This is a genomic window from Stenotrophomonas humi, assembly GCF_001431415.1.
GTDB lineage: Bacteria > Pseudomonadota > Gammaproteobacteria > Xanthomonadales > Xanthomonadaceae > Stenotrophomonas > Stenotrophomonas humi.
Genome location: NZ_LDJI01000029.1, coordinates 1 through 57,671, shown reverse-complemented (window position 1 = coordinate 57,671; position 57,671 = coordinate 1). Strand labels below are relative to the sequence as shown.

Sequence of the window (57,671 nt, the reverse complement as noted above, 5' to 3'; positions counted from 1 at the left end):
CTGAGGTCCGGCAAGCGCAGCGCGGAACAGGTCGGCCAGGTCCAGCAGCAGGCGCTCGGCATCCTCCGGCCGCTGGTGTACCAGCGCCGCACCGGTGTTGAGCGTATTGAACAGGAAGTGGGGGCGGATGCGGGCCTGAAGCGCTTCCAGCTCAGCCTGCTTGGCGCGCACGGCAAGCTGGCGGGCACGCCAGTGGTTCTGGAAGGCGGCCAGGCCTAGGAGGCCGAAGGTGATGACGATGCCGGTAAAGCGCAGCAGCGTGGGGAGCCAGTTCTCCGACGAAATGAGCAGCAGGCTCCTGAGTACCCACCAGCTGGCGATGCAGACCAGCAGATTGCAGGCCACCAGGACGAGCAAGGTGATGTTGGCGATCCAGGTGGGAGGAAGGCGGGACAACGGATTGCGTAGCAGGTACAGCGCTCCCAGTGCCGACAGCGAGATCCACTGCACCATCAGGGAGAGTGCGCCGAACAGCACCCAGCGGTTGCCGATATGCTCCGGCGCCAGGGCAAGGATGATCGCGAGTCCTTCGCCGGCCAGGATCGTCCAGATGATCGCCGGTGCTTTCCAGAGGGTGTCCAGCGGCGTGAGGGTGGGCTTTTCTGGCATGGGCGGAATGGATGCTGCCATTGGTCATGAGCGAAGTGCCGCCCATCGGTCTGGACGTGACGGGAGGACGGGGCTGGCTTAGCGTGTCAGCTTAGTCAATCTGGGGAGCTTGCGCATGGTCGGGAACATTCCGGCGGGGAGCGTAAGAGTGTTTGGGAAACGCTACGATAAGGGCTTTACGCTCGTCGAGCTGATGGTCACGGTGGCGGTGGCGGGGATCATCGCGGCCATTGCTGCTCCCAGTTTCAGCAAAATGATCAGTCACAACCGTCTGGTATCCAGCGGTAACGAAATGATCGCGGGCCTGCAGATCGCCCGTACCGAGGCAATTTCGCGGCGGCAGGCGACGACCTTCTGTCCCAGTAGCGATGGCGCGAGCTGCTCGAACACGGTAGGTAGTCAGTGGATAGTTCTCTCGACCGTGAACGGCGCTCCCACAGTACTGCGCTCGGTTGCGGCAAATCCGAAGGTTTCTGTGAAAACGAGCGCCAACGTTACCGGAGGCAACACGCGCATTACCTTTACGCCCTCGGGCTTTGTCCAGGTAGGTGCAAAAAGTAGTGGCACCATCTCGATGTGTGCTGCGGACCTGACCGGGCAGAACGCGGTGGACATTTCTGCTGCGGTGGTGCGCATCACCAGCGCCCGTCGTGAAGCTGGGGCGAACTGCTCCGCTCCGGGAGACATATGAATATGAAGAACGCAGCGTGCATGAGCTCGATGCCAGCCCGGCAACGCGGCATCGGCATGATCGAAGTGATGGTCGCGGTGCTGATCCTGGCAATCGGAGTGCTGGGTATCGCCGCGTTGCAGGCAATTACCCTGAAGAACACCGGTAGCTCCGCAAGCCGTACCCAAGCGGCAGTGCAGGTGTATTCGATGATGGACATCATCCGTGCCGATCGCGAGAACGTATCTGCCTACAACACGAATATCTATGTCGATGGTCAAGGCTCGGGAGACCCAGGCAGCATGGATGCTTGGCTGACTGGGTTGAAGCAGACCGTGGCACCTGACGCCAAAGGCAGGGTGGTCTGCGTGCAGAACACCATGACCTGCTCGGTGGGCGTGCAGTGGAATGACGAGCGCGGTACGGGTGGCGACTCGCAGGAACAAGTCGAGGTAACCAGCCAGCTATGAATACCAATATGGGCGCCCGTCAGCGGGGCTTTACGCTGATCGAATTGATGGTTGCGCTGTTACTGGGCCTGCTTGTGGTGGCTGCTGCGGGTAGTATTTTCATGTCGAACCGACGCGTTTATGGCGCCAGTGAGATGGTGAATCGCATCCAGGAAAACCAGCGCGCCGCCTTTGAACTTATTGCACGGGACATCCGCGAGGCGGGTATGAATCCATGTTCGCGCTTCAATGCCGCCAATCCGATCACGGTGCAGATCACGGCGCCGGATGCGCAATTCTGGGATCGATTTGCCAACGGCGTGTTTGGTGGTACGAACGGCGGGCGTGATTTCGTTTCCCTATACCTGGCCAATGGCCCGCAGTACCGGGTTACGCAGCATTCCCGGCCGGATAACGCCTTGACATTGAATTCTGCGAGCGGAATTGAAGCAGGCAAGCCGCTGCTGGTTTGCAACAGCGATCACGCCATTGCATTTTCGGTTACCGGTATTTCCGGTGCGACAGTGCAGCATGCTGCCGGCGCGAACTGTGGTGCGGGTTTCACGACAGCGCCTGAAGCCGGGAAGTGCAGCGAAACGGTGTCTGGTCCCGGTTATTGCTTCCATATCGAAGGTGTGCCGAGCGCAGCTGATTCACTTGCATGTCCGCGCGGTATCGGACGCTCGCCTGCGTTCGTGGTAGCGCCGTACGAAGCACGATGGACGGTGGAGGATAACGGTCGCGGTGGAACTTCGTTGTATCGCACTGCGCAGAATGTTCGCAGCGAAGTTGCCGAGGGCGTCACCGCCATGACCGTGGGTTACAAGGTCGGTGATGCTTCTGGCTATGTGGATGCTGCAAGCGTGGCCGGAGGCAACAACTGGACGTTGGTGACGGCGATCCATCTGGCGATGACTTTCCAGGCGCAACGCGGTGCAATGGCGGCGAGTGACGTGCGTGACGACGAAGGCAATGTGCTGCAAAGAACAATGCAGGACGTCATCGTGCTGCGGAACCATCAGGACAACATCCTATGAAAACGATGCATTCCTTTTCGATGCGGAAGGAGCAATCCGGTGCGGCTCTGATCGTGGTGTTGATGTTGCTGGTTGTCATCACCCTGCTGGGCCTGGCCTCGATGCGGGGCGCCATCATGCAGGAGCGTATGGCTGCCAATACGATTTCCCGTGGTCTGGCGTTTCAGGTGGCTGAAGCCGGGCTGCGCCAAGCTGAAATCATGGTGCGTGATGCTGCGGCCATCAGTTTTCCTTCTTCCGGTTGTTCCAACGGTCGCTGTGCGATGCCGAAACCCGACGCCGAGCCTGTATGGGCTGCGAAGGATTTCTGGGCCAATGGTGGGAGCCAGTATCAGACGGGTGCACAGGTGAAGAGCTATGACGGTGAGGTTGCGATCTCGCCGCGCTTCGTGATCGAAGACTTTGGTACCTCGGTCAGTGGTGGTGGTGCTTCGGACTGTGTCGACGTGTCCAAAGCCTGCATCAGTACTGCTGAGCAGAGCGTTTACCGCATCACCGCCTATGCCGCCACGCCTTCGGGCGCGGAGGTCATTGTCCAATCGCTGTATCGCCGCTGACGGGGCACGCCATGAAATCCAATCCTGATTCCAAACATGCTCTGGCCGAGCGTATCCGCATCGGCATGTGTACCGCGCTGGTATCGATGATGGCGGCCGCATCGGCGCAGGCTGCTGACACGACTTCGTTTCCGAACTATCCGCTGCTGACAGGTGGTGATGCCATTCCGCCAAACATCATGCTGATCCTGGATGACTCGGGTTCGATGCAGGCTGTGCATATGCCTTCGGACAAGTATTCGCTGAATGACAACGTCAGCGATCGTGCTTATGTGAACAACACGCTTTATTACAACCCTGATCGCGATTATCACTCGTGGCGCACATCGAGCGTCAATCTCGACGATCGCCTGGGTGCTGCGAATTTCAAGTCGGTTTCCTCGTCTATTACCGGTACGGGAAGCCAGAATTTGGATCTGCGAGACAGCGAAGAGTCGTACTTTTATATTCCCAAGCCAGGCATCACCAATCCGGGTACGGTCGCAAGCAGGTATGACAAGTATCGTATAGCCAGCTCGACCTCGTCGCAGAGCTCTGGTGGTGGCGTGGTGCAGCGTCAATCGCCTGAATCCAGTCAGATACTTAATGATCGGATTTCTTCCATAGCGGGCAACGGCCGTTCTGATTGCTTTGCCGTGCCGGTGTCTGGTTGGGAAGCCTTGGTGCTCAGGATTTCGGGTAATCAGAACACCCGGCTGTATGTCTACTCGTCCAGCAATTGCAGTTCCGGACAACTTGATAGCTACACCGGCAGTGACAATCCCAAGAGTCTGGCCCTGGACGTTACGTCACTGACGACCGTCTATTTCCAGGTTTTGAACGGGAGCCGTAATTCGATATCCAATATCAGCTACACGGCAACGGTTTCGCGCAACTGGGTGGATGAAACGCCACCGCGTACCAGCAAAGATGCCAGTGGCAATGCTCAGGCGCCGCGAGGACAGGCTGCAGAGCTGCAGAATTTTGCCAATTGGTACCAGTACCACCGGACCCGCAATAAGATGGCCAAGGCGGGCGCATCTGAAGCATTTGGCCGTTTGGGTAAGAATTTCCGAGTGGGCTTTGACACCATCTGGAACAAGGGTGGTAGCCGGACTGACGTTGGGGGGGCTGTTCCGGCGTATCCAATTCCTTATCAAACCGAGGATGGATTGTTTGTAGACGGCAATCGCGACACGTTCTATAGCCGCCTGCAGGCAGCCAGTGCCGGTGGCAATACACCGTTGCATGGCGCGTTGCAGCGGGCGGGTCGCTACTTCAGTAGTGATGATCCGTGGAAGGACAGTACGGGCAACATGCTTGCTTGTCGCCAGAACTATGCATTGCTGACCACTGATGGTTACTGGAATCAGGCCGACAACGCGGGTGGCTACACATCAAAACTGGGGAATGCCGACAAGGGCAGTACTTACGGAGACAACTATTCCGATACGTTGGCCGATGTGGCATATCACTATTGGAAGACTGATCTGAAGCCGACGCTCGCCAACGACGATACGCTGAATACGTGGCAGAACATGGTGACGTTTGGTATCTCGATCGGTCTGCAGGGAACGTTGGATCCGACCAAGCCGCCGCCGAGCACGTGGCCTGATCCCATCAGGAACTCTGGTGGACAGCGTATTGATGATCTGTGGCATGCCAGCCTCAATGGGCAAGGCAGTTTCGTGGTTGCCACGGATACAGACAAATTCGCGGATGCATTGGACGAAGCACTCAAGAATATCGCTGCACGCAGTGCATCCGGTTCCAATATTGCGTCCAGCTCGACCAAGACGGAATCCACCACGCTGACTTTCGTGGCCGGGTTTACCTCCAATACCTGGATTGGCGACATGATCGCCAGTCCCTTCAATGCGGCGTTGACCGGTGTGTCGAATACACCGCTTTGGGCGCTGTCCAAGACTTTTGCTGCCGGTGGTGTCAATGCCAATTTTGCACAGCGCACCGTATTGACCGGCTTTGGCGGAACGCCGCAGGTGTTCAACACCGCGCTGCCTTCCTCCAGCGTGTTTGCACGTGCCGCGACAGGTACCGCTGCTGCGGTCACTGCGGCGGACAACATCGACTACCTGCGTGGTGTCCAGAGCAAGGAAGAAGGGCAGAAGGATGGCACGCTGCGCAAGCGCGCTTACCCGCTGGGTGACATTGTGGATTCCTCACCGGCGTTCGTGGAGGATTCCGGCACTGTATTCGTTGGGGCGAATGACGGCATGCTGCACGCCATCAGCGTGAAGGATGGCAAGATCCTGTTCTCCTATGTACCCAAGGGTCTGGATTTCGAGGAAATGGCGAAGCTCAGTTCACCGGACTATGAGCACCATTATTTCGTTGATGGCCAGATGGATGTAATCAGTCGTGCCAATCAGGGCAACAGCAAGAACATCCTGGTGGCGGCCTTGGGTCGCGGCGGTCGAGGCGTGTTTGCACTCGATGTGACCAATCCCACATCGATGGGCGCATCCAACGTGCTGTGGGATCAGACGTTCCAGACGCCGAAGTCGGGCGCGGATCCTGATGGAGACATGGGCTACGTGTTCGGTGCAGTTCGCATCCGCAACGGTAACGCCGGCAAGACATATGCGCTGGTGCCCAATGGCATCGATAGTCCCAACGGATCGGCGACGCTGTACGCCTATGAGTTGTCAGCAACCGGTTCGGTGATCAAGACGCATAAGCTGGTTGCTGCCACGGGCTCGGGCAATGGCCTGATGTCTACGGGCATGGCCGATCTCAATGGTGACGGCAAGATCGACGTGGTCTATGGCGGTGACCTGAAGGGCAATATCTGGCGCTGGAACTTCGAGGGTACCAATCCGGGTGCTGCTGTGAAATTGTTCCAGGCAGTTGATTCAAAGGGCGCGCCGCAAGCGATTACCGGTGGATTGGGTGTGGGGCGTGATACGTCGGGCAAGGTGTTTGTCGGCTTTGGTACCGGCCGCTTCATCTCCAACTCCGACGTTCCCGGTGACGGCATTACCTCCCAGGTTCAGAGCATCTACGGGATCATTGATACGAATACGACGATCGCCGGCCGCGCAGCGCTGGAAGCACGGACCATTCCGTTCTCCGGCAAGACCAAGGATGGGAACGACGCTCGTGGCTTCGAGGCATACTCGGTGTTGGGTGGTAGCAAGCAGGGGTGGTTCATCGACCTACCGGTTCCGGAGCGAGTGACCTCGGGACCGACGATCTATGGCTCGGCGATGTATCTGACATCGGTGATTCCAGCCACGGGCGTGGATTGTAGTGGCGCCAGCGGCACGGGCTTCGTCAATGCCATCAATCTCTTCACCGGTACCAGTCCCAAGAGCGGCGGCTACTTTGTCGACGGAACGGGCTTGACCGACAAGGATGGAAACAGCGGTGTCATTGGCTCTGTGGGAGTCAAGGGCGGTATGCCGACCGAAGTGAATCTGACCGATACGCTTGTGACGGTGGGTACCGGTACCGGGCCAAGCGACCTGAGTAGCGGCACAAAGAGTGACGAGATCAATCCGCCCACTGGTGGTCGGCCCAGTCGCATCAGCTGGCGTGAGATCGTGGCGCAATGAATCGGGGAATGAGCATGTCAAACCAAAAGGGCTTCACGCTGATCGAGCTGATGATCGCGGTGGCGATCATCGGCATCCTGGCCGGTATCGCCTATCCGAGCTATGTCGAACACGTGGTCAAGACCCGGCGTGTGGCTGCTGCCGGCTGCCTGCTGGAGAAAGTGCAGTTCATGGAGCGCTACTACACCAGTCATCCTGGAAAGGGCTACCAGGATGCCGTGGTGCCGAAGACCGCGTGTGACGATGAGATTGCAGAGCACTACACAATTGACCCGGCGGCGGATCCGACGGCGACCAGCTTCAGCTTGACGGCGACCCCCCAAGGTTCGCAGGCCACCAAGGACACCAAGTGCGGCACGCTGGGAATCAACCAATCTGGTACGCGTACGGCGAACGGGGCGACCGGGACGCTTGCGGCCCAGTGTTTCTGACGCTAGGGGGCGACTGCATGCGCTGAGCGTGTGGTGACTGAAATGAACATGGGCCGCCGGCGATGTTGCTGCGGCCCATGTTGTTTTTTTCGGTGCTGCCGTGACGGTCTGCCGCGGTGGTGAATCGCATAAAGCCAGAGTGACTTACTCGGTGTTGTGCAGTCCGCTTCCTGTGGTCAGGGGTTGTTCCTGCGTTCGAGCAACGACCTGCAAGGAGGTTCCATTGGGCCCGCCCTGCAGGTCTTCAACCGGTCAGCCCATCTTGAAGTCCACCGGGATCAGTCCGTAGGCCTGTACGGGGCGTCCACCATCAACGGCGGGTTGGAACTTCCAGCGGCGCAGTACCTGGTTGCGGGCGGCGGTGTCCAGGCTGCGGTTGCCGCTGCTGCGCTCGATCGTGACTTCCAGCGGTGAGCCGTCTTCGCCGACCAGCACGCGCAAGGTGACGGTGCCTTGTGCACCGGCCATCAATGCATCGCGTGGATATGCGGGAGCGGGGTTGCGCAGGTAACGCAATGTCACGCCTTCTAGTGGTGAGGAGGGGCCGATCGAGTCAATGGCTGGTGCGGTCGTTTCCACCGGCGCGACATCTGCCGGTGCGGTGATGACGGCTTCGGTCGCGAAGATCGGCAGCGGGGCGTTATCGACAGGCGCGGGCAACGCCGGCTGGCGAGGCGGTGAGGGCGCACGGGTGACGGGGATGGGGTCTGGACGTGGTGGCGTGGGTACTACCGGCTTCACGTCCGGAACCAGCCAACGCTCGCGCACGGTGTCGTTGCGGATGGGGGCCTGGGCCAGCGGTATCAGCAGCATGCCCAACGCCAGGGCGTGCAGGGCGATGGCGGTGCTGTAGGCGAAGATGCGGGACGGTTCGAAGTGCAACGACGTGGTGCGGGGTTGCGTGCGGACCATGTTCCACCTCCATGCGTGGGCGTGTGACATAAAACAACGCGCGATGACGCAGGTCGGGGTTGCAGGTTCCGGCCCGCGTGAGGCCAGTGCGCCAGTGAATGGGGTTGCCGACAAGCAGGGCGGGATTTGCTGGTTATCTGCTGGACAGCTTTGAAGGGGATCAGGGGTGTTGATTGCGGTGTGGAAGGAGTTCCTCTCCGTTCCTCTCTTTTGCGATGGGCAGGGGCAGCGCTGATTGTGATGGTGCGTGGGTCGATGTTGTCGCGCGCTTCCTTTGTCTGGACAAGCTGCGTGTCAGGGAAGGGGGTTGTGGTGTTGGGATTTCGCGCCAGCCGCGGCTGCGCTGAGTGCCGCTTGAAGTGCGTTGTCCGGAGTGTCTGCCTCACACGCCTGCCGGTATCGCGGCCTGCGCGGTGTCCACAAACAACAACGGCGCCTTCGGGCGCCGTTGTTGTTTCGCAAAAAGCGTTTGAATCAGCGGCCCAGTTCGAACACCACGTCCAGGTTGACCGACAGCGTGGTTTCACCGGGCGAAACCGCCGTGTCCATGGCAGCAGCCCCGGCCGACTTCATCATCATCATCGGTGCCGGACGGAAGCCACCCTGGCTGCCTTCGGAGATGCTGACGATGCGCCGCACGCGCAGGCCCAGAGACTTGGCGTAGGTCTCGGCGCGGGCCTGGGCCTTCTTCAGGGCAGCCAGACGGGCTTCGTCGTAGACCGGTTCGGGCTGGTCGATCTCGAAGCTGGGGCCGTTGATCTGGTTGGCTCCCTGTGCGGCCAGGCTGTCCAGTACCTTGCCCAGCTTGGTGATGTCACGCACCTTCAGGCTGACCGTGTTGGTGGCCTGATAGCCGGTGATCTTCGGTGCTTCGTTCTCGGCGTAGCGATACTGCGGATTCAGATTGATGCCGCTGGTCTGGATGTCGCGCTCGGCGATGCCGGCGGCCTTGATGGCGGCCATGACCTTGTCCATCTGCACCGCGTTCTCGCGCATGGCGGTATTGCCGTCCACGGCCTGGGTGACCACGCCGGCCGACAGGGTGGCGATGTCCGGCACACGGTGGGCTTCGGCCTGGGCGGAGATGTTCAGCAGCGTGGCGTCGTTGGCGACGACGGTCGGGACGGTTTGAGCGTGGGCGGTCATCGTGGCTCCCAGGGCGAGTGACAGGGACAGCAGCAGCGGGGCAAAGGCGTGATGGCAGCGCATGAGGATCCTCCTTGGATTGGATCGTGAAGTTGAAGTTCGGAGCGATGAACGGGTGGTGAGCCAACGCGGGGTTGCTGTCACATTCGCGATGCGGCGGATCATTCAGGTAGGCGGCGCAGGTTATGCTTCCGCGATGCTTTATCTTGCCTCCCGCTCCCCCCGACGAAATGAACTCCTGACCCGCCTTGGCGTGCCCTTCCGTGTCCTGGATACGGACGTGCCGGAGGTGCGTGGGGTGGGTGAGCCAGCTGAAGCCTACGTGTGCCGGGTGGCATTGGACAAGGCGCGGGCCGGATTGGCCCTGGTCGGCGATGACCCGCAGGCGGTCGTGCTGGGCTCCGATACCGAGGTGGTGCTGGGCGACCGCGTCTACGGCAAGCCGGCCGATGCGGCCGATGCGGCGGCGATGCTGGCCTCGCTGGCCGGGCGCACGCACCGGGTGATCACCGTGGTGGCGCTGGCTGCGGCGGGGCGTCATGCGCTGGAAACGGTGGCGTCCGAGGTGACCTTCGCGCCGATGAGCGCCGAACAGATTGCCGCCTACGTCGCCACCGGTGAGCCGATGGGCAAGGCCGGTGGCTATGCGATCCAAGGGGGCGCGGAGCGCTTCATCAGTCATCTGGCGGGCAGTTATTCAGGGGTAATGGGGCTGCCGTTGCAGCAGACCGCGGCGTTGCTGTCGGCGTTCACTGCGGGGGCGGCAAGCGGTTCCATGGACAAGGGGGAGTGAAGGACGTGTCCGAAGAAATCCTGGTGAACGTCACCCCGCGCGAAACCCGCGTGGCGGTGATCGAGAACGGCATGTTGCAGGAGCTGCACATCGAGCGCGGTTGGCGCCGTGGCGTGGTCGGCAACATCTACAAGGGCAAGGTGCAGCGGGTGATGCCGGGCATGCAGGCCGCGTTCGTCGAAGTAGGCCTGGAGCGCGCGGCGTTCCTGCACGCCAACGACGTGGTGCGGCCGCCGCCGGTGGCTGCTGACATCGATGAAACCGCGCCCGCGCTGCCGTTGCCGTCGTCGGTACCGATTGTCGAGTTGTTGCGTGATGGGCAGGACGTCGTGGTGCAGGTGGTCAAGGACCCGATCAGCACCAAGGGCGCGCGGCTGACCACGCAGATCAGCATTCCCTCGCGTTATCTGGTGCTGCTGCCGCAGTCGAAGATGGTCGGCGTGTCGGCGCGCATCGAGGACGAAACCGAACGTGCCCGGCTCAAATCGCTGGTCACGGAAATCTCTGCCCAGCATGGTGGCTATGGCTACATCGTGCGGACCAATGCCGAAGGCCAACCAGCCGAGGCGCTGGCAGAAGATATTTCCTATCTGTCGCGCGTGTGGAACGTGGTTGAGCGCCGTGGTCGCGACGCGGCGCCGTGCAGCATCATCTATGAAGACCTGAGCCTGCCGCTGCGCTCGGTGCGCGATTTGATCCGCAAGGACGTGGACAAGGTGAAGGTGGACTCCAAGGAGACCTTCACTCAACTCAAGGCCTTCGTCGCCAAATACATGCCGGTGCTGGACGAAAAGCTGGAGCTGTACACCGGCGACCGCCCGATCTTCGACATGTTCGGTGTGGAGGATGAAATCGTCCGAGCGTTGAACAAGCAGGTGCCGCTGAAGTCCGGTGGGTACCTGGTGATCGACCAGACCGAGGCGATGACCACCATCGACGTCAACACCGGTTCCTTCGTCGGCCAGCGCAACCTGGAAGAAACCGTGTTCCGCACCAACCTGGAGGCGGCGCAGACGGTGGCCCGGCAGCTGCGGCTGCGCAATCTGGGCGGCATCATCATCATCGACTTCATCGATATGGATGACCCCGAGCACCGCCGCCAGGTGCTGCGCACGCTGGAAAAGGCGCTGGCGCGCGACCATGCCAAGACCACGGTCTACGACTTCTCGCCGTTGGGTCTGGTGGAAATGACCCGCAAGCGTACCGTCGAAAGCCTGGAGCGGCAGTTGTCGGAGACCTGCCCGCAATGCAGCGGGCGCGGCAGCATCAAGACCACCGAAACGGTGACTTACGAAATCTTCCGCGAGATCACCCGCGCCGTGCGCCAGTTCGAGGCTGCGCGTCTGCTGGTGATCGCCTCGTCCAAGGTGGTGGCGCGCATCACCGATGAGGAATCAGCGGCGGTGGCGGAGCTCGAAGAGTTTCTTGGCAAGAGCATCCGTTTCCAGGCCGATGACCAGTACCTGCAGGAGCAGTTCGATGTCGTGCTGCTCTGATCGTCGTTCCGCTTCCGTCGTGGAGGGCGGCGTTGGCGAATGACCACGCTGTTGCACCACCGTTTGCGTCATCTCCGACGCCATGTGCTGTTCGCACTGGCGCTCGTGCTGGTGGGCGTGGCCTTGCTGGTGGGCACGCTCAGCCAGCTGTTGCCGATGGTGGAGTCGCACCCGGACAAGGTGGCTGCCTGGCTGAGTGAGCGAGCTGGCCAGCCGGTGAGCTTTGACCGGCTGGATACGCGCTGGACCCGTCGCGGCCCGTTGCTGCAGCTCGACGGCCTGCGCATTGGCAGCGACGGTGGTGTGCGCGTGGGGCAGGCCGAAGTGCTGGTTGCCCTTTACTCCGGTCTACTGCCGGGGGCGCCATTGACCGAGCTGCGCCTGCGCGGCTTGGCCCTGACCCTGCAGCGTGCCGATGATGGCCGCTGGTCGGTGCGCGGCCTGCCCAGTGCCGACAACGGTGGCGACCCGCTCGACGCGCTGCGACGGCTGGGTGAGCTGCAGGTCATTGGTGGCCAGTTGCAGGTGGCCGCACCGTCAATCGGCGTGCAGGCGCGCATCCCCCGTGTAGACGTGCGCCTACGCGTGGATGGCCAGCGCCTGCGGGTGGGGGCCAAGGGCTGGATCGACACCGCCGCGCCGCCGTTGACCGCCGTGCTGGATTTCCAGCGGGATCGCGGCGACGGCCAGGCTTGGTTGTCCGCCGAGCCGGCCGACCTCGCCGCGTGGTCGCCATTGTTGCGCTTTGCCGGCGTGCAGCTGCGCCAGGGCAAGGGTGAACTGAATGGCTGGGTGCAACTGCGCGATCATCGCGTGGTGGCCGTCACTGCCGAAGGCGAGCTCGAAGACGTGCAGCTTTCCGGCGCGCCGTTGCAGGCCGCGACGGACGCACCTTCCACCGGTTTCAGGAACCTGCAGCTGCGGGCGCGCTGGAAAACCATCGACGGCGGCTGGCGTGTGGATGCACCGCTGCTGCGTATCACCGAGAGCGGCAGCCCGCAGGTGCTCGACGGTCTGCTGCTTGCCGGGGGCAGGCACTTCGCACTGCAGGGCAAGCAGCTCGACGCTGGCCCGCTGCTGCGGGTGGCGGCGCTGAGCGAACGGTTGGCGCCTGATCTGCGCCGTTGGTTTTACCAGTCGCGACCCAAACTGCGCTTTGCCGATGTCAGCATCGTCGGTGATGCCGATGGCCCGCTGCGCGCCGATGGCGAACTGCTGGATGCCAGCTTCAATGCCGTCGGCAAGAGCCCTGGGCTGAGCGGTCTGCGTGGTCGTTTTGAAGGCGATGCGCAGGCGGTGTCGTTGCAGCTGCAACCCGATCATGAAGTGCGTTTCGACTGGCCCACCGGCTTTGGCGTGCCGCACGTACTGCGCATGTCCGGCGAACTGATCGGCTGGCGCGAGGGTGCCGGCTGGCAGGTGGGCACCCCCGCGTTGCGTGTGCAGGGCACTGACTATGCCGCCGACGTGCGCGGCAGCATGTGGTTCCAGGGCGATGGCACCCGGCCGTGGATGAACCTGGCCGCCAAGATCGACGATGTCCCGCTGACTGCCGCCAAGCGCTTCTGGGTGCGGTCGAGCATGAGCCAGGCGGCGGTGGACTGGCTGGACGCCGCGCTGGTGGACGGCACCCTGCGCGGAGCCACCGGCCTGGCCGTGGGCGACTTGGACGACTGGCCCTTCAACGACCACGACGGCCGCTTTGAGGCCGGCGGGCATATCGATGGCGGCAGCATCCGCTTCCACAAGGACTGGCCGGTGATGCGGCAGGTGGATGCGGACATCAACTTCATCGGCAACGGTTTCGAGTTGCAGGGCAGGGGCGAGCTGGCCGGAGTGAAGGTCGACCGGATGCAGGCCGGCATCGCCGACTTCCACGAATCACTGCTGCAGGTACGCGCGACCACCGCCGACGATGGCAGCCATCTGCTGGCGATGCTGAAGCAGAGCCCGTTGCAGGCCACGTATGGCGAGACGCTGGATAACCTGAGCGTGGCTGGGCCAGCTGATGTGAACTTCGACCTGCTGCTGCCATTGCGCCGCGGAGAGGGAGCTGGCCGCCTGCAGGGGACGGTGGATCTGCGTGGTGCCCGGCTGGCGGATAAGCGCTGGGATCTGCAGTTCGACAACGTGCATGGCAACGTGCGGTACGGCAGCAATGGTTTCGATGCGCCGGCCCTGCAGGTGCGCCACCAGGAACGCGATGGCGTGCTGGCGCTGCGCGCAGGTGATCCGGTCAAAAATCCCGCACATGCCTTCGAGGCAGAACTGACGGCCGCATTGGACGCCGGCAGGCTGCTGGACCGCGCCCCCGAACTGGGGTGGCTGAAGCCTTATGTACACGGGACTTCCAACTGGACGGTAGGCGTCACCCTGCCCAAGGTCGCCACCGGCAGCCGCGCCGCGCCACCGACCTTGCTCACTCTGCATTCGGACCTGCAGGGCACGCGCCTGCAGCTGCCGGCACCGTTGAACAAGCCAGCCGGCGACGCGCTGCCCACCACCGTGCAGGCGGCTTTGCCGATGGGCAGTGGTCGCATCGATGTCGCCTTCGGCAAGTTGATGGCCTTGGCCGCGCGCAGCCAGAACGGCAAGACCGGCGTTCAGGTCACGATGGGCAGCGATCGGGTCGATCATGAGCCGCCCGCCGATGGGCTGGTGGTCAATGGCCGCACGCCGTCGCTGGACGCACTGGAATGGATCAGCCTGGCGCGCGGCGGTGATACGTCGCAGGACAAGGACGGGCTGGCGCTGAAGCAGGTGGATGTACTGGCTGACCAGTTGCTGCTGATCGGCGGGCGCTTCCCGCAGACACGCCTGCGGTTGCGCCCCGGCGCCGATGCCGTGGCCGTGCAGCTGGATGGCCCGGCGCTGGCCGGCAACCTGCAGATACCGCAGGCCGACGGTGCAACCGTCAGCGGCCAGCTCGAACGCGTGCATTGGCAGGCAGCCACGGCGGCGGCGGTTGAATCCACCGACACGCCGATGGCACCGGTCGATCCGGCGAAGATTCCGCCACTGGCATTGGATATCGAAGACCTGGCGTTCGGCACGGTGAAGTTGGGCCAGACGCGCCTGCGGACCCAGCCGTTGGCCGATGGCCTGCATGTGCAGGAGCTGCAGATCCGCGCGCCCAAGCAGACCATCGATGTGCAGGGGCAATGGCGTGGCATGGCCGCGCAGGCTCGTACCGAAGCCACCGCCAGCGTACAGACCGAGGATCTGGGCGATCTGATGCAGCGATTGGGCTATGGCGGTCAGGTACGTGGTGGACAGGGACAGATGCAGTTGCAGGTGAACTGGAACGCCGCGCCGATGGCATTCAGTCTGGCCAACCTTGAGGGTGGTCTGAGCATGAATCTGCGCAATGGCCAGTTGCTGGAAGTGGAACCCGGTGCCGGTCGCGTGTTGGGCCTGTTGAGTGTGGCGCAGCTGCCACGCCGCTTGATGCTGGATTTCCGTGATCTGTTTTCCAAGGGCCTGGCCTTCAATCATGTCGATGGTGCCGTGCGCTTTGACGGCGGCATGGCCAGCACCGACAAGATCGCCATAGAGGCACCGGCGGCCAACATCACCATTCGTGGCCAGACCGACCTGCGCAGCCAGCAGTTCGACCAGACCATCGACGTCAACCCGCGCTCGGGCAACCTGCTGACCGTGGTCGGCGCGGTAGCCGGCGGCCCGGTGGGCGCGGCGGTGGGCGCGGCCGCCAACGCGGTGCTTGGCAAGCCGCTGGGCGAAATCGGCTCCAAGACCTACAAGGTCACCGGGCCATGGAAAGACCCCAAGGTGGAAGTGATCGACCGCGACAGTCCACGCACGCCGCCACCGGTAATCACGCCGGCCGCCGGCAGTCCCTGAGAAGCTGTGCGCAAGCCCTCTTCACGCGTGGGGTTGTCAGCCACAGCCTTCCTGCGCGCGCCGTGTCGCGGCGCGTGAACCATCTCTGATTCCCGCCGGCTTGCGAAGCGCAGGCCCAGCCCCCATCTGGAATGTCATGACCGACAACGCACTCACGCTCGCCGAAACCCGCCTGCTGCTGCCCGCCGGGTTGGATGCAAACCGTCTTGAACGCACCTTCGGCACCCTGTTGGGGCCGGGCATCGATTTCGGCGACCTGTACTTCCAGCATTCGCGTCGCGAGAGCTGGAGCGTGGAGGACGGCATCGTCAAGGATGGTGCCCATTCCATCGAGCAGGGCGTGGGGGTGCGCGCCATCTCCGGCGAGAAGACCGGCTTTGCCTATTCCGACGATATCCAGCCGGCGGCGCTGCTGGCTGCCGCCCAGTCGGCCCGTGCCATTTCCCGCGAGGGTGGCGCGCAGGACGTGCGCTCGCTGGTGCGCGGCAGCGGCCGTTCGCTGTATCCGGCGCTGGACCCGGTGGACGGCATCGGCAACGAAACCAAGGTCGAGGTGCTCAAGCGGCTGGACCGCTACCTGCGCGCGGCCGATCCGCGCGTGCAGCAGGTGACGGTGAGCCTGTCCGGTGGCGTGGATACGGTGTTGATCGCGCGCAGCGATGGCGTGCTGGCCGCCGATGTGCGGCCGCTGGTGCGCTTGAACGTGCAGGTGATCGTGGAGCAGAACGGACGCCGCGAGTCGGGTTATTCCGGCGGCGGCGGTCGTTACAGCTACGAAGAATTGTTTGCCGGCGACCGCCCCGAAGGCTTCGCCCGCGAGGCGTTGCGCCAGGCGCTGGTCAATCTGGAAGCGATTCCGGCTCCGGCCGGGGTGATGCCGGTGGTACTCGGCCCGGGCTGGCCCGGCGTGCTGTTGCACGAAGCGGTGGGCCATGGCCTGGAAGGCGACTTCAACCGCAAGGGCACCAGCGTCTATGCCGGGCGCGTCGGCGAGCGCGTGGCGTCGCCGGGCGTGACCATCGTCGACGACGGCACGCTCGACGGCCGCCGCGGCTCGCTCAATATCGACGACGAAGGTACGCCGACCCAGTGCACCACGCTGATCGAGGACGGCATCCTGGTCGGTTACATGCAGGACACGCTCAACGCGCGCCTGATGGGCGTGAAGCCCACCGGCAACGGCCGCCGCGAATCGTTCGCGCACATGACCATGCCGCGCATGACCAACACCTACATGCGTGCCGGCAGCCATGATCCCCAGGAGATGATCCGCTCGGTGAAGAAAGGGTTGTATGCCGTGAACTTTGGTGGCGGCCAGGTGGACATCACCAGCGGCAAGTATGTGTTCTCGGCGACCGAGGCCTACCTGATCGAAGATGGCAGGATCACTGCCCCGGTGAAGGGTGCCACCTTGATCGGCAATGGCCCGGAGACGATGCAGAAGGTGCGCATGATCGGCAACGATCTGGCGCTGGACGAAGGCGTGGGCATCTGCGGCAAGGATGGCCAGAGCGTGCCGGTCGGCGTAGGCCAGCCATCGTTGTTGATCGAGGGGATCACCGTGGGCGGCACCCAGGCCTGAACTCCAGCACGGCAACCCTCATCCGGCCCGGAGGGGAGGGTGAGGGGCACGCTCTTCGCAATGAAACAACAACCAAAGCGCAGGAGGTCGCTGTCGGCTTACAACCGCGGAATCGCGTCACTCCTGCGCTTCGTCGTCCGCTTCTTCGTCTTCATCGTCCGAGCCGACGTCAAGGCCGGCGAGCAATGGCACCAGCATCAGGTTGCGCAGCACCTGGTAGATCTCGCGGTAAGCGCGCGGCGGCTTGTTCTTGGCTTTCTCGGCCAGCGCATTGCGCACCAGCGTGCGCAGCTCCTGGCGGTCCGCTTCCGGGTGCTCGTCCAGCAGCTCGGCCAGGGCAACGTCACCTTCGGCCAGCAGCCGCTCACGCCAGCGCTCCATGCGGTGCATGATGGCCACTTCGCGACGTGAGGTTTCGCTGTTGGCATCCAGCGCGTTGCGGATGGCATCCAGGGTTTCATCCTCTTCACGCCGCATCTGCTTGGCCAGGAAGGCCAGCTGGCGCTTGCGCGCACCGTGCGAGGTGATGCGCTTGCTGTACTCAATATGTTCCAGCAGGCCTTCCGGGATCGGCAGGCGGGCCAGCTGGGCTGGCGTCAGATCCACCAGTTGTTCGCCCAGCGCCAGGATTTCCAGCGCTTCGCGCCGGTTCTGGCTGCGGCTTTCGCCTAAAAATTCACCGGTATCTTGGTCGCGTCCGCGCATCGTACTGCTACCCACTAAACTTCAGTTATTGAAAATCCGGTCACGAATGGCCGGGGTTACGCGAGGATTCGCATCGTTCGGTTCCGGCCATGTCTGACTGGAACCCTGCGAGGAACTCGCATCACATTCTTGAGTCCGGCCAAGCTGGCCGGCTCTTCGCAAAGGATCCGCACCCCGCCCGGGCAGGCTACGCCGGGCTGTGTGAAGGGGATTCGGCCAACAAGGATAAAGCATTGAACGCCATTACCACCCACACCCCCGTCACCGACGACAGCCTGCCGCGGCTGGAACAGCTGGCGGGCATCTCCCAGCGGCTGCTGGAGAAAGCCCGCGCCATGGGCGCCAGCCAGGCCGAGGTCAGCTGCAGCGAGGAACGCGGGCTGGATGTGAACGTGCGTCTGGGCGAGGTGGAGACGGTCGAGTCCACGCACGACCGCGGTATCGCCGTGACCGTGTACTTCGGCCAGCGCAAGGGCAGTGCCAGCACGGCCGACCTGCAGGAGTCCAGCCTGGAGGCCACCGTGGCCCAGGCCTGCGCCATCGCGCGCCATACCGAGGACGACCCTGCCGCCGGCCTGGCTGACGCCGATCTGATGGCCACCGAGTTCCCGGATATGGACGGCTGGCACCCGTGGGCACTGAGCGCCGATGAGGCGCTGGATCTGGCGCTCGCCTGTGAAGCGGCGGGGCGCTCGGCCGATGGCCGCATCAGCAATTCCGATGGCGCCTCGGCGGCAACCGCGCAGAGCCTGTCGGTGTATGCCAATTCGCATGGTTTCATCGGCCGCGAGCGCAGCAGCCATCATTCCATCGGCTGCGCGTTGATCGCCGGCCAGGGCGACGGCATGCAGCGCGACGGCTGGTATACCAGCGCACTGGCGCGAGAGGACCTTGACGACCCGGCACAGGTGGGCCGGATTGCCGCCGAGCGTACGGTGTCGCGCCTGCAGCCGCGTTCGCTGCCGACGGGCGAGGTGCAGGTGCTGTTCGCCGCGGAAACAGCGCGCTCACTGATCGGCCATCTGCTGGGAGCGGTCTCCGGCGGTGCGCTGTATCGCCGTGCCAGCTTCCTGCTCGACAGTGTCGACACCCGGTTGTTCCCGGACTGGTTTGCCATCGATGAAATGCCGCTGCTGCCGCGCGGCCTGCGTTCCAGCACCTTCGATGGCGAAGGCGTGGCTACGCGCAACTCGGCATTGATCACCAACGGGGTGCTGCAGCGCTACATCCTGGGCAGCTACTCGGCGCGCCGGCTCGGCTTGAAAACCACGGCCAATGCCGGCGGTGTGCACAACCTGAAAGTGGCGGCCAATGCCGGCGACCGTGCGTCCATGCTGTCGGGTATGGGCACCGGTTTGCTGGTGACCGAGCTGATGGGGCAGGGCGTCAACGGCATCACCGGTGACTACTCGCGCGGCGCGGCCGGCTTCTGGGTGGAGAACGGGCAGATCGCCTATCCGGTGGATGGCATCACCATCGCCGGCAACCTCAAGCAGATGTTTGCCGGTATCGAGGCGGTGGGTACCGACGTCGATCGGCGCTCGCATGTTTCGGTTGGCTCGATCCTGGTGGGGAAAATGACGGTTGCCGGTAACGATTGACGCGTTTTTTAATAAGTGCGGGCTATTCTTATCCCGATTTAGGCGTCATCCTTACGGCGGCTAAACCGCAACAAATCTCAACCCATAACAAGGATCTAGGGGACGCAATGAGCGACTATCAGAACAACCCACCGCCGCCGCCGGCAGGTGCCAACGCTTCGGACGACAACTCACTGGCGATGCTGGTGCATCTGTCGGGTATTTTCTTCAGCTTCATCGTTCCGTTGATCGTGTGGCTGATCAACAAGGACAAGCCGGAAAAGGCGTTCCTCAACGAGAACTCCAAGGAAGCGCTGAACTTCCAGATCACGTTGCTGATTGCTTACTTCGTGAGCGGCGTGCTGATGGTCGTGCTGATCGGCTTCCTGACCTATGCAGTGGCATGGATCGCCTGCGTGGTGTTCAGCATCCTCGCTGGCCTGGCGGCCAACAAGGGCGAGACCTATCGCTATCCGGTGACTCTGCGTCTGATCAAGTAATCAGCGCGCAGATCGCAAAAAGCCCGGGAAATCCCGGGCTTTTTTGTGGACGGATTTTGTGGGGCGGGCATCGGCCGGGCAGGTGGGTTCGGCTCAATGTGAGCGACGCACCGTCAGCTCACCCAGTGCGGCCAGCGCAACAGCGGACTCACCGAACGGAGCCAATGCCGACTGCATGGCCGAGGCCAGTTCGTCGAGCGTGGCTTTGGCGCCTTCCATGCCCAACAGCGAGGGGAAGGTGGATTTGTCCTGCGCCTGGTCCTTGCCGGCGGTCTTGCCGAGCTGTTCGGAACTGGCTTCCACATCAAGGATGTCGTCGCGTACCTGGAAGGCCAGGCCGAGCGTGTCGGCGAATGCATCCAGCCGTGCAAGTTCGTCGGTGCTGGCGTTGCCGCACAGGGCGCCCATGCACACTGCCGCGCGGATCAGCGCACCGGTCTTGAGTGCGTGCATGCGCTTGAGGTCAGCCAGCGGCTGCTGGTGGCCGGTGGCATCGATGTCCAGGGCCTGGCCACCGCACATGCCGGCCGCACCGGAGGCGCTGGCCAAGGTGCGCAGGCAGGCCAGCGCCAGTGATGCGGGCAACTCTGCCTCGGCCAGTACTTCAAAGGCGCGGGTCTGCAGGGCATCACCGGCCAGGATGGCCGTGGCTTCGTCAAAAGCGATATGCGTGGTCGGCCGGCCGCGACGCAGGTCGTCGTCGTCCATTGCCGGCAGGTCGTCGTGCACCAGCGAATAGGCATGGATCAGTTCGACCGCAACAGCCGCGGCATCCAGGCGGGAATCATCGGCGCCGAACAGATGGCCGGCGGCGTAGACCAACAAGGGCCGCATGCGCTTGCCACCGCCGAGGGCTGCGTAGCGCATGGCTTGATGCAGGCCCTTCGGGGCCGTCTCGGGATCGGGCAGGGCGCGTTGCAGTTGCTGTTCGGTGCGTTGCAGCCAGGCGGCAAACAGGGCGTCAGTCGTCATTGCCAACGCTGTCGAACGGCTCGGATTTCTCCGGCTGGGCGGGATCGGTGAGCAGGCGCACGCGCAGCTCAGCCTGCTCCAGTGCCTGCTGGCACTGGCGGTACAGGCCAACACCGCGTTCATAGGCGGCCAGCGACTGCTCCAGGCTCAGATCGCCGGCTTCCATCTTCTCTACCAGCTGTTCCAGCTCATCGAGCGACTGCTCGAAGTGGGCGACCGGCGAGGCTTCGTTGGGGGACTTCTTGGGCATGGGGGCAAGTGTGAGCGGCCAGCGGGAAAGGGTCAATTCACCGGATCTGGCGGTTGCCACAGCAGGCGCGCGTCATGTGCCTGCAACCACTGCTGCAGCGATGCGGAAATGATGCCGTCACCGGCCGCCAGCACCTCGTCGCCATCGCAGAGCAGCGGTAGGTGTGCGCGCAGCCACGGCGGCGTATCGGAGGCCTGCAGGCGGTGTTTGAGCTGGTGGGAGTGCTCACGTCCGGGCAGTTGAATGCGCTCGCCGCCGTGGCGTTGGCGCAGGCTGAGCGGTGTGTCGAACGCGGCAGCACCGAGCAATGACAAAGTCGCGCCATCGGGCAGCTGCGCCGGGTTGTGACCGTCCCACTGCGTCTGCCAGCCGGGCGGCCACTCCGGCAGACGCGTTGCCGCATGCAGATGCCCGCGCCAGCGGATGATCCGCGCCCCCCCCCAGCGGAATTCCGCCTGCTGGTCATCCGCAGCAGGCAGGACATGCTGCTGGATGCTGCGCACGCCGTTGGCTGGTAGTGGCGGTAATCCGCGTTGGCGCGCCCAACGGCGCAGCACGCGCGATTGGCGGGCGCCAGGCAGCTGTTTCAATGCGGCGATGGAGAGTGTGTTGTTTTCGCGCAAGCAGGTTTGCAGGTCGTCCTCATCCTGCCGTTCGAGCAGATTGCTGGCGTCGGCCGCCAGGCCTGCGCTGCGTGCCATCGCTGCGGCGGCCTGCGGCCAGCGTTCGCGCAGCAGCGGCAGCACTTGTAGGCGCAGGAAGTTGCGATCGAAGCTGTCGCTGTCGTTGCTGGGGTCGTCGATCCACGGCAGCTGATGATGCTGCGCATAGGCTTCCAGCGTGGCCCGGGACACAGGCAGCAACGGGCGCCACAGCTGCCCATTGCCGAACGCGCGCAGGTGGCGCATGGCGGCCAGACCGTCGATGCCCGAGCCGCGCAGCGCGCGCAGCAGGAAGGTTTCGGCCTGGTCATCCTCGTGGTGTGCCAAGGCCAACCATTCGCCGTCCTGCAGCTGGGTCTTGAAGGCGCCATGACGGGCTGCGCGCGCGGCCGCTTCCAGCCCGTCGCCACTGTCGCGGGCAACCTCGACGCGGACCACCTGCAGCGGGATGTTCCATTGCCGGCAGACATCGCGGCAGTGCAGTTCCCATGCATCCGCCTGCGATTGCAGGCCGTGATGGACATGCACCGCGCGCAGGCTGCCGGGTGCACGGGCGGGTGCGTTGGCGAGCAGGTGCAGCAGAGCGGTCGAATCCAATCCACCGCTGAAGCCGACCATCACCGGGCGGTCGATTGCAGCGTCGAGCAGGGAAGGAGGAAGCAGGTTCATGGCGGTGCCGAGTATCGGTGCGGGGTGCGGCGACCGCAATTCGTGTGCAGGCCGCGAGCGGGCTGTCCGCACATGGCAAGCCGAGACGGCAGAACGAACACAGCCCGGACCGCGTTCACCGGGTGTCGCTCAGCGCGGCTCTGGCAGGCGCCTGCCCAGGCGGTCAATGCGGAAATGTTGGCCGCCGACAATCGCGGTGTGGCCCCCAGCATCAGGTTTGCCGGGATGGCAGTTCTCACAGACCTCGGCGGTTCCGTTCTTGAATGGCCAGCCCCAACTGAAGCGAGCGCTGAAGGCGGGTTGTAGCTGGATGTCGTAGTAACCCAAGCGGCCATTGACCAGCGCCCGGGTAAGCCCTTCCTGGAAATAGTCTGGGCCGTTGTCATAGTCGATGACCGGCAGATAGCGGCCATCGCGACGCACGTAGTAGTACTGATCGCCGGCCTGCAGTGAAGCCAGCCCGTCTTCATTGAAATTCAGTTGGGCCAATGCAGCGGCCGTGATGGAGAGCGCGCCTGGAGCGGCCTGCTGGCAGCCTTCCAGCACCGCGAAATCCGCCGTATCGCGGCGGTGGCAGGCATCGGCTGCGCCGGCAATGCCAGGCAGCAGGGCCAGCGACAGCAGGACTGCCACTGGCCGGATGCGGATACGCAGGCGTGCGGAGGTCACTGGGCCTTGCGTTCGAACTGCTTGGGCTGCGGCAGCTCCACCGGCACACCCGCCACGTCGCAGGTGCCCACGGCGCACAGGCGTTCACGCAGACGCGGAGTGGCCTGCACGATCAGATGGTAGATGGTGTTCTGTTCCATCGTGCCGCGCACTGCCGTGCTGCCCGGGCCACGTGCCCAGATGCCCACATCCTCACCGCCATGCGATTCGCTCTTGGACGGCACCAGCGCTTCCTGCATGTAGTCCGGGTGCTCGGTGTCGACGTGGGTCAGGTCCGGGCGGCCATTGGCCTGCTCAAAGCTGCTCGGGCCGTGCGGGAATTTCTTGGGGCCGGCCGGCTGCTGGTTGCTGGCACCGGTGTAGCCGGGGCCATTGGCGTAGCTGAGCGTGGTGTAGGGCATGCCCATGCCGTCGCGGGCCAGATCCAGTGCACCCATGCCATCTTCGCCGCCCTTGTCCTTGACCTTGCCCAGGATGGCGTTGCCGCGTGCCGGGTAGCCGACGAAGTTGAGCGTATGCGAGTGGTCGGCGGTGACGATGATCAACGTGTCCTCAGCCGAGGTGGCATCCATGGCTGCTTTCACCGCGTCGGACATGGCGATGGTGTCACCCAGTGCGCGGGCCGCGTTGCCGCTGTGGTTGGCGTGGTCGATACGCGCGCCTTCCACCATCAACACATAGCCCTGCTTGTGCTTGGACAGATTGGCGATGGCCGCGCGGGTCAGCTCGGCCAGCGAGGGTTCGCCGCCACGATCCTTGGCGCGGTCCTGCTCGTACTGCATGTGGTCCGGCTCGAACAGGCCGAGCAGGGCCGGGGCGTTGGCGGCAGCCTTGAGCTGGTCGGCGTTCCAGACGTAGGCGCCCTGCGGATGCGCAGCCTGCCATTCGGCAACCAGGTTGCGGCCATCCAGACGCAGGCCGACCTTGTCGTCGTACTCCGGGTCCTGCTCGTTGATGGTGGTGAACTGGCCACGGCCGCCGCCCAGAGCGACCAGCGGACCACGGCCGTAGCGCGCGGTGGAGATCAGCTGCTGGGCGATATCCGCGCAACCGGCGGCCTTCGCCGCTTCGGGCAGATCGGTGTCGTTTTCCCAGTTGCGCTCGGGGGAGTGCGCGTAGGTCGCTGCCGGGGTGGCGTGGGTCAGGCGTGCGGTGGAGACGATGCCAGTGGCCATGTCGGCGCTGTCGGCCAACTGCAGCCAGGTCAGCAACTCCTTGTTGAGGCTGTCGGCGCAGTTGTTGCGGCTGCCGGCGCTGACGCCGATGGCACCCATATGGGTCTTCACGCCGGTGGTGATGGCGGTCATGGTGCCGGCCGAATCGGGGGTCTGCGAGTCGGTGTTGTAGGTTTTGCTGAACGCCGTGGCCGGGAAACGCTCCCAAGAGAGCAGGTTCTCTTCGCCCGGATTGCCGTGGCGCTGGCCTTCCAGGATGCGTGCGGCGGCTACGGTGGTCAGGCTCATGCCGTCGCCGAGGAACAGGATCACGTTCTTGGCCTTGCCGGCCATGGCGCCATTGGCCGCTGCGCGGGCGGCGCCATCGCGGTACCACCACTGCGGGGTTTCACCGTCCGGGTGCGCCACTTTGGGCACGTCCACGATGATTGCCGAGGCGCTCGTGGAGGACTGGGGCGTGGTGCTGGCGCAAGCGCCGAGCAGCAGGGTGGACAGGGCAGCGGACAGGAACGTGGCTTTTTGCATCTGTGGTGATACCGGCGTGAAGACAAGGCGGCCATTATGGGCAAGCCCGGAAGGCATGCATATGACACGCAGCTTTTCCCTGCCGGGATCGTGCTGCGGCAAGCCTTGCGCTATCGTGGCACCCTCGATTTTGCTTCCCGGATTTCCTTTATGAACGTGGTATCTGCCTGGCTGCGGATCCCCTTCTGGCAGCGTGTGGTGGGCGGTTTCGTGCTGGGCGCGCTGGCCGGTTGGGTCCTGGGGCCTGCTGCTGAAACCTGGTTTGGCCCGTTGGGCGAGATCTACGTCACCCTGATCAAGATGATCGCGGTGCCGCTGGTGTTCTTCGCGGTGATCAACGCCATCAGCTCGTTGCACGGCCAGAAATCGGTGGCCGCGCTGGGCGGGCGCACCTTCCTGTGGTTCATCATCACCGCCGTCCTGGCGGTGGGCATCGGGCTGGCGGTGGGCACGGTGATGCAGCCGGGCACCGGCGGGCTGAAGCTGACCGTGGACAGCGCCTACACTCCGCGCGACGTGCCGTCGGTGGCGCGGGTGCTGATGGATGTGGTGCCGGCGAACGTGTTCTATGCGCTGGCCGGTATCGGCACGCGGGTCAATGCCGCCGGTGAGACCGTGCTGGCCGCCGGGCGCGGTTCGATCCTGCCGGTGATCTTCTTCGCCGGCCTGCTCGGTTTTGCCATGGTCAAGCTGGGTGAGAAGGTCAGCGAGGCACGCAAGCTGGTGGGCCAGCTCAGCGAGATCATGATCCAGGTCACCCGCTTCGTGCTGGAGATGACACCGCTGGGCACGTTCGGCCTGATTGCCGGGCTGGTGGGTACCTACGGGTTCGAGAAGCTGTTGCCGCTGGGCAACTTCGTGCTGGCCCTGTACGTGGCCTGCGCGTTGCACATCGTCATCGTCTACAGCGGCCTGTTGCTTGCACACGGGCTCAACCCGATCAAGTTCTTCCGCGGCGCGGCGCCGGGCATGCAGGTGGCGTTCGTGGCCTCGTCGAGCTTTGCAGCGATGCCGGTGGCGATGCGTTCGATCACCGACAACCTGGGCGTCAACAAGGACTACGCGTCATTTGCGGTACCGCTGGGTGCCAGCATCAAGATGGATGGCTGTGGTGCGATCTACCCGGCACTGTGCGCGGTGTTCATCGCGCAGTACACCGGCGTGCCACTGACGCCTGAGCAGTATGTGGTGGTGCTGATCGCCTCGGTGCTGGGCAGCTTCGGCACCGCCGGCGTACCGGGCACGGCGGTGGTGATGGCCACGGTGGTGCTGAGCGCGGCGAACCTCCCGTTGGAGGCGATTGGCTACCTTTACGCCATCGACCGCATTCTGGACATGATGCGCACCATGACCAACGTGACCGGGCAGATGGTGGTGCCGGTGATAGTGGCCAAAGAGACCGGACTGCTGGATCAGCAGGTCTACGACGCCGCAGGAGCGGTCAGCGTCGGCAGTGGTGATCACCGTACCTGAGTCCGGCCAAGCGGCACTCCATACGAACGAAGGTCGGCTTGCCGCCCTTCGTTTTTTTTTGGCCGTTACCTGTGCCGGGTGGGGCGTATTTGCGCGCAATGCAGTGCTCGCCGACGGCGCGGCAGTCCGTCCCGGGGAGCGCTGTAGCAGGGTGTAACACGCGCCTGTAACACCCCTGATACACCACCGGGAGAACCGCGCTGCAGCACGGTCGTGGTCCCATGAATGGCGAGCAGGGCTTGCCCCCGCAAGCCTGGAAAGCTGTGACAGGGATACAGTCGAAGGGGTTGTGTCTGCGGTCCATCGCATTGTTTTTATTGAATAAAGCGGCTTGGCACGGATGCTGCTCTTGGTCCCCCGTCGGATTGAATGGACGGAGCAATGGACAGCAGGATCAGCAATCGCATTACCGGCTTCATCGGTGCTCTGGTACTGGTGGCAGCCAGCGGTTCGGCAGCGCACGCATCGGGGGCGCGTCAGGGTGTCAAGGCGCAACCCGGTGAGATCGTGTTGCTGCGCGATGTCTCGGCACGGCCGGCGTATCGCATGCAACCGCCGGGCCTGGCGCTGATTGCCGACCCCTCGCCGCGCAAGGAACTGGGCTCGGCATTGGGCGCGGGCGGCATGGACGAGCTCAGCGATGCCGACTACGCCGCCATGGAGTCGGGCCTGGCCGGCAGCCCCCTGGCGGGTCAGCACGGCCAGACCACCGTCGAGCGTGTCACCTCTGGTGTAGTGGGCGGCACGATGGGGCGCGTAACCGGGGACGGCGGAATGCTGTCCGGCGGTCAGCTGGCACGCAGCATCGGCGGCCCGATGGGCGCGGTGGGCGGTGCCACGCGCGGCATTGGTGACCAGGTGCGTGGCGCGCTGGCGCAGTTCCCGCTGGGGCAACCTGCAGGGCCGGGTGGCAAATGAGCCGGTACCTCCTCGCACGGATGCAGATCGTCGGGCTGGTCATGGGCGTGGCGATGGCCGCGCCGGTGATGGCGCAATCCAGAGCGGATGACTACACCGGCATGCTGTCGTACCTGTCGACGGACGCGCGCATCGACGGTAATGCATTGGCGGGTGCCAACGGTGCCATCGCGGTGAACCAGGCCGCCGGCGACTTGAACCTGCAGGCCAACCTGCACAGCTTCGCCAGTGGTCGCAACGCAACCGCGAGCGTGAGCGCCACGCAGCGGCATCTATCAGACGAATTCAACACCCCGATGCAGGCCAGCGCCCGCATCGCGGGCAATGCGTTGGCGGGTGCCAGCGGCATTGCATCGATCAATCAGGCCAGTGGCGGCGGCAATTCGGAATTGAACTCCGTGACCGCGACATTGGCCGCACAGGGCATACGCGAGGCAAGTGATGAAGCAATGGCTTCATCCGAGGCGCTCGCGTCGGCGGGGGAGCAGTCTGCTGCCAATGATCCACGCGCCACACGAAAGGTGGGAGTGGACGCATCCGCATTGCGCGGGTTTGACGGTGTGCTGCAACTCAATCAGATCGCGGGATCAGGCAATGCAACGGAGAACAGATTCAGCATCTCCGTGCAGGGCACCCCGTGAGCAATGTTCCATCCACCCGATGCATCAGAAAACCTGAAGAGGGCACCATGAAAGCGAATAAATGGACAGTACTCGCCATGGCGGTTACCGCATTCACCATGAGTGCGGCAGCCAATGCGGCGGACGACCAGAACGCGAGCGCGAACATCAATCACCAGCACAACGTGAATGAGACGCGCACGAATACCAATACCAATACCAATACCAATACCAATACCAACGTAAACACCAACGTAAACACCAATGTTGATACCGACATTGACCTCAAGCTGGACGCTGCCGCTCGGCTGCGCTATTCCGATACGCGTAGCAATACCGATACGCGGACCAACACCGAGACCACCAGCACCTGGTCCAACGAGGTTACCGAGAACGTCAACAAGACCTCGAACATCAGCGCCGACGAACGCAAGGAAAAGAACAACCACGGCGTCGATGTGAATCTTGAAAAGGACATGCGCCTGAGCTCGGACGTCAGCTTCTCCGGCGACCCGACCATCACCGGCGACATCAACCTGGATTCGGCCGCGATTGCCATCATCGACAATCGTCAGTCGATCTCCAACAACGAAGCCGAGAACGGCCTGTTGCAGAACGATGCCTCGATCGCCGATGACGTTGGCTCCACTGCCTCGGGCAACCTGGGCTTCAACGTCGCCGCCGGCGACAACAACGCTCAGGACAACGCGGCTGCGCTGTCGGCAGCGGATGCGTCCTTCAGCTTCGGCATGGCCGATGCGGAAGTGTTCGTACACCAGAGCGGCATGAACAACTACACGATGAACTACGGTGTGACCAACACCGCAGGTGTGGGTGGCAATGCCTTCAACGGTGCCTCGGGCAACATCGGCGTGAACGTCACCTCGGGCAACAACAACGAGCAGAAGAACGCCCTGGCCGCCTCGGTGGCCACCAGCGCCTATGCGACCTCGAGCATCAGCTCCAACCAGGTTTCCTCGGGCAACGAAGTCAGCAATGACGGCTACTACGACTACCTGGTCAACACCTATTCGCTCAGCATGAGCGGAAAGGTCACCGGCACCACCAAGGGCACCGGCACCGGCACTTACAGCGGCACCGGCAACTCCTACCAGAAGACCAACTTCTATCCGGACAACTGGGAAGGCAACACGCATCCGGCAGGTGACCAGACAGGTCACTCGGATTGGGACAACCAGACCCAGGGTGCTGTGGCCAACCCGAACAAGCCGGGAGTGGGTGGCATGGCTTGGGATACCGACGAGAAGGGCAACCTGAGCTTCTCGGAAATGGGTACCGCCGATCTGACCGCAAGTCTGAGCGGGACGGTGATCGACGTGGATTGGATCGCGGTTGATGCGACCAATACCGCCAGCCTGTCGGGCAGCGCGTTCTCCGGCGCCTCCGGCAACATCGGCGTCAACGTGTCCTCGGGCACCGGCAACCTGCAGGCCAACAGCCTTGCGCTGGCCGTCGCACAGCCCTCCACGGGCGGTGGTGGCGTTGGCGGTGGTGGCGGCAACGAACCGTGACCGATCACGTCATCCACCTGGATGATGTTTCAGCCCTGAGCAACAAGCCCGGTCATCCGCCAATGGCCGGGTGACACCGGGAGCCCCTGTTCCTCTCCCCCGTGGAGCCGGGGCTCCCACCTGCTGAAGTTCCTGGAGATGTGACACTCATGTTCGGCAAGACTCTGGTCATGGCTTGTGCATTGCTGATGGCACCGCAGATGGTGCGCGCCGGCGACGTCGCCTTCAGTGGCGTGTTGCCCAATGGCGGGTTGTACAGCGGCCAGGTCGAGAGCATGCAGGAACGGCGTTTCCGCAATCTGGTGCGACAGCACACTGACTACAGCTGCGGTGCGGCCGCATTGGCCACCATTCTCAAGCATGCCTACCACTTGAACACCGACGAGGCGACGGTGATCGAAGGGATGATGGGTCTGGCGGATCAGGAGCTGGTTCGGCAGCGTGGCTTCTCGCTGTTGGACATCAAGCGTTACGTCGAATCGTTGGGCATGCGTGGCCGTGGCTACCGTGTCAACGAAGACCGGCTGGCAAGCCTGCGTGTACCGGGGCTGGTGCTGATGGATGTGCGCGGCTTTCGCCACTTCGTCGTGCTCAAGCAGGTGCGCGATGACATGGCCGAGATTGGTGATCCGATTCTCGGCAACCGACTGGTGCCGCTGAAGGAATTTCTTGAAGCGTGGCCGTCACGCGCGGTGTTCGTGGTGATTGGCAGCGACTTCGACCGCAATACGGCACTGCTGCAACCCAGTGAGAAACCAAGCGCGCGAGCGCTGGCTGCACGCCAGGGGCGTGGGCCGATAACCGATGCCGAACTGGTCGACTTCGGGTTTACCCATGCCGACCTGTTCTGAAGGAGCACTGTCATGAACAACTTCAAACCCTGCCTGCTGGTGCTTGCGCTGATGCTCGCGCTGCCTGTCCAGGCTGGAGAGCACGCTGCACGCACCGGCAAGGGGCTGCAGGAAATTCCCGACGCCGAACTCAACCTGATGCGCGGCCGTTACACCGTCGGTGGAAATTCAGTGGCCTGGTTCGGCGTGACCATGATCTCCACCTGGCAGGCTGCCAACGGCCAGAGTCTGCAGGGCGCGCTCACGCTGGGCATGGACTTCAGCAAGGGCAGCACACCCAAGGTCACCTTTACCCCAAGCGTCAACATCACCGCCGCCAATGCACCACTGCCCGATGCCAGTGGCCGTGCCATCGATGGCAGCGGTTTGCAGAATGTCTCCGGCCTGAGCCAGAGCGTGCAGATTGCCGGCGATGGCAACCGCGCCAGCAACGTCCTGCATTTGAACGTGCGCAACGACGGCGTCATCCCGGGGCAGGGGAGTGGGGGCGGAGCGAGCACCGCCACGGCACAGGCGGGCGATGCCAGTGCTACGGCCAGCTTTGACGGCAATACCGCGCAGTTGCAGCTGCGCATGGAAGGCCAGGGGGCGGTGCAGCAGTGGATGCGCAGTGGCAGCGTGGGCCAGAGCATCCAGTTGATGGCTGACGGTCAGCAGGTGGGCAACCGCCTGCAGATCGATCTGGTCAGGCAGTCGTTGGGCGGCAACTTGCCGTTGGCGCAGAACGTGGCGCAGGCCATCACGCTCAATCGGGGGATTGGCGGGGTGGGCGGCCAGTGAACGGCCCGTGCACTGCACGGGCATCGACAAGGACAACACAGAGGAACACGACAATGAACCGACTGGCGATGGCGGCGCTGGTGAGTCTGGCTGTGGTTTCGCCCTCAGTGGCGGCGCAGGAGGCGAAGGCCAGCAACAGCAGTGATGAAGAGGATGTACGGGCACTGGTGGCGCAGCTGGAGGCCCTGAAGGCCAGCTACGCGCAGGAAGTGCGGCGACTGCGCGAACTGGATATGCAGGTGCAGGCGATCCAGGCGCGGGTCGGCGGCAAGACGGCGCAGGCCATGGCGCCGGCAAGCGTGCCACCGCAGGCTGCGGCGATCACTGCCGAGGCGGCGCAGACCGCGCAGAAACCGGCGGGAACCGGCGAAGGCTATGCCAGCAGCGCCGCTGAGGCACAGCAAGCCAAAGAGGCCGCGCGGCGCAGTGTCGATGACGTCAAACAGCAGCAGTCGGCATTGTTCAATCGCCGCCTGACGCTTGAAAACAGCGTCAGCTATGCGCGCTACGACCGTAAGCAGCTCACCCTCAACGGCTTCCTGGCGCTGGATGCGATCTTCCTTGGCAACATCGCCATCGAGAACGTGGAATCCGACTCGGTCACCTACAACTTCGCTGCGCGTTGGGGCTTGAATCCAAGGCTGACCCTGAACCTGGATGTGCCCTACCTCGCACGCAAGACCATCTACCAGAAAGGGGGGGCCGGTGGCTCGGCCGCAGCCATCGCGCAGGAGGAAACCCATGGCACCGGCATTGGTGACGTGACCGCCAGCGCCAACTACAAGCTGTTCGGTGAACGTGGCTGGCGGCCGGAAACCGTGCTGACCGGCGGCGTCACCGCACCGACGGGACGTGAGCCCTATGGCCTGGACTGGAAGGTGATCGAACGCGACGACGATGATTTCATCCGCTTTGCGGTGCCGGCCAAACAGCCCACCGGCAACGGCGTGTGGCAGGCCAACCTGGGCCTGTCGGCGGTGAAGACGGCGGATCCGGCGATCCTGTTCGCCAACGTGGGCTACATCCATTCCTTCAAACGTAGCTTTGACGACATCGATTCCAACCCGGACACGATCAATCCGGGTGAAGTGAAGTTGGGTGGTTCGTATTACTTCGGCGCCGGCATCGCCTTCGCCTTCAACGAGCGCACCAGCCTGAGCATCTCTTTCAGCGACAAGCTCAGTGCCCGTGCGTCAACCCGCTACAAGGACGGCAAGTGGATGAAGGTGATCGGCAGTGACGCCAACGCCGGCACGCTCAATCTGGGCGTGACTTACGCGCTGACCTCGAAGGCGACATTCGTCAGCATGCTCGGCATCGGCCTGACCCCGGATGCACCGGACTTCAGCCTGGCGTTCAAAGTGCCGTACATGCTGTGACCCCGGTAGAGCCGGGCCGTGCCCGGCAGGGGTGTTCTGCGTGGTCTGTGAGCTTGCAGCGAAATCCGCTTCCGCCGCCTCCCTTTCGCATGGCGAAGGGGAGGCCTGGGGAGGAAGGCCGTTGCTGCTGCTCCAGAATCACTCAACCACGCATCTCAGCGCAAGCCTTCCAATGTCAACTGATGCTTGCGACACATCCGATAGATGGTCACTCGTGACACTTTCATCATCCGCGCACACGCACTGACGTTGTAACGGCTTTGCTGCAGGCACGACAGCAGGGTCTCGCGTTCGGCATGGGTGCGGGCATGGGTCAGCTGTCCAAGGCCGGCGCCATTGCCGTCCTGGCTCAACTCCAGGTCCTGGCAGGTGATCAACTCACCCTCGGCAGTGATGGCCGCGCGCTGCACCCGGTTCAGCAGTTCACGTACGTTGCCTGGCCACTGGAAACGCTCCATCGCATGACGCGCCTCACTGCTGTAACCGCGTGCGCGGATGCGGTGGCGGGCGCGGAAATCAGCCAGGAAATGTCGTGACAACAATTCGATATCGCCATCGCGGCTGCGCAGTGGCGGCATCGACAAGCGCAGTACGTTCAGGCGGTAGTAGAGGTCGCGGCGGAAGCTGCCCTTGTCCACCGCACGCTCCAGATCCACGTGGGTCGCGGCGAGGATGCGGACATCGACATGGATCGGCTGATTGCTGCCGACGCGTTCGATGGTGCCTTCCTGCAGCACCCGCAACAGACTGGTCTGCGCGTCCAGTGGCAGGTCGCCGATTTCGTCGAGGAACACCGTGCCGTTGTGCGCGGTTTCAAACAGGCCATGACGACGGGTGGTCGCACCGGTGAAGGCGCCGCGCTCATGGCCGAACAGCTCCGACTGCACCAGGGTGGATGGAATGGCGCCGCAGTTCACGGCCTGGAACGGCTTGCCATGACGCGAAGACAGGCGGTGCAAGGCATGTGCGGCAACTTCCTTGCCGGTACCGGTTTCGCCGGTGATCAACACCGGCAGGTCGACCGGAGCGAACTTGCGCAGGGTGGCGCGCATGACCAGCATCACTTCGCTGTCGCCCAGCAGCGTGTCGAGCACATCGTCGTGGGCCAGTGCCAAGGGGGCATCACCCAGCGCCTGCAGCTGCCGCAGCAACTCCTTGATGTCGGGCGGGTGCGGAAACTGCTGCCGGCAAGCGGCAAGCAACGGGTGCGACATCCGGACGTCGTCTTCACCCTGTGCGGGGGTGAGGGCAAACAGCGGCATGTGCCGATGCTCGGCGGTGAGCTGGCTGATGCGCTCCAGTTCGTTGTCCGAGCTGGAGCGGAAATCAATCAGGCCGACCACCATATCGCCGCCGCGCATGCCGATGTCGGCGGGCTGTTGGGGTAGAACCGCACGTACTTGCCAGCCATCCGCAGCCAGCATCACTTTTTCTCGCGCCCCCGGTTTTCCGAACCAGATAACACAACGTTTGCTCGAATCAGGTGCTGCGGCCATGCGTGGTCACCTTTGCGTTCGGTGGCAACCATATACCCCTGATTCAGAAGGGTGCAATCACATCTGTTATGTGAATTGGCGCACCTTTGTCATGAGGCGTATTAAGGTTGCTTCCACCCGGCTGGATTGTCACCGCCATGAAAAAAGCCGCCGCCCGGAAGGGCGACGGCTTTGCTGGCGGTACCTGCGTTCGCTTTACAGCGGGACGCGGCGCGCCTGCATGAATTTGTCGCTCCAATAACCGGTGAGCAGGGTGTCGGTACGCACGTCCTTGCCGGTGCTCGGGGCATGCAGGAAGCGGCCCTCACCGACGTAGATGCCGACGTGGTCGACACGGCCGCGACGGCCGAAGAACACCAGATCGCCGGCAGCCAGGGCCGAGCGGTCACGGATCAGTTCGGAGCTGGCCTGGCTGGCCATCTCGCGGGACACACGCGGCAGCTCGATGCCCAGCGCGGTGCGGAAGACGTAACCGACCAGGCCGCTGCAATCGAAACCGGCATCCGGCGAGGTGCCGCCCCACCGGTACGGCGTACCCAGCAGGGTCATGGCGCGGCGCAGGACCGACTGCACCTTGCCGTCAGCGTCGTTGGCGAGCGCGGCTTCGGTGGCGGCAGAAACGCCCTTGGAGGCGTCGTAAGCGGAGATCAGGCGGCTCAGGTCGCCGGCAAACATCGCCGAGCGGTCCATCAGCGGAATGGTGTCGCTGGCGGCCAGGTGCGGCAGCAGTGCGGCCAGCGTGGCGGTGGCAGCGGCGTCGGCCTTGCTGCGCTGAGCCTCGGCGCGGGCAGGCGCCGGCTTGGCGGTGGTCTCTGTTTCCGCAGCGCTCTGGGCGAAGGCCGGGAGGCTGGCGACGGCCAGTGCCACGGCGCACAACAGGCGACGGATGGAGGGTGAAACGGTCTTCGGCTGGCCCGGGTAGGACGTGTTGTCAGTCGTCACGCGGCAGTCACAATAAAATTCGATGGGCGATCATGCCCTGTGAAGCGTGGGTATAGGTACAAATTTCGTTAATTATTCGTTATTTTTGGGGACTGAATTCACGGTTTACCGCAAAACACGCTTGGCACCGGTGTAATGGTTACGCCAGTAAGGGCCGTCCAGGTAATCCAGTCTTACGGTTCCGCCGGTGCTTGGGGCATGCACAAAGCGGCCTTCACCGACATAGATTCCGACATGCCAGACGTTGCCCTTGTCGCCGAAAAACACAAGGTCGCCAGCGGTGAGGCGGTCGGTGGCGATCTTCGGCCCCTGGATGGCGGCCAGCTCGCGTGAGGTGCGTGGCAGGTTCAGCGCCAGCATGTCCCGGTAGACATAAGTGACCAGGCCGCTGCAGTCGAAACCGGATTCAGGCGTATTGCCGCCATACCGGTAGGGCGTGCCCACCAGGCCCAGTGCCCGCATCAGTACCGACGACGCAGCGGCTGGGTCGGCCGGTGCCACGGGAGAGTAAGTGTGGCCCGACGGCGGTGCTGACTTGCTGGGGCTGTGCCCGCAGCCCGCCAGGGTGGCAGTGATCAGGAGCGCGGCGGTCAACTGCCACGTACGGGAGCGGAAAACTGGCGTGATGTGCATGGAGCCCGGATAATGCGCCACCTTAGAAGGCCGTCATCATGGCGGCGTACCCGGCGGCCGACAAGGCCGTCCCAACGACTGCCCCGGGCAGCCACCAGATAGAGTCAGGCATGAAGATCGAAAAAGACCGCGTCGTCCGCTTCCACTACACCGTTTCCGAAATCGGCCAGGAGCCGATCGAAAGCTCCAAGGACCGCGATCCGCTGGCGATCCTGATCGGCCACGGCAACATCATCCCGGGCCTGGAAGCGGCCATGATGGACAAGGAAGCCGGCGAGAGCTTTGGCGTTGACGTGAAGTCGGCCGAAGCCTACGGCGAGCGCCGTGAAGGCTTGACCCAGCGCGTGCCGAAGAAGCATTTCGGCACCACCCGTCTGATTCCGGGCACGCAGGTGATCCTGCAGACCAACTTCGGCCCGCGCGCCGTCACCGTCGAAAAGGTCGGCATGACCGTGGTCGACGTTGACCTGAACCACCCGATGGCTGGCAAGGATCTGCATTTCGACGTGGAAATCATCGAAGTGCGTGAAGCCAGCGAGGAAGAAGTGCAGCACGGCCACGTGCATGGCGACGGTGGTCACCAGCACTGATTGCCGCACCGGCAGCAATGCAGCAAACGGCCCGCCCTGTGCGGGCCGTTTTGCGTTTGAGGGGCATGGCCCTTGAAGGAAATGGCAGGGGAGCACAGCACATGCTGTGCTGAGGCTTTCGCGGTAGTGGTGCTGTCGGACGCGGCCCGGTACGTCCTCCCCCGGCAGGAGGGCATGTTTTAATCGCGCACCTGTCACCAGAGCGTGTCTGCCCTTGTCCACTTCCGCTTTCCAGCCCGTCACGCCAAACGAGCGCATCGCCACGCTGGACGTCCTGCGTGGTCTGGCGCTGCTTGGCATCCTGCTGATGAACATCGAGGCCTTCGGCGGGCCGCTGGACCTGTCCTTCACCGGCATCGATGCGCACTGGCAAGGGCTGGACCGCTGGGCCGACGGCTTCGTCTACATTTTCGTGCAGGGCAAATTCTTCACCCTGTTCTCGTTGTTGTTCGGGGTGGGCTTCGCGGTGATGGCGCAACGGGCCGAAGCAGCCGGGCGCGACTTCACCCGCTTCTATCTACGCCGCAGCCTGGGCCTGTTGTTGATCGGCCTGCTGCATGCGGTACTGCTGTGGGCCGGCGATATCCTGGTGGCCTACGCGCTGCTGTCTTTCGTGTTGCTGGCGTTCCGTGAGGCGCCGCGCAGTTGGTTGCCGGTGCTCGGCACGGCGGCCTATCTGGCCGCGGCTTTGCTGATTCTGCTGTTGGGTGCGGTGATGTCGCTGCTGCCGGCCGACGAAGTTGCCAAGCAGGCCAGCACCGCACTGGCTTCGATTGAAGCGCAACGTCAGGCTTATGGTCACGGCAGTTATGGCACGGCCGTGCTGCAGCGGCTGCGGGATTTCGGCACCTCGCTGGGCGCGTTGATGGTAGTGGGGCCGCAGGTGCTGGGCATGTTCCTGATCGGCGCGTGGTTCGCACGTAGCGGTGCCATCGCCCATCCGGCCGAGCATCCCCGCTTGTTCGCTTGGTTGCGTTGGGGCGCATTGCCGTTGGGTCTGGGGTTGATGCTGTTCAGTGTGTGGTGGCTGCCCTATGTCGTGCCTGGGCGCTTCGACCTGCGTTCGACCAGTACCTATGCCTTGAATGCGGTGGCGGGCCTTTTGATGTGCTTGGGCTACCTGGCATGGGGGGGGCGCTGGAGTGCGCATCTGCGTTGGTTGGCGCCGGCAGGGCGCATGGCGTTGAGCAACTACCTGGGCCAATCGCTGATCTGCACCCTGGTTTTCTACGGTTATGGGCTGGGCTGGTTCGAGCAGATGGGCCGTGCGTGGCAGCTGCTGTTTGCGATCGCCCTGTTTGCCGTGCAGGTGCTGCTCAGCCATTGCTGGCTGAAGTACTTCCGCTTCGGCCCGATGGAGTGGGTGTGGCGTGCGATCACTTACTTGCAACTGCCACCATTGCGCCGTCAGTCGATTGGTTGAGGAATAGAATCGGCGGGTGAATTTCCCCAAAGACGATGTCCTGATCATCGGTGCCGGCGCCACCGGCCTGGCTACCGCGTTGGCCCTGTCCCACGCCGGGCGCCAGGTGCGTGTACTCGATGCGGGCCGCCTCGGCGGTGCAACCTCGCATGGCAATTGCGGCACCATCACGCCCAGCCATGCACCCCCATTGGCCGCGCCCGGCGTACCGATGCGCGCGCTGCGCTGGATGCTGTCACCGCAGGCGCCGCTGTATATCCCACCGCGTTTTGATCCATCGCTTTGGCGCTGGTTGGTACGCTTTGCCGCGCGCTGCAATTCGCATGCTTGGTTGCAGAGTACGCAAGGCCGCGCGGCGCTGTTGAACGACTCGCGGCAGCGCCTGGTCGAGTGGGTACGCGATCATCAGCTCGATTGCGAGTTCGCCGAGAAGGGCCTGGATTACGTATTCCGCGAGCAGGCCAACTTCGAGCGACATGCGGTTGAATGCGAGGCGTTGCAGCAGCTGGGAATCGCCACGCAGGTGATCGACGGCGCTGACTATCTGCGGCAGGAACCGGCCTTCAATGAAGGCATCGTTGGTGCGATCCGCTTCCCCGGGGATGCCAGTCTGCGGCCGGATCGCTACACCGCCGAACTCGGTCGCGTACTGCGTGCGCAGGGTGTGCAGATCGAAGAACACTGCGCGCTCGTCTCGTTCGATCCGCAGAAAAACGGCGTGCGTGTGCGGACCGCGAAAGGCGAGCGGTATGCGGCCGAACTGGTACTTGCTACCGGCGCGTGGTCGCCGCAGCTGGTGCGCAGTGTGGGGTTGCGTATGCCGATACAGCCTGGCAAGGGTTACTCGATCACCACCAGCCAGACGGCACAGGTGCCGAGCCGCCCGGTGGTACTGAAGGACCGCTCGGTGTTCGTCATCGCCTGGGATGGGCGCATGCGGCTGGGTGGGACGATGGAATTCTCCGGGCAGGATCGCCGCCTCAATGAAACCCGATTGCAGGCGCTCGAACAGGCGGCACATCACTATCTGCGGCAACCACTGGGCGGGGCCGTGCATGAGCGCTGGTATGGTTGGCGGCCGATGACCTGGGACGATATGCCGATACTGGGGCGTTCGCCCCTGCATGCTCACGTCTGGCTAGCGGCCGGCCATGGCATGCTCGGCATCAGCATGAGCAGCGGGAGCGGACAACTGATGGCTGATTTGATTACCGGGCAGACACCTGCCATTGATCCCACACCGTATCGCGCGGAGCGATTCCAATGAGTGCCAGTGCTTACGATGTGGTGGTGATTGGCGGTGGTTCGGGTGGGTTGGCGGCGGCATTCCGCGCTGCAGGCCATGGCGCCAAAGTGGCGATGCTGGAACCTGCGCCATTGGGCGGTACCTGTGTCAACGTCGGCTGCGTTCCGAAGAAAGCGATGTGGCTGGCGGCCGACCTTGCCGAGCGTATCGGCCTGGCTTCGCGAATGGGATTCGAGGTGCCAGCTGAGCCGGGCTTGGATTGGGCACAGCTGGTACAGCGGCGGCAAGGTTATATCGCCAACATCCACGCCAGCTACCAGAAGCGCCTGGGTGAAACCGGCGTGGCTCGCATCAGCCACCGTGGTCGTCTGCTGGATGCGCATACGGTGGAGTGCGATGACGGCACCCAGCTGCTTGCCCGGCATATCGTCATCGCGACCGGTGCGCATCCACTGAAACCTGATATTCCAGGCGCTGAGCTGGGTGGCGTGTCTGATGATTTCTTCGCATTGCAGTCGCGCCCGGCGCGGGTGGCGATCATCGGTGGGGGCTACATCGCGGTGGAGCTGGCCGGCGTGCTGCGTGCCCTGGGTAGCGATGTTGCGTTGCTGGTACGCGGGCAGCGTTTGCTGGGTCACTTTGATGCGGAGGTGTCCGCGCAGTTGGCCGAGAATCTGCGCCTGCAGGGTGTGGAACTGCATTTCGGCTGCGAAGTGAAAGCACTGGAGCGCCAGCATGGCCGCGTGCGCGCCGTGTTGCAGAACGGCCCGGAGCATTCGGTGTTCGACAATGTGCTGTTCGCCACCGGGCGCGTACCGAGCACGCATGACCTCGGCTTGGAACAGGCGGGTGTCGTGCTGGGCGAGAAGGGCGCCATTGAAGTGGATGCCTACCAGAACACTTCGGTGCCAGGCATCTTCGCTGTGGGTGACGTCACTGGCCGGGTGACGTTGACGCCGGTGGCCATCGCCGCCGCGCGTCGCTTGATGGACCGCCTGTACGGCGGCCAGCCCGATGCACGGCTCGACTACGACAACGTGCCGAGCGTGGTGTTCGCGCATCCGCCATTCGGCACGGTGGGATTGAGTGAGGAGGAAGCGCGCAAACGCTTCGATAAGGTGAGCACGTACCACAGCCGTTTCCGGCCGATGCTGCAGGCATTGGGGGATGGCGACGTACGCACGGTGTTCAAGATGGTCTGTGCGGGCGATGATGAGAAGGTCGTGGGCATCCATCTGTTGGGCGAAGGCGCCGACGAGATCCTGCAGGGCTTCGCGGTGGCGCTAAAAGCCGGGATCACCCGCAGGCAGATGGAAGACACGGTGGCGATTCATCCCACGTCGGCCGAGGAAGTGGTGTTGATGCGTTAGGACGGAGGAGGGGGCTTTCAGCACCTGCTTTTGCATTTGATAGCTGATCACTCCCACAACATATCCCCGACAATAGGCGTCCCCCGCAATTCCTCCATCGATGAACGTTCCACCTCGGCCTGCGGCTACAACGCTTCCCACCAGTTCCCGGCGCCTGCTGATCAACGGCCTGTTGCTGGCCGGCATGGGCGCCATTGCCGCCTCCGGCAAAGCGGTGATCGTCAAGCTGGCCTATCGTCACGGTGCCGACGCCACTGCGTTGCTGGCGTTGCGGATGATGGTCGCGTTTCCGTTCTTCATCGTCATGGGCATGTGGGCGGCGCGACGCGCGCAGCGGCTGTCGCGGGGAGATATGGGGCGGGTAGTGCTGCTGGGTTTCAGCGGCTACTACCTGTCCAGTTATCTCGACTTCCTGGGGCTGCAGTACATCAGCGCGACCCTGGAACGATTGATCCTTTATCTCAGCCCAACCCTGGTGGTGCTGATCGCGCTGGTGGTGCTGAAACAGCGGCCCACGCGCATGCAGGTGGCAGCGCTGCTGGTGAGTTATCTCGGTGTGCTGTTGGCATTCGGGCACGACATACAGCTGGATGGCCGGCGCACGCTGATCGGCTCGGCGCTGGTGTTCGCCAGTGCGCTCAGTTACGCGGTGTATCTGTTTGGCAGCGGCCAGGCGGTGGCGCGCATCGGTGCGGTGCGGTTGACGGCCTATGCCAGCATGGTCGCTTGCGTGCTGTGCATCGGCCAGTACCTGCTGTTCCAACCGGTGAGCGCGTTGTGGACGTATGCGCCACCGGTGTATTGGCTGTCGCTGCTCAACGGCACGATATGCACGGTGTTGCCGGTCCTGGCAATCATGATCGGGGTCAAGCGTATTGGCTCGTCGCTGGCGGCGCAGGTGAGTATGCTGGGCCCGGTTTCCACCATTGTGCTGAGCGTATGGCTGCTCGACGAACCGATGGGCCCGTGGCAGAGCGTCGGCACCGTGCTGGTGCTGGCGGGCGTGCTGCTGGTCGGCAGCGGGATAGCGAAGAAGCGGTGAGCAAGGCGTCGGATTCCGTCGCCGATCCGGCCACCGGCCACGCCCGCATTCTTGAAGCGATCCGGGCCATCCCGAGTGGGCAGGTGCTGGGCTATGGCGAGGTGGCAGCAAAGGCCGGCCTACCCGGGCGCGCGCGTCTGGTGGCGCGGCTGCTGGGCAGCAATGATGACCCGGAGCTGCCCTGGCACCGGGTGCTGCGCTCGGATGGACGCATCGCCATGCCCGAAGGCTCTCGCGGTTGGCGCGAGCAGAGCCAGCGGTTGCGGGCCGAAGGTGTGGTCGTGGAGAACGGTCGGGTGAAGCGTGCCAAACCGCCGCGTACGCTGGATGAAGCGATCTGGGGGCCGGGCTAGCTGCTGCGGCTATCATGGGCGGGAGTTCTCCCGGATGCCGCCATGTTCCCGCGCTTGCCCAAGATCACCCAGACCTTGCTGATTGCCAACGTCGCCCTGTTCCTGCTGCAGCAATTGCCGCAGACCGCAGGTATTTTCAATCAACTGATGTTGTGGCCATTGGGCTCGCAGGAAGCATTCCTGGATTCACCCGGCTTCGAGCCGTGGCAGCTGCTGACTTACGGCTTCCTGCATGGTGGTTTCGGTCACCTGTTCTTCAACATGCTGGCGCTTTTCATGTTCGGCGCGCCGCTGGAGATGACCTGGGGCGAGAAGCGCTTCCTCACCTATTACATGGTGTGCGTGGTCGGCGCCGGCCTGTGCCAGTTGCTGGTGGCCTCGCTGTTTGGCGAGTTCAACCCGGTGCTGGGCGCCTCCGGTGGCGTGTTCGGCCTGTTGCTGGCATTTGGCATGCTGTTCCCGAACCAGCGCGTGATGCTGTTGTTCCCGCCGATTCCGATGAAAGCGCGCACCTTCGTCATCGTGTTCGGCGCCATCGAACTGTTCCTGGGTTTCACCGGCTGGCAGCCGGGCGTGGCCCACTTCGCGCATCTGGGCGGCATGCTGTTCGGCTGGTTGTTGATCCGCTATTGGCGCGGGCAGCCGCCATTCAACAAGCGCGGACCCCATCTGCGCCGGGTGAAATAAAGCAGGTACGGTAGCGCCGGGCCATGCTCGGCTTGGACGTTACCTGCAGCGCCTCAGCGGAGCGTGGCTGGGCTCTACAGCAAACGAAAAAGGCGCGGATATCCGCGCCTTTTCGTCTTCCACTCCAGCGGAAACTCAGCGCCAGATCTTGATCTGCTCGGCATCGGTGCGCTGCATCGGCTGGCCCGGCTTGCAGGTGAAGGTCGCGCCGAAAGCGGGCAGGTTGGACAGCGGTGCATTGGCGCGCCAGCGGCCCGGGGCACGTACATCCGAGGCCAGACGCTGCACGGCATCGTTCGGCGACAGCTGCTGGGCCCACAGTGCGGTCCAGCCCTTGAAGAACGACTGCTTGTCGGCCACGGCGGCGTTGGCCTGGGTGGCGCTGAACGCTTCCCATGCGATTTCCACGCCGGAGATATCGGCCATGTTCTCGTCGCGGGTCAGTTCGCCGTTGACCTTGGCATCCTTCACGCCCGGGAACGCGTACCCGCTGTACTGCGCGGCAACGCGGTTGCCCAGCAGGGTCCAGGCGCTCTTGTCGGCCGGCGTCCACCAACTGCGCAGTTCGCCCTTGGCGTCGATCATGGCGCCCTTGGCGTCAACGGCGCGGCTGACTTCATGCGCGACCAGGCCACCAAACGCACCGAACTTCTCGGCGCTGCTGGCCGACTCGGCGAAGATCGGGCCCTGCAGGGCGGCGGCGGTGACGATCAGGCGGTTCTGCGCGATGTCGTAGCTGATGGCCGGCTGCTGCGGCAGCACGTCCCAGCGACGGTCGGCGTTGCCCTTGCCGATGCGCTTCATTTCCTGCGCGTGGCGCCAGGTGGAGGCGATCAGCATGTTGCCGCCGAAGCTGCCACGGCCCATCGGCTGCACGGTGTAATCCAGGTCGCGCAGCGGGGTGCCGATTTCGATCTTCATCGCGCCGAGCTTGGCTTCGGCTTCGGCCTGGGCTTCCGGGCTCAGCCAGGTGCTGCGCTTGATCGCGGCAATCTGTGCCTCGCGGATCTGATCGACCATCACGCCAGCCTGGCGGCGCACGTCACGGCTGATGTAGGCATTGGCGTACTCATGGCCCAGCATCGGGCCAGCGGCAACGTTGATGGCGTCGAGCACCACGTCGTTGCGTGCCGGTGCGATGGTCTGGCCACGCAGCACGCGACCGCGGAATTCGAACTCGGCGTCGCGATAGGCCTTGGACAGGTAGGGGGCCATCGAGTCGCCCACGCGCCAGCGCAGGTAAGCCTTCCACTGGGCGGCCGGGAGGCGCGCGACCATGGCGTTGAGCTGCTGGAACAATGCCGGGTCGGCCATCGAGACCAGGTCGTCGTTGACGCCCTGTGCCTTGAGGAAGGCATCCAGCTGCAGGTTGCGATAACGGCTCAGGTCCTTGGTGGCGACCGGCGCGTAGTTGTTGAACGGGTTGTTGATGTCAGCCACCGAATGCGCGCTGCGCGCCAGTTCGGTTTCCAGCTGGATGACCAGTGCCGACTCGGCATCGAGCTTGTCGGCCGGGGTGCCGGTCAGGGCCAGGATCTGCTTCACATAGCCACGGTAGCGGCCCATCAATGCGACGGTGTCGGCATCGGTGCGGGTGTAGAACGCCGGGTCAGGCAGGCCCATGCCGCCCTGCATGAAGTAGCCGATGTGGCGATCCAGCGCCTTCAGGTCCACGTCCGGGGCGAAATTGAAGGCCACCGGAATGCCGACCTGGTGCAGTGCCGCGATCGAGGCGGGGATGTCCTTGGCCTTCTTGATCGCATCGATGCGGGTGAGCAGGGGGGCGATCGGCTTGGAGCCATCGGCTTCCACCGCGGCTTCATCCAGGCCACTGGCCCAGAAGTCGCCCAGCAGCTTCTGCACGTTGCCCTGCGGGCTGTTCATCGAACGGTCCAGCAGCTGGCGCTGCTGGGTGCGGGCGTTGTTGGCCAACTGGCCCAGTGCGGTGACCGCGCCGGTCTGCGGAACCGGATTGGCCTTGAGCCAGTTGCCGTTGGTCAGTTCGTAGAAATCGGTACAGGCCGCGCTTACCGCCGGCGCCCGTGCCGAGGACTTCTTGCGCGCCGCCTGGGCATCGTTCGTTGACAGGACGGCCACCAGGCTGAAAGCCAGGGCGAGGGACAGCGGGCGAAGGGTAGGCATGTAGTGCATATCCGCAGAAGGACAAAGTGGGCGGAGTTTAACAAGCTGATGGGCGATTGGCGCTGGGGCGTGGTCGCGGTTTTGCGGATCAGCCCGGGTGGGAGCGACCTTGGTCGCAAAGTGGGGATCAAGGGCGGATGCAGGGGGCTGTGGTTGCAGCCCTGCCTGCGTGTTTCACGTCCATCGGCGTCGCGGCCGAAGCCGCCCCTGCAGAAAGTCGCTCCCGTCGCCAAGGCCGGAAAGAAGAAGGCCCGGCAATGCCGGGCCTTCTCGTGCAGCATCACCGCAAGGCGGCAATTACCAGATGACCACCTGCTTGTCGCCAGCACGGACCATCGGCGAGCCGGCCTTGCACTGGAACGCAGCAGCGAAGGTCGGCAGGTTCGACGGCGCACCCATGGCGCGGAACTGTGCCGGGGCGTGCGGATCGGTTGCAAGACGGACCTTGGCGTTCTCCGGGGTGTACTTGGTACGCCACACGGTCGCCCAGTTGGCGAAGAAGCGCTGGTCGCGGCTCAGGCCTTCGACCTTCGGATCTTCCTTGCCGGCCGAGGCCTTCTGCAGCGCGTCATAAGCGGTAGCCAGGCCACCCAGATCGGCGATGTTCTCGCCCAGGGTCAGCGAGCCGTTGACCTGCTGGTCGCCCACCTTGTACTCGTTGAACTGGTTGACCAGCTTGCCGGTCAGGCCGGAGAAGCCCTTCGAGTCGGCTTCGGTCCACCAGTTCTCGAAGTTGCCGGTCGGCCCGAAGCGGCTGCCCTGATCGTCGTAACCATGGGTCATCTCATGGCCGATGACCGCACCGATGCCACCGTAGTTCAGCGCGTCGTCGGCGTTGATGTCAAAGAACGGCGGCTGCAGGATGGCGGCCGGGAACACGATCTCGTTCTGCAGCGGGTTGTAGTAGGCGTTGACCATCTGCGGGGTCATGCCCCATTCGGTCTTGTCCACCGGCTGGCCGATCTTGCCCAGTGCCCACTTGTAGTTGAAGGCATTGGCGGCGCGCACGTTGCCCAGGTAATCGTCGTGGGTGGTGCTCAGGCCGCTCCAGTCACGCCACTTGTCCGGGTAACCGATCTTCGGGGTGAAGGTTTCCCACTTGGCGATAGCCTTGGCCTTGGTTTCGTCGCTCATCCACGCCAGGCCCTGGATGCGTTCCTTCAGCGCGCCGGCCAGGTTCTTCACCAGCTCTTCCATCTTGGCCTTGGCTTCGGGCGAGAAGGCGACCTTGACGTACATCTGGCCGAAGGCTTCGCCAGCGTTGTTCTCGACCGTGCCCAGCACCTGCTTCCAGCGCGGCTTGATTTCCTTCTGGCCGTTGAGTTCCTTGCCATAGAACGCGTAGTTCTCCTGCACGAACGCATCGCTCAGGAAAGGCGAGGCGCCGTCCACGGTGTGGAAGCGCAGGTAGGCGCGCCATGCGGCCGGGTCGGTGTCGCCCAGCATCTTGCTCACTTCCTGGTGGAAGCTCGGGATGGCCAGCGAGAACGACGCCGGGGCGGCGATGCCCTGGGCTTTGAAGAATTCGGTCCAGCTGAAGTTCGGGGTCAGCTTGTCGGCGTCGGCCACGGTGACCGGGTTGTAGTACAGCGACACATCGCGCGACAGCTCGACGCTGGACTTGGAGGCCTTGGCCAGGCGGGTTTCAAACTTCACCACCTCATCGGCCTGCTTGGCGGCATCAGCTGCGGCCACGCCCGACAGTTCCAGCACCTTGGCCACGTGGGCCTTGTAGGCGTTGAGCTTGTCGGCCTTGCTGGCGTCGGTGTAGTACGTGGTGTCCGGCAGGCCCAGGCCGCCCTGGCTGGCGTAGGCCATGTTCATCGACGAATTCTTGAAATCCGCTTCCGGGCCGAAGCCGAACAGCACGTTTTCGCCCTTGGCGGCGGTGCTGCGCAGGTAGTTCGCGATGGCATCCTTGTCCTGCAGCGCGTCGATCGCGGTCAGGTCGGCCTGCAGCGGGGTGATGCCCAGCGCATTGATCTTGGCCTCGTCCATGCCGGCGGCCCAGAAGTCACCGACGATCTTCTCGATGCCGGTGGCGTTCTTCATTGCAGCGGCCTGCTCGGCCAGCTGGTGCTGCACGGCGACCGAGCGCTCGTCCAGGATGGTGAAGGCGCCCCAGCTGGTACGGTCGGCCGGGATTTCGTTGGCATTGAGCCACTTGTCGTTTACATAGCCGCCGAAATCAGTACAGGCGTCTTTGCTGGTATCCAGGTCGGCCGCGGTGAAGGCGTTGTAGGCCGGCAGCTTGGACTCGTCCAGCTTCAGTTCGGTGGCGGCAGCGGCCGGAGCGGCAGCAGACGCGGCCGGGGTTTCTTCTTTCTTGCAGCCGACCAGCGCGGCCGAGACGGCCAGGGTCAGCAGGAGGATTTTGGGGTTACTAACGATCACGGGAATGGCCTCCAGGCCGTTTGCAGAGCACAGGTGTGGCCCCGCAACCAGGGCCGATCGAAGAAGATACGCCTGAAACCGATCGGCAAGGGGTGTCGAAGGTAATGCCCGATTGAATGCTGGTGTGGGCCGCAGCGAGCCTGCAGCCTCCCTTGCACGCAGTGGAAAGAAGGGGGCTCGACTGCCGGGCCCCCAGCATTGGCAGCCCTGACTCACGGTCCGGGCGCATTCCGATGCGCGTGGTTCTCCACCAGTGCTATACAACGCCCATGACCCAGACATCAGCCAAACAGTGGGATGCGATCCTCATCGGCGGCGGCCACAACGGCCTGGTCTGCGCGGCGTATCTCGCCAAGGCAGGCAAGCGCGTCCTGGTACTTGAACGCCGAACGGTAGTCGGCGGCGCTGCGGTGACCGAGGAGTTTCATCCGGGTTTCCGCAATTCAGTGGCCTCTTATACGGTGTCGCTGCTGCAGCCCCAGGTGATTGCCGACCTGGAGCTGGAACGGCATGGCCTGCGAGTGGTGTCGCGCCGGATAAACAACTTCCTGCCGCTGCCGAACGGCGAGTATCTATTGGCCGGCGGGGGCCACACGCAGGCCGAGGTTGCGAAGTTCTCGCAGCGAGACGCCGAACGGCTGCCGGAATACGAGCGTCGCCTGGAGATCTTCGCCGATGTGCTTCGCGCCCTGGCGTTGCAGGCGCCGCCCAACGTGACCGACGGTCATTGGCTGCGCGCGCTGCCGGAACTATGGAAGGCAGGCAAGCTCGGTTTGCAACTACAGAAGCTGGATGCAGGCCTGAAGCAGGAACTGCTGGACCTGTTCACCATCTCCGCTGCGGAGTATCTGGATCGCTGGTTCGAAAGCGCGCCGATCAAGGCGCTGTTCGGTTTTGACGGCATCGTCGGGAACTACGCCAGCCCTTACGCGCCGGGCACTGCTTACGTGTTGTTGCATCACGTGTTTGGTGAAAGCAATGGCGTCAAAGGTGCCTGGGGGCATGCCATTGGCGGGATGGGCGCGATCACCCAGGCGATGGCGCGTGCGGCGACGGAGGCCGGTGTGGAAATACGTACCGATGCTGCCGTCAGCAAGGTGCTGGTCGAACAGGGCAAGGCGGTTGGCGTCGTAACCACGTCCGGTGATGAACTGCGTGGCAAGGCCATCGTCGCCAACGTCAATCCGAAATTGCTGTACGAACGCCTGTTCGATCCGGCTGATGTGCCGCCGGCAACGCTTGAACGAATGGGCAACTGGCGTTGCGGATCCGGCACGTTCCGCATGAATGTAGCGCTGTCGCGATTGCCCGACTTCACGGTGCTGCCGGGGCAGGGCGACCATCTCACCGCAGGCATCATCATCGCCCCAGGCCTGGACTACATGGACCGCGCGTACCTGGATGCACGCCAACAGGGATGGTCACGCGAACCGGTGGTCGAAATGTTGATTCCCAGCACCCTGGACGATTCGCTTGCACCGCCCGGGCAGCACGTCGCCAGCCTGTTCTGCCAGCACGTAGCGCCGCAGCTGTCCGACGGGCGCAGTTGGGATGATCACCGCGAAGAAGTTGCGGATCTGATGATCGCCACCGTCGATCGGCACGCTCCGGGCTTTGCGGAATCAGTGCTCGGTCGCCAGATCATGAGTCCGCTCGACCTGGAGCGGACCTTCGGCCTGATCGGCGGCGATATCTTCCATGGTGCGTTGAGCTTGAACCAGTTGTTCAGTGCGCGGCCGATGGTGGGGCAGGCGGGGTATCGAGGTGCAATGGCGGGCTTGTATCTCTGCGGATCGGGATCCCACCCGGGCGGCGGTGTAACCGGGGCGCCTGGGCATAATGCGAGTGCGGTGATATTGAAAGACAACGGCCGCTGAGAGCGGCCGTTGCGTGCGTCATTTTTGGGTGTCTTTACCTTCGCTTGAGATTTCGGGCATCGCGTCCTCAGTGACAGGTTCCGGCGCATTCTGCATGGGAGGTACTGTCGGAATGCGGGTCTCCTGATGCTGTGGAAGAACCTTTGTGGCATCGCCGACGCTGACGGTTGCTACGCGGGGCTTCATCCAGATGGAGTCGTGCCATTGCTGATACTTTGCTGGGTCCCAGTAACGCTCATCGTAGAACTTAGATGCATCTATGAATTCGCCACCGCCAGGGGTGGGGATGAAGATCTTGAGATTGCCTGAAAACCCGGTACGGCTACCTGTTACGTTCTTCCGCTCCCGTCGCAGTGCAGTAGCTATGCGTGGTTGCGAGGCAGCATCGCCAAAGCGAGCATAAATATCCTGGCCATACTGAACCGCCTGGTCGCGCTCGGTGGCGTCCAGTCCACTCCAGTACCGCTCCCGCAATTCCAGAAATCCCTCGTAGCCGCGTTCTGCTGCCAGATCCATCCATGCATATGCCTGTGCCTTATTTGCCTCGACACCTGTTCCATTCCAGAGCATCTCAGCAACCATTGCCTGGGATGGCTTGTCCGCATAATAGGAGGCGCGTTGGAAGAACTTGAACGCGTCTTCCTGTTTCCCCTGTTCACGCTTTTCCAGTCCGAGAAGGCGGAAGCGAAGGTCTGGGTGACCACTGAGGAAGCCGGCCGTAATCATGGCCTTGTCCTGAGTGGGGTCGTCCGGTGCTCTGCCATCGGCAAATGCTGGTGGGTAAGCCAGGGAAACTGTGAGTAACAGTGATGCCCCGATGAGAATCTTGCGGTTCATTGTCTGCTCCTGTGACGGCGCGTACTTGGCGTCGGTTCTTGAGTGATGGCTCAACATGGAAACTTCCGAAACACTCATGTTGCGAAGGAAGTGAGGGTAAATCCCCTCCCTTCCTTCATGCTTCAGTTTCCAGACGATTTCGAGCTGCCAATGTGACGATCAAAAAACCTCAGCATCTCGGTATAGAGGTTGATGCGTGCCTCCTCTCCGTAAAAACCATGCATTTCCCCAGATTGGATGATCATACCCTCAGGCTTGTTGCCTGCTGCGATCAATGCCTTGTTCATCAGCTCCGTTTGTTCTGGGGGGGTGCGCACATCGCGGGCACCTGCCGCCAGATAAACGGGGATTTTGACCTCCGCCGCACGTTGGGCTGGAGAATTCTGTGCCCATACGCTGCTGTCGGTGCCATGAGTGCGACGCAGGAAGCGCTGGCCGGAACTGCTCTCGGGAATGTCGCCGCGCTTGAACATCATGTCGATGTCATAGACCCCGACATAACCAAACGTGCATTGGAACAGACCTGGCTCCCGGATCGGGGCCATCAGTGATGAGTAACCACCAAAGCTGCCGCCATAAATGCAGATGCGGCTGCGATCGGCATGTCCATTGTTGATGGCCCAGTGGGTGGCATCGAGGATGTCGTTCTGGATGCCCTGTCCCCACTGCTGGTGACCGGCATCTTGGAACTCTTTGCCATAGCCACCTGAGCCGCGGTAGTTGATCTGCAACGTCGCATAGCCGCGGCTGCCAAACAGCTGTGCCTCGGGGTTGAACCCCCAGTCATCACGCGGTCCAATCGGGCCGCCGTGGGGGTTGACGATTAATGGGAGGTTCTTGCCATCAGAGCCGAAAGGAATGGTCAGGTACGCATGGATCAGGCGGCCATCGCGGGATGTGAATGAGAATGGCTTGATCGAAGCCATCTTCTTTTCGTCCAGCTGTGCCATGCGCGACATCAGGAAGCGTGCTTTCCCCGTGTCTCGATCAAAGATGTAGAGCGCACCTGGGTTCCTGTCGCTGTAGACAGAGACCAGTATCTTCTTGCCGTCTTCGGTGTAGCTCGAGAAATCAACCTTTTCGCCGGGAAACGCGGCTGCCAGTGATGCATACAGCTCTGCATCCGGATGAGCCTCATCCACCAGCGTTACCTGCGGTGCACCGGCTTCGGTTACGACGCCCACAAGCGATGTGTTGTCAGTTGACCAGATAATCTGGGATATTTCGGCAACAGGGTCGCCAAAAATCCGGGTGAAGGCTCCTGATGCGGTATCAAGTGTGCCGATGACAGCTGGTGACTTTCCATCATCTTCCAGCGCATAGACAGTCCCATCATCTGTAGTTCTTGCAACAGACAGGTGCTTTCCGTCGGATTTCGATGCGTTGATCAATGTCCAGTCTTGACCGTCACGCCGATAGAGCTCGGTGCGCTCATCGTATTCGCCGGCCTCGTCCCGCGTCGAGGAGCAGACGGCGAATCGGGGATCTTTGGATGCATCCAGTGCCATTGAACAGTTTGATTTTGGCGCGCGTCCCAAGGATGTGCGTCTGCCGGTTATTGTGTCAACGCGGACTACTTCGGTGCCAGCGCCTTCATCCGAGCGGGGGTAGCGAGCCTGCATGATCACATTGCGATCATCGCTCTTCAGGGTATCCAGCAATGAATAGCTCTCGAAGCCAACTGCTTTATTGCGCTGGGTGGCGTCGCGGGTGCCGCGGAAGATGACGGGGGCCGCTTGGGATCCATCAGCATTGACGGCGTACCATTCGCCTAGGGCAAAAGGCTGGGCATAGCCGCCCATTTTTTTCACGGCGTTGAACATGATGCGATCTGGCGATATCCACTGAAACTGCCCTACGCTTTTTTTGTCAGGCAGCTGATTGACCTTGAGTATCTTGAGGTCGGAAGTGCGCAGAATTGTAAGTACATCCTGATCGCCATGATCCACCGTAACTGCCAGGTAGTCGCCGTTCGGTGAGATGCGCGCGGTCCCGTATGCGGGATGGCCGACGAAGTCTTTGATGGATTGGCTTTGAGCGATGGCCTCTCCTCCGGCGAAAAGAATACCTAGCGCAAATAGCGCGGGTGTGGCGATTTTCACGAATGGTTCTCCATATCCACGGTTGCTCGAATATTTTTGGTGTGCCAGAGAACAGAGCCCGGCGAATGCCGGGCTCTGTTTTGTTGCTCTCTTCGTCTCTTAGAACTTATAAGCGACAGAGAAGTTGAAGCGGCGGCCGTAAGGATCAGAACCGTTGTAGGCGCTGAAGTACGGATATGCCTGGCTGGAGTCCTTGCGGTACAGGTTGTTCAGCACGTTGGCTACCTGCAGGGTTGCTTCAACCTGGGTGCCGAACTTGCGGCTGATAGCCAGGTTGTAAAGCATGTACGGCTTCAGACGAAGCGGGGAGAACACCCCGGCAGCGTTGGTGAAGTCGGCATTGGCGGAGTTGCGCATGGTGCCATAGCGAACACCAAAGACGGTCGTCGACCAATCACCCATGGTCCAGTTCAAAGAGCCACGTACACGGCTGCGGCTGTCATAGAGGCTGGGGGTATCGCGGTAGTCAATCAGTTCATCTTCCTCGAACTGCTTGTACTTGTCGGTAAGCGTCAGCGAGTATCCAAGGTCCAGCTTGAAGGTGCCGATGCGGTCCGTATCAAGGCGGTACTTGTAGGTGGCATCGATGCCGCTCTTGTCACTCAATGCCGCATTGATATATGCGGAGTTGATGCGCTGGATGGGACCGGTGGTGCTGCCACCAGAGCGTTGGACAAGGTTGTACACGTTCTGGCAATAAGCCGAGTCGCTGCTGTGTTCGAAACCGTCGCCATTCGGGTAGGAGCCCAAGCGGCAGTTGGCTTCGTTGGCCAGCAGGGTTGCGGCGGTCAGCTGCAGTGCCTGATCTTCAAGCTTGATCCGCCAGTAGTCCACCGATACGGACATGTTGTCGATGACATCCCAGACAAAGCCGAAGCCATACGAGGTGCCTTTCTCTTCCTCAAGCAGGCTGTTGCCTGCGACCGCGGTCTGAATGGTGTAGACGGTCGGATCGGCCTGGGTGGTTTGGCATGTGCCCAAGGAGCGTGGGCCAAGGCCATCGGCGACGCCTACACCGGCGCGGCAGGCGTACTGATCGACGGCAGCAGAGAACGAGCCAGCGCCTTCGGCAAAGACCATCTGCATGTCAGGCGCCCGGAAGCTGGTCGAGTAGGAGCCGCGCAGCAACAGGCGATCAAATGGACGCCATTCCAAGCCGGCCATTGAGGTCACGGCGTCATCAACTGCGGTGATGTCGTCGTATTTGTCGTAACGACCAGCGATATTGGCAGTCAGCGACGAGAAGATCGGAATACGCAGTTCCAGGCCAGCAGCGTAGCGGTCACGGTCGCCCTTGGTGCGGCCAGAACTGGTCAGGTTGTAGATCGTCTGATCATCGTATGGACGTGTCAGGCTGGTGCGTGGGTCGCTGTTCAGGTCAAAAGTCTGACGGGCTACTTCCAGCACGCCTGCGAAGCCAACCGCGCCTGCCGGCAGTTCGAACAGATCGCCGGAGATGTTGAAGTTCGCCATGGACGAGGTGGTTTCTGCGGTGTTCTTCGCGCGCGTTGAGAACGAGCGGTAGATATCCGGAGTGATGGGCGTATTCCAACGGTCCACGTTCAGAGCGTAGATGGGGTAGAGCGCGCCCTGGGGCGATGCCCGCCAGCCTTGCTGCTGGCCGAGGAAGTAGTCCGAGACGCCCTTGGCGAGCAGACGGGGCTGATTGGCCTCGTACTCGTACTTGCCATAGGAGATTCCTGCTTCCCAATCAAAGCGATCGGCAAAGGTGCCGCTTGCTCCGAAAAGGATGTCGTAGGTCAGCTCATCGTACTTCGTGGTTGCCGCTTCGTTACCACCAAGCTCGAACGGATTGAACACGCGCTGCAGCATGGTGAACTGGTTGAGGTTCGAATCGTAGTAACCCGGGAGCTGGCTGCCAAAGGGTGCCAGAGCGGTTGGAGGGGTACGATTGAAAGGACTGCTGGTTGTCGACCAGAACTCCGTGCCGCTGCTTGACTCTGCGTTGCTCTTGTAGACGTTGATGCTGCCGTACAGCTGCGTGGTGTCTGTCAGATCGAAAGAGGTGTAGTTGTAGCCAGCAAAGTACTTGTCTTTGTTGGAGATCGTGCGCGAAGCAGACTGGGTGAATCCACCGCAGTACGTGCCGCGTGCGGCCGTGGTGACCGTGGTATAGCCAAAGCGATCACATGCTTCCTGGCCGGGGTAGTACACACTCGTACCGAGGGCGCCAGTCGCAGTGTTGATGCGCAGGGCAGCCAAGGACAACGCCGGGTTGGTAAGGCTGCCCAACGGTCCATTGCGGGTATCCGCCATGAAGTCGCGCTGGCTGGCCCAGATCGGTTCTTCAACGCCTGCCTGCAGAGCGAAGGTGGTACTCCAGCGGTCACCAGAGCGTCCGCCAGTCAATTCAAATTTCGCGTTGTCACCACCGCCTTCTGCGGTTGTACCCACCGTGCCGCGCAACTGGGTGCCGTCATAGTTCTTGCGCAGAACCAGATTGACCACGCCCGCGACTGCGTCGGAGCCGTAGATCGCCGAAGCGCCGCCAGTGAGGATTTCGACGCGCTCCACGATTGAAGACGGAATGGCGCGGACGTTCACGACATTGTTGTCGCGATTGTACGGCTGGGGATACTGTGCCGGCCTGCGGCCATTGATCAGTGTCAATGTGTAACCAGGGCCCATGCCGCGCAGGTTGACGACCTGTGCGTTCGGGGTGAAGCCGTTGACTGCGAGATCGCCAGTGAATGAGCCGGTCGTGTTCTGGGTCAGCGTCTGCAGCATGTCGCCGACGGTTTGAAAGCCTTCACGGTCAATGTCATCGCGGGTAATCACGGTCACCGGAGCCGGGCCTTCCAAATCGACGCGCTTGATGCGCGAGCCGACTACGGAGACGCGGTCCAGGTTGGTGGCTTTCTCGCCGGAAGCATTGCTCGAATCTGCGGAGCTGTCTTGGGCGAAAGCGGCGCCAGGTACGACAATCGCTGCGAGCAGGGCGCTGGTAAGTGCCTTGCGCTTGAACGGGTTGGTCTTGCTGGTATGCACGTATGTATCCCCTTGGAGTCTAGAATTTACGGTTCATCCGGGTTTGGCCAGTCCGCTGAAACAGTGACTGATGCCCCCTTCCCATATGAACGTAACGTGACCTTAACGAATAGTTCATGGGATTGCACTCTTTTTGAAAATGTTTCGTAGGAAACTTCTGGTATGACACAGATAACAATGTTTCATCAGCGCGCGGCCTCGCACCGTGTGCAGAAGGGGCTCTCTCCCCATTCACGTATCCGCAATGTCATTGCGGTGGGCTCGGGCAAGGGCGGGGTGGGCAAGTCCACGACCGCAGTGAACCTGGCGCTGGCGCTGCATAAGCTGGGCGCGCGGGTCGGTGTGCTGGATGCCGACATCTATGGGCCGAGCGTGCCGGCCATGCTCGGCTTGAGTGGCCGCCCGGAAAGTCCGGACAACAAGAGCATCGAGCCGTTGCGCGCGTTCGGGGTGGAGGCCATGTCCATTGGTTTCCTGATCGAACAGGACTCGCCGATGATCTGGCGCGGACCGATGGCAACCTCGGCGTTGACCCAGCTGTTCAATGACACGCTGTGGGACGACCTGGATTTCCTGCTGATCGATCTGCCGCCGGGTACCGGTGATATCCAGCTGACGCTGTCGCAGAAGATCCCGGTGGCCGGCGCGGTCATCGTCACCACGCCGCAGGATATCGCCACCCTGGATGCGCGCAAGGCATTGAAGATGTTCGAAAAAGTCGAGGTGCCGGTGCTCGGTATCATCGAGAACATGGCCGTGCATACCTGCAGCAACTGCGGCCACGTCGAACATCTGTTCGGCGAAGGTGGCGGCCAGCGTATGGCCGAGCAGTACGGAGTGCCGCTGCTGGGCTCGTTGCCGCTGGATATCGGTATCCGTGAGCAGGGCGATGCGGGTACGCCGATTGTGGCTTCTGCGCCGGATTCGGCCGCAGCGCAGGCCTATCTGGCGGCAGCGCGGCGGATGGTGGAGGAGCTGGCCAAGCGGCCGCGCGCCAGTATTCCGATCGTGTCCTCGCTGATCTGATCCGACAGGGTTGGTCCGCCCCCGGTGGTCCCGGCAGCCACATACCTACAAGTATGTATCCGGCCAGCCGGGGTACGGCTGCGCGCTGGGTCTGGGCTAGAATCGGCCACCCCGACCGCCGCAGCCGAGCTGCGGCATCACGAAATCAGGAACATTGAATGAGCATCAAAAGCGATCGCTGGATCCGCCGCATGTCCGAGCAGCACGGCATGATCGAGCCGTATGAGCCCGGGCAGATCAAGCAGGTGGATGGCCAGCGCATCGTCAGCTACGGCACCTCCAGCTACGGCTACGACGTGCGTTGCTCGCGTGAGTTCAAGGTGTTCACCAACATCAACTCCACCATCGTCGACCCCAAGCACTTCGATCCGAAGAGCTTCGTGGATATCGAGGCGGACGAGTGCATCATCCCGCCGAATTCGTTCGCGCTGGCCCGCACCGTGGAGTACTTCCGCATCCCGCGCGACACGCTGGTGGTGTGCCTGGGCAAGAGCACCTATGCGCGCTGCGGCATCATCGTCAACGTCACCCCGCTGGAGCCGGAGTGGGAAGGCCACGTGACGCTGGAGTTCTCCAACACCACACCGCTGCCGGCCCGCATCTATGCCAGCGAAGGTGTGGCACAGATGCTGTTCTTCCAGGCCGACCAGGACGATGTCTGCGAGACCTCCTACAAGGATCGCGGTGGCAAGTACCAGGGCCAGACCGGCGTGACCTTGCCGCGCACCTGATCAGCGCTGAGACAAACAAGAAGGGCGCGGAATTCCGCGCCCTTCTTGTTCCTGCTCGGCGGGGCTTACTTGCCGCGCCCGAACAGCATGCCGATGCCGACGGCGACCAGGATGGCCGGCCACCAGGTGGCCAGCATCGAGCCGATGTTGCCGTTGATCCAGCCCAGGTTCTTGGCCAGGAAAAACAGGCCGACGATGATCAGGATCAGGGCGGCGATCAGGTTGGAGCGCATCGGCGGAAAGTCCGTTGGTGGGAAGGCGCTTATCGTAGCCGTTGGCGCCAGATTTCGACACGCTGGGCCAGTACCTCGGCGTCGAAACGCTGCGCCTTGCCGCTGCCCCAGACCGGCCCTGGCCAGGCGGCATCGCCTTCATGGCGGCCGATCAGGTGGATGTGCAGCTGGCGCACGATGTTGCCCAGCGCACCGATGTTGATCTTGGTGACGTTGGGCTTCTGCTTGAGGTGCTGCGAGATCTGGTTGATCTCCGCCAGCAGCAGGCGCTGCTGGCCACCGTCCAGGTCGATCCATTCGCTGGCGCCAGCAACGCGTGGGACCAGCACGACCCACGGGAAGCGGTCATCGTTCATCAGGCGGATCTGGGACAAGGGTCCGTCAGCGATCAGGACGCTGTCGGCGGCAAGGCGGGTATCGAGTTCGAAATCGGACGTCACAGCTTCGGTCATCGCAGGTTCTCGCTGAAGAAGGCCAAGGTGCGTTCGCGCGCCAGGTCGGCGCTGGGAGCGTGGTAGTGCATGCCCACCTCGCGGTTGAAGGCGTGGTCGGCCGGGTACACGTATACCGGCAATGTGGGTTGCTTTTCACGGTGCGCTGCAACGGCGGCGGCCGGAATGGAGGCGTCCTGGTCGCCAAAGTGGAAGATTGCCGGGGCTTTGAAGGGGCTGTCCAGGAACGGCACATTGCGTGCGCCGTAGTAGCTGGACGAGGGCAAGCCCAGCCGTTGCGCGGCGAGCATGGCGATCGTGCCGCCCCAGCAATAGCCGACGGTGCCGACCTTTCCGTACTGCGAGAGCTGCTGCGCAGCCGCTTCGACCACGGCCACGGCGCGGTCCACGCCCAGTTCGGTTACCAGCGCCTTGCCCTGGGCAACGCCGTCAGCGTCGTAGTCCAGTTCCAGTTCGGGTTGCAGAAGGTCGAAGAAGTCGGGGGCCAGCACCACATAGCCTTCGGCGGCGTACTGCTCTGCGACATGGCGGATATGGGCGTTGGCGCCGAAGATCTCCTGGATGACGACCAGACCGGCGCGTGGCGTGCCTTCGGGCAGGGCCTGCCAGGCGCGAACCGGGCCGGATTCAGTGGAAAGAGTGATCCATTGGGGCATGGGAGGTTCCAGTTGCAGCTGAGGGAGGGGGCTCGGCTTGCTTCTCCCGCTGGCGGGAGAAGGTGCCCCGAAG

General features: G+C 63.0%; 50 protein-coding genes (1 of these 50 running past the window's edge). 29 read left to right on the top strand and 21 right to left on the bottom strand.

The window, feature by feature from the left end; all coding sequences use genetic code 11:
- A protein-coding gene (locus ABB26_RS15440) for a sensor histidine kinase (RefSeq protein WP_152982707.1) crosses the window boundary here: on the bottom strand, positions 1-609 show its 5' portion. It extends 411 nt beyond the left edge of the window; only the first 609 of its 1,020 coding nucleotides appear in the window; its start codon is at positions 607-609; its stop codon lies off the left edge, out of view.
- 115 nt (positions 610-724) lie between these two features.
- Here ABB26_RS15440 and ABB26_RS15435 point away from each other — a divergent pair, with 115 nt between their 5' ends.
- From ABB26_RS15435 to ABB26_RS15420, 4 genes are read left to right on the top strand one after another with little or no spacing between them, the layout of a single operon-like run.
- A complete protein-coding gene (locus tag ABB26_RS15435; RefSeq protein ID WP_057635598.1) occupies positions 725-1,300 on the top strand; it encodes a GspH/FimT family pseudopilin in 576 nt (191 codons plus the stop codon).
- Positions 1,301-1,320: 20 nt separating this feature from the next.
- Positions 1,321-1,749, top strand: coding sequence for a type IV pilus modification protein PilV (gene pilV / locus ABB26_RS15430; RefSeq protein WP_161809067.1), 429 nt, complete (start codon positions 1,321-1,323; stop codon positions 1,747-1,749).
- A complete protein-coding gene (locus tag ABB26_RS15425) occupies positions 1,746-2,765 on the top strand; it encodes a PilW family protein (protein ID WP_057635596.1) in 1,020 nt (339 codons plus the stop codon). The genes pilV and ABB26_RS15425 overlap by 4 nt, the downstream gene beginning before the upstream one ends.
- Before the next feature lie 20 nt (positions 2,766-2,785).
- Positions 2,786-3,322, top strand: a complete 537-nt coding sequence (locus ABB26_RS15420) for a pilus assembly PilX family protein (protein WP_161809066.1) — start codon at positions 2,786-2,788, stop codon at positions 3,320-3,322.
- On the opposite strand, the gene ABB26_RS19710 is transcribed toward ABB26_RS15420, so the two are convergent.
- Positions 3,294-3,389: a hypothetical protein gene (locus ABB26_RS19710; protein ID WP_425477268.1), complete on the bottom strand. Its 96-nt coding sequence runs from the start codon at positions 3,387-3,389 to the stop codon at positions 3,294-3,296. The two genes, ABB26_RS15420 and ABB26_RS19710, sit on opposite strands and share 29 nt — an antisense overlap.
- Here ABB26_RS19710 and ABB26_RS15415 point away from each other — a divergent pair.
- Both ABB26_RS15415 and ABB26_RS15410 read left to right on the top strand, forming a co-directional pair.
- Positions 3,388-6,876 carry a pilus assembly protein gene (locus ABB26_RS15415; protein ID WP_425477267.1) on the top strand — a complete coding sequence of 1,163 codons (3,489 nt, stop codon included), beginning with the start codon at positions 3,388-3,390 and terminating at the stop codon, positions 6,874-6,876. The genes ABB26_RS19710 and ABB26_RS15415 overlap by 2 nt on opposite strands.
- A gap of 8 nt (positions 6,877-6,884) precedes the next feature.
- On the top strand, positions 6,885-7,307 hold the full coding sequence (locus ABB26_RS15410) for a type IV pilin protein (protein ID WP_275452821.1): 423 nt from the start codon (positions 6,885-6,887) through the stop codon (positions 7,305-7,307).
- Positions 7,308-7,559: 252 nt separating this feature from the next.
- Here ABB26_RS15410 and ABB26_RS15405 read toward each other — a convergent pair whose 3' ends face one another.
- Both ABB26_RS15405 and ABB26_RS15400 read right to left on the bottom strand, forming a co-directional pair.
- Positions 7,560-8,219 carry an energy transducer TonB gene (locus ABB26_RS15405; RefSeq protein WP_057635593.1) on the bottom strand — a complete coding sequence of 220 codons (660 nt, stop codon included), beginning with the start codon at positions 8,217-8,219 and terminating at the stop codon, positions 7,560-7,562.
- Between the two features lie 474 nt (positions 8,220-8,693).
- Positions 8,694-9,428 (bottom strand): SIMPL domain-containing protein, encoded by a 735-nt coding sequence (locus ABB26_RS15400; protein WP_057635592.1) that lies wholly within the window; start codon positions 9,426-9,428, stop codon positions 8,694-8,696.
- Positions 9,429-9,561: 133 nt separating this feature from the next.
- On the opposite strand from ABB26_RS15400, the gene ABB26_RS15395 reads away from it, so the two are divergent.
- The 4 genes from ABB26_RS15395 (at position 9,562) to tldD (ending at position 17,097) form a co-directional block, all read left to right on the top strand.
- On the top strand, positions 9,562-10,158 hold the full coding sequence (locus tag ABB26_RS15395) for a Maf family nucleotide pyrophosphatase (RefSeq protein WP_057635591.1): 597 nt from the start codon (positions 9,562-9,564) through the stop codon (positions 10,156-10,158).
- Positions 10,159-10,163: 5 nt separating this feature from the next.
- The gene (gene rng / locus ABB26_RS15390) at positions 10,164-11,654 is read left to right on the top strand and encodes a ribonuclease G (protein WP_057635653.1); all 1,491 of its coding nucleotides are present in this window, start codon (positions 10,164-10,166) and stop codon (positions 11,652-11,654) included.
- 39 nt (positions 11,655-11,693) lie between these two features.
- Positions 11,694-15,515, top strand: coding sequence for a YhdP family protein (locus ABB26_RS15385; RefSeq protein WP_057635590.1), 3,822 nt, complete (start codon positions 11,694-11,696; stop codon positions 15,513-15,515).
- A 136-nt stretch (positions 15,516-15,651) separates the two neighbouring features.
- Entirely contained in the window at positions 15,652-17,097 is a 1,446-nt protein-coding gene (gene tldD / locus ABB26_RS15380) for a metalloprotease TldD (RefSeq protein ID WP_057635589.1), read from the top strand.
- 117 nt (positions 17,098-17,214) lie between these two features.
- Here the strand turns inward: tldD and yjgA are convergent, their stop codons facing one another.
- A complete protein-coding gene (gene yjgA / locus ABB26_RS15375) occupies positions 17,215-17,802 on the bottom strand; it encodes a ribosome biogenesis factor YjgA (protein ID WP_057635588.1) in 588 nt (195 codons plus the stop codon).
- Positions 17,803-18,035: 233 nt separating this feature from the next.
- Here yjgA and pmbA point away from each other — a divergent pair, with 233 nt between their 5' ends.
- Together pmbA and ABB26_RS15365 are read left to right on the top strand one after the other, a co-directional pair.
- Positions 18,036-19,403 carry a metalloprotease PmbA gene (pmbA, locus tag ABB26_RS15370; protein ID WP_057635587.1) on the top strand — a complete coding sequence of 456 codons (1,368 nt, stop codon included), beginning with the start codon at positions 18,036-18,038 and terminating at the stop codon, positions 19,401-19,403.
- A 107-nt stretch (positions 19,404-19,510) separates the two neighbouring features.
- A complete protein-coding gene (locus tag ABB26_RS15365; protein WP_057635586.1) occupies positions 19,511-19,882 on the top strand; it encodes a DUF4870 domain-containing protein in 372 nt (123 codons plus the stop codon).
- Positions 19,883-19,975: 93 nt separating this feature from the next.
- On the opposite strand, the gene ABB26_RS15360 is transcribed toward ABB26_RS15365, so the two are convergent.
- The 5 genes from ABB26_RS15360 to ABB26_RS15340 form a co-directional block, all read right to left on the bottom strand.
- On the bottom strand, positions 19,976-20,854 hold the full coding sequence (locus tag ABB26_RS15360; protein WP_057635585.1) for a polyprenyl synthetase family protein: 879 nt from the start codon (positions 20,852-20,854) through the stop codon (positions 19,976-19,978).
- Positions 20,844-21,104 carry an exodeoxyribonuclease VII small subunit gene (locus tag ABB26_RS15355; protein ID WP_057635584.1) on the bottom strand — a complete coding sequence of 87 codons (261 nt, stop codon included), beginning with the start codon at positions 21,102-21,104 and terminating at the stop codon, positions 20,844-20,846. Before ABB26_RS15355 ends, ABB26_RS15360 begins: the two co-directional genes overlap by 11 nt.
- A gap of 32 nt (positions 21,105-21,136) precedes the next feature.
- Entirely contained in the window at positions 21,137-22,435 is a 1,299-nt protein-coding gene (gene tilS / locus ABB26_RS15350; protein WP_057635583.1) for a tRNA lysidine(34) synthetase TilS, read from the bottom strand.
- Between the two features lie 129 nt (positions 22,436-22,564).
- The gene (locus ABB26_RS15345; RefSeq protein WP_245626238.1) at positions 22,565-23,104 is read right to left on the bottom strand and encodes a WG repeat-containing protein; all 540 of its coding nucleotides are present in this window, start codon (positions 23,102-23,104) and stop codon (positions 22,565-22,567) included.
- Positions 23,101-24,804, bottom strand: a complete 1,704-nt coding sequence (locus ABB26_RS15340; RefSeq protein WP_057635582.1) for an alkaline phosphatase — start codon at positions 24,802-24,804, stop codon at positions 23,101-23,103. The genes ABB26_RS15345 and ABB26_RS15340 overlap by 4 nt, the downstream gene beginning before the upstream one ends.
- A gap of 150 nt (positions 24,805-24,954) precedes the next feature.
- Here ABB26_RS15340 and ABB26_RS15335 point away from each other — a divergent pair, with 150 nt between their 5' ends.
- From ABB26_RS15335 to ABB26_RS15305, 7 genes are all read left to right on the top strand, one after another.
- On the top strand, positions 24,955-26,277 hold the full coding sequence (locus ABB26_RS15335; RefSeq protein ID WP_057635581.1) for a dicarboxylate/amino acid:cation symporter: 1,323 nt from the start codon (positions 24,955-24,957) through the stop codon (positions 26,275-26,277).
- Positions 26,278-26,646: 369 nt separating this feature from the next.
- Positions 26,647-27,195, top strand: coding sequence for a hypothetical protein (locus ABB26_RS15330; RefSeq protein ID WP_057635580.1), 549 nt, complete (start codon positions 26,647-26,649; stop codon positions 27,193-27,195).
- A gap of 20 nt (positions 27,196-27,215) precedes the next feature.
- Complete coding sequence (locus ABB26_RS15325; protein WP_057635579.1) at positions 27,216-27,836, top strand: hypothetical protein; 621 nt, start codon at positions 27,216-27,218, stop codon at positions 27,834-27,836.
- A 47-nt stretch (positions 27,837-27,883) separates the two neighbouring features.
- Positions 27,884-29,347 carry a hypothetical protein gene (locus ABB26_RS15320; protein ID WP_057635578.1) on the top strand — a complete coding sequence of 488 codons (1,464 nt, stop codon included), beginning with the start codon at positions 27,884-27,886 and terminating at the stop codon, positions 29,345-29,347.
- A 149-nt stretch (positions 29,348-29,496) separates the two neighbouring features.
- On the top strand, positions 29,497-30,198 hold the full coding sequence (locus tag ABB26_RS15315; RefSeq protein ID WP_057635577.1) for a C39 family peptidase: 702 nt from the start codon (positions 29,497-29,499) through the stop codon (positions 30,196-30,198).
- Between the two features lie 12 nt (positions 30,199-30,210).
- On the top strand, positions 30,211-30,978 hold the full coding sequence (locus ABB26_RS15310; protein WP_057635576.1) for a hypothetical protein: 768 nt from the start codon (positions 30,211-30,213) through the stop codon (positions 30,976-30,978).
- 53 nt (positions 30,979-31,031) lie between these two features.
- The gene (locus ABB26_RS15305) at positions 31,032-32,357 is read left to right on the top strand and encodes a transporter family protein (protein WP_083490873.1); all 1,326 of its coding nucleotides are present in this window, start codon (positions 31,032-31,034) and stop codon (positions 32,355-32,357) included.
- A gap of 155 nt (positions 32,358-32,512) precedes the next feature.
- Here ABB26_RS15305 and ABB26_RS15300 read toward each other — a convergent pair whose 3' ends face one another.
- The 3 genes from ABB26_RS15300 to ABB26_RS15290 form a co-directional block, all read right to left on the bottom strand.
- A complete protein-coding gene (locus tag ABB26_RS15300; protein WP_057635575.1) occupies positions 32,513-33,853 on the bottom strand; it encodes a sigma-54 interaction domain-containing protein in 1,341 nt (446 codons plus the stop codon).
- A 195-nt stretch (positions 33,854-34,048) separates the two neighbouring features.
- The gene (locus tag ABB26_RS15295; RefSeq protein ID WP_057635574.1) at positions 34,049-34,795 is read right to left on the bottom strand and encodes a C40 family peptidase; all 747 of its coding nucleotides are present in this window, start codon (positions 34,793-34,795) and stop codon (positions 34,049-34,051) included.
- 105 nt (positions 34,796-34,900) lie between these two features.
- A complete protein-coding gene (locus tag ABB26_RS15290; protein WP_057635650.1) occupies positions 34,901-35,428 on the bottom strand; it encodes a C40 family peptidase in 528 nt (175 codons plus the stop codon).
- Between the two features lie 110 nt (positions 35,429-35,538).
- Here ABB26_RS15290 and ABB26_RS15285 point away from each other — a divergent pair, with 110 nt between their 5' ends.
- From ABB26_RS15285 to ABB26_RS15255, 7 genes are all read left to right on the top strand, one after another.
- A complete protein-coding gene (locus tag ABB26_RS15285; protein ID WP_057635573.1) occupies positions 35,539-36,018 on the top strand; it encodes an FKBP-type peptidyl-prolyl cis-trans isomerase in 480 nt (159 codons plus the stop codon).
- 208 nt (positions 36,019-36,226) lie between these two features.
- Complete coding sequence (locus ABB26_RS15280; protein ID WP_245626242.1) at positions 36,227-37,441, top strand: DUF418 domain-containing protein; 1,215 nt, start codon at positions 36,227-36,229, stop codon at positions 37,439-37,441.
- A gap of 16 nt (positions 37,442-37,457) precedes the next feature.
- Positions 37,458-38,708 carry an NAD(P)/FAD-dependent oxidoreductase gene (locus tag ABB26_RS15275; RefSeq protein WP_057635571.1) on the top strand — a complete coding sequence of 417 codons (1,251 nt, stop codon included), beginning with the start codon at positions 37,458-37,460 and terminating at the stop codon, positions 38,706-38,708.
- The gene (gene gorA, locus ABB26_RS15270; RefSeq protein WP_057635570.1) at positions 38,705-40,057 is read left to right on the top strand and encodes a glutathione-disulfide reductase; all 1,353 of its coding nucleotides are present in this window, start codon (positions 38,705-38,707) and stop codon (positions 40,055-40,057) included. The genes ABB26_RS15275 and gorA overlap by 4 nt, the downstream gene beginning before the upstream one ends.
- Before the next feature lie 100 nt (positions 40,058-40,157).
- Positions 40,158-41,099, top strand: a complete 942-nt coding sequence (locus ABB26_RS15265; protein WP_057635569.1) for a DMT family transporter — start codon at positions 40,158-40,160, stop codon at positions 41,097-41,099.
- Positions 41,096-41,452: an MGMT family protein gene (locus tag ABB26_RS15260; RefSeq protein ID WP_245626237.1), complete on the top strand. Its 357-nt coding sequence runs from the start codon at positions 41,096-41,098 to the stop codon at positions 41,450-41,452. Before ABB26_RS15265 ends, ABB26_RS15260 begins: the two co-directional genes overlap by 4 nt.
- A 42-nt stretch (positions 41,453-41,494) precedes the next feature.
- The gene (locus ABB26_RS15255; protein WP_057635568.1) at positions 41,495-42,139 is read left to right on the top strand and encodes a rhomboid family intramembrane serine protease; all 645 of its coding nucleotides are present in this window, start codon (positions 41,495-41,497) and stop codon (positions 42,137-42,139) included.
- Between the two features lie 135 nt (positions 42,140-42,274).
- Here ABB26_RS15255 and ABB26_RS15250 read toward each other — a convergent pair whose 3' ends face one another.
- Both ABB26_RS15250 and ABB26_RS15245 read right to left on the bottom strand, forming a co-directional pair.
- Entirely contained in the window at positions 42,275-44,281 is a 2,007-nt protein-coding gene (locus ABB26_RS15250; protein WP_057635648.1) for a M13 family metallopeptidase, read from the bottom strand.
- 297 nt (positions 44,282-44,578) lie between these two features.
- Positions 44,579-46,672 carry a M13 family metallopeptidase gene (locus tag ABB26_RS15245; RefSeq protein ID WP_211261980.1) on the bottom strand — a complete coding sequence of 698 codons (2,094 nt, stop codon included), beginning with the start codon at positions 46,670-46,672 and terminating at the stop codon, positions 44,579-44,581.
- Positions 46,673-46,944: 272 nt separating this feature from the next.
- On the opposite strand from ABB26_RS15245, the gene ABB26_RS15240 reads away from it, so the two are divergent.
- Positions 46,945-48,552, top strand: a complete 1,608-nt coding sequence (locus ABB26_RS15240) for a phytoene desaturase family protein (protein WP_057635566.1) — start codon at positions 46,945-46,947, stop codon at positions 48,550-48,552.
- An 18-nt stretch (positions 48,553-48,570) separates the two neighbouring features.
- Here the strand turns inward: ABB26_RS15240 and ABB26_RS15235 are convergent, their stop codons facing one another.
- The 3 genes from ABB26_RS15235 to ABB26_RS15225 form a co-directional block, all read right to left on the bottom strand.
- The gene (locus tag ABB26_RS15235) at positions 48,571-49,389 is read right to left on the bottom strand and encodes an SEL1-like repeat protein (protein ID WP_152982704.1); all 819 of its coding nucleotides are present in this window, start codon (positions 49,387-49,389) and stop codon (positions 48,571-48,573) included.
- A gap of 122 nt (positions 49,390-49,511) precedes the next feature.
- Entirely contained in the window at positions 49,512-51,491 is a 1,980-nt protein-coding gene (locus tag ABB26_RS15230; protein ID WP_057635564.1) for an alpha/beta hydrolase family protein, read from the bottom strand.
- A 99-nt stretch (positions 51,492-51,590) separates the two neighbouring features.
- Positions 51,591-54,500, bottom strand: a complete 2,910-nt coding sequence (locus ABB26_RS15225; RefSeq protein ID WP_057635563.1) for a TonB-dependent receptor domain-containing protein — start codon at positions 54,498-54,500, stop codon at positions 51,591-51,593.
- 177 nt (positions 54,501-54,677) lie between these two features.
- Between ABB26_RS15225 and apbC the strand changes: the two genes are divergently transcribed.
- Together apbC and dcd are read left to right on the top strand one after the other, a co-directional pair.
- Complete coding sequence (apbC, locus tag ABB26_RS15220; protein WP_057635562.1) at positions 54,678-55,526, top strand: iron-sulfur cluster carrier protein ApbC; 849 nt, start codon at positions 54,678-54,680, stop codon at positions 55,524-55,526.
- Between the two features lie 158 nt (positions 55,527-55,684).
- Positions 55,685-56,257, top strand: coding sequence for a dCTP deaminase (gene dcd, locus ABB26_RS15215; protein ID WP_057635561.1), 573 nt, complete (start codon positions 55,685-55,687; stop codon positions 56,255-56,257).
- Between the two features lie 65 nt (positions 56,258-56,322).
- Here dcd and ABB26_RS19255 read toward each other — a convergent pair whose 3' ends face one another.
- Genes ABB26_RS19255 through ABB26_RS15205 form a run of 3 tightly spaced genes read right to left on the bottom strand, consistent with a single transcriptional unit; the run spans position 56,323 to position 57,598 of the window.
- Entirely contained in the window at positions 56,323-56,490 is a 168-nt protein-coding gene (locus ABB26_RS19255) for a LiaI-LiaF-like domain-containing protein (protein ID WP_089153126.1), read from the bottom strand.
- 29 nt (positions 56,491-56,519) lie between these two features.
- Positions 56,520-56,942 (bottom strand): HIT domain-containing protein, encoded by a 423-nt coding sequence (locus ABB26_RS15210; RefSeq protein ID WP_057635560.1) that lies wholly within the window; start codon positions 56,940-56,942, stop codon positions 56,520-56,522.
- Positions 56,939-57,598, bottom strand: coding sequence for a dienelactone hydrolase family protein (locus ABB26_RS15205; protein WP_057635559.1), 660 nt, complete (start codon positions 57,596-57,598; stop codon positions 56,939-56,941). The genes ABB26_RS15210 and ABB26_RS15205 overlap by 4 nt, the downstream gene beginning before the upstream one ends.
- Between the last annotated feature and the right edge of the window lie 73 nt (positions 57,599-57,671).

Coding starts and splice junctions, on each gene's coding strand:
- ABB26_RS15395 (WP_057635591.1), top strand. CDS start 9,562: ATGCTTTATCTTGCCTCCCGCTCCCCCCGACGAAATGAACTCCTGACC.
- ABB26_RS15435 (WP_057635598.1), top strand. CDS start 725: ATGGTCGGGAACATTCCGGCGGGGAGCGTAAGAGTGTTTGGGAAACGC.
- ABB26_RS15235 (WP_152982704.1), bottom strand. CDS start 49,389: ATGAACCGCAAGATTCTCATCGGGGCATCACTGTTACTCACAGTTTCC.
- ABB26_RS15315 (WP_057635577.1), top strand. CDS start 29,497: ATGTTCGGCAAGACTCTGGTCATGGCTTGTGCATTGCTGATGGCACCG.
- ABB26_RS15405 (WP_057635593.1), bottom strand. CDS start 8,219: ATGGTCCGCACGCAACCCCGCACCACGTCGTTGCACTTCGAACCGTCC.
- apbC (WP_057635562.1), top strand. CDS start 54,678: ATGTTTCATCAGCGCGCGGCCTCGCACCGTGTGCAGAAGGGGCTCTCT.
- ABB26_RS15365 (WP_057635586.1), top strand. CDS start 19,511: ATGAGCGACTATCAGAACAACCCACCGCCGCCGCCGGCAGGTGCCAAC.
- ABB26_RS15400 (WP_057635592.1), bottom strand. CDS start 9,428: ATGCGCTGCCATCACGCCTTTGCCCCGCTGCTGCTGTCCCTGTCACTC.
- ABB26_RS15325 (WP_057635579.1), top strand. CDS start 27,216: ATGCAGATCGTCGGGCTGGTCATGGGCGTGGCGATGGCCGCGCCGGTG.
- ABB26_RS15320 (WP_057635578.1), top strand. CDS start 27,884: ATGAAAGCGAATAAATGGACAGTACTCGCCATGGCGGTTACCGCATTC.
- ABB26_RS15425 (WP_057635596.1), top strand. CDS start 1,746: ATGAATACCAATATGGGCGCCCGTCAGCGGGGCTTTACGCTGATCGAA.
- ABB26_RS19710 (WP_425477268.1), bottom strand. CDS start 3,389: ATGCCGATGCGGATACGCTCGGCCAGAGCATGTTTGGAATCAGGATTG.
- yjgA (WP_057635588.1), bottom strand. CDS start 17,802: ATGCGCGGACGCGACCAAGATACCGGTGAATTTTTAGGCGAAAGCCGC.
- ABB26_RS15255 (WP_057635568.1), top strand. CDS start 41,495: ATGTTCCCGCGCTTGCCCAAGATCACCCAGACCTTGCTGATTGCCAAC.
- pilV (WP_161809067.1), top strand. CDS start 1,321: ATGAGCTCGATGCCAGCCCGGCAACGCGGCATCGGCATGATCGAAGTG.
- ABB26_RS15290 (WP_057635650.1), bottom strand. CDS start 35,428: ATGCACATCACGCCAGTTTTCCGCTCCCGTACGTGGCAGTTGACCGCC.
- ABB26_RS15205 (WP_057635559.1), bottom strand. CDS start 57,598: ATGCCCCAATGGATCACTCTTTCCACTGAATCCGGCCCGGTTCGCGCC.
- gorA (WP_057635570.1), top strand. CDS start 38,705: ATGAGTGCCAGTGCTTACGATGTGGTGGTGATTGGCGGTGGTTCGGGT.
- ABB26_RS15420 (WP_161809066.1), top strand. CDS start 2,786: ATGCGGAAGGAGCAATCCGGTGCGGCTCTGATCGTGGTGTTGATGTTG.
- ABB26_RS15385 (WP_057635590.1), top strand. CDS start 11,694: ATGACCACGCTGTTGCACCACCGTTTGCGTCATCTCCGACGCCATGTG.
- ABB26_RS15285 (WP_057635573.1), top strand. CDS start 35,539: ATGAAGATCGAAAAAGACCGCGTCGTCCGCTTCCACTACACCGTTTCC.
- ABB26_RS15210 (WP_057635560.1), bottom strand. CDS start 56,942: ATGACCGAAGCTGTGACGTCCGATTTCGAACTCGATACCCGCCTTGCC.
- ABB26_RS15415 (WP_425477267.1), top strand. CDS start 3,388: ATGTGTACCGCGCTGGTATCGATGATGGCGGCCGCATCGGCGCAGGCT.
- ABB26_RS15250 (WP_057635648.1), bottom strand. CDS start 44,281: ATGCCTACCCTTCGCCCGCTGTCCCTCGCCCTGGCTTTCAGCCTGGTG.
- tldD (WP_057635589.1), top strand. CDS start 15,652: ATGACCGACAACGCACTCACGCTCGCCGAAACCCGCCTGCTGCTGCCC.
- ABB26_RS15330 (WP_057635580.1), top strand. CDS start 26,647: ATGGACGGAGCAATGGACAGCAGGATCAGCAATCGCATTACCGGCTTC.
- ABB26_RS15360 (WP_057635585.1), bottom strand. CDS start 20,854: ATGACGACTGACGCCCTGTTTGCCGCCTGGCTGCAACGCACCGAACAG.
- ABB26_RS15340 (WP_057635582.1), bottom strand. CDS start 24,804: ATGCAAAAAGCCACGTTCCTGTCCGCTGCCCTGTCCACCCTGCTGCTC.
- ABB26_RS15300 (WP_057635575.1), bottom strand. CDS start 33,853: ATGGCCGCAGCACCTGATTCGAGCAAACGTTGTGTTATCTGGTTCGGA.
- ABB26_RS15265 (WP_057635569.1), top strand. CDS start 40,158: ATGAACGTTCCACCTCGGCCTGCGGCTACAACGCTTCCCACCAGTTCC.
- dcd (WP_057635561.1), top strand. CDS start 55,685: ATGAGCATCAAAAGCGATCGCTGGATCCGCCGCATGTCCGAGCAGCAC.
- ABB26_RS15335 (WP_057635581.1), top strand. CDS start 24,955: ATGAACGTGGTATCTGCCTGGCTGCGGATCCCCTTCTGGCAGCGTGTG.
- ABB26_RS15305 (WP_083490873.1), top strand. CDS start 31,032: ATGAACCGACTGGCGATGGCGGCGCTGGTGAGTCTGGCTGTGGTTTCG.
- tilS (WP_057635583.1), bottom strand. CDS start 22,435: ATGAACCTGCTTCCTCCTTCCCTGCTCGACGCTGCAATCGACCGCCCG.
- ABB26_RS15355 (WP_057635584.1), bottom strand. CDS start 21,104: ATGCCCAAGAAGTCCCCCAACGAAGCCTCGCCGGTCGCCCACTTCGAG.
- ABB26_RS15240 (WP_057635566.1), top strand. CDS start 46,945: ATGACCCAGACATCAGCCAAACAGTGGGATGCGATCCTCATCGGCGGC.
- ABB26_RS19255 (WP_089153126.1), bottom strand. CDS start 56,490: ATGCGCTCCAACCTGATCGCCGCCCTGATCCTGATCATCGTCGGCCTG.
- ABB26_RS15410 (WP_275452821.1), top strand. CDS start 6,885: ATGAGCATGTCAAACCAAAAGGGCTTCACGCTGATCGAGCTGATGATC.
- ABB26_RS15310 (WP_057635576.1), top strand. CDS start 30,211: ATGAACAACTTCAAACCCTGCCTGCTGGTGCTTGCGCTGATGCTCGCG.